This is a genomic window from Pseudoalteromonas sp. MMG005, from assembly GCF_018101015.1.
GTDB classification, from domain to species: Bacteria; Pseudomonadota; Gammaproteobacteria; order Enterobacterales; family Alteromonadaceae; genus Pseudoalteromonas; species Pseudoalteromonas aurantia.
In genome coordinates this window covers 1-57,671 of record NZ_JAGJEK010000021.1, presented here as the reverse complement: position 1 = coordinate 57,671, position 57,671 = coordinate 1, and the positions used below count along the sequence as shown (strand labels likewise).

The 57,671-nt window shown below is 40.6% G+C and carries 30 protein-coding genes (1 of these 30 running past the window's edge); 20 read left to right on the top strand and 10 right to left on the bottom strand.

Annotated elements, in window-relative coordinates; translation table 11 throughout:
- Both J8M01_RS16760 and J8M01_RS16755 read left to right on the top strand, forming a co-directional pair.
- Positions 1-815, top strand: partial view of a lantibiotic dehydratase gene (locus J8M01_RS16760; RefSeq protein ID WP_348772762.1) — the end only. 2,356 nt of this gene lie to the left of the window's left edge; 815 of the gene's 3,171 nt are visible here — the last part of the coding sequence; its start codon lies beyond the left edge, outside the window; its stop codon occupies positions 813-815.
- A 174-nt stretch (positions 816-989) separates the two neighbouring features.
- Positions 990-1,484 (top strand): hypothetical protein, encoded by a 495-nt coding sequence (locus tag J8M01_RS16755; RefSeq protein ID WP_210997710.1) that lies wholly within the window; start codon positions 990-992, stop codon positions 1,482-1,484.
- A 174-nt stretch (positions 1,485-1,658) separates the two neighbouring features.
- On the opposite strand, the gene J8M01_RS16750 is transcribed toward J8M01_RS16755, so the two are convergent.
- From J8M01_RS16750 to J8M01_RS16740, 3 genes are read right to left on the bottom strand one after another with little or no spacing between them, the layout of a single operon-like run.
- A complete protein-coding gene (locus J8M01_RS16750) occupies positions 1,659-2,312 on the bottom strand; it encodes a hypothetical protein (RefSeq protein ID WP_211058724.1) in 654 nt (217 codons plus the stop codon).
- Complete coding sequence (locus J8M01_RS16745; protein ID WP_211058723.1) at positions 2,293-3,018, bottom strand: hypothetical protein; 726 nt, start codon at positions 3,016-3,018, stop codon at positions 2,293-2,295. Before J8M01_RS16745 ends, J8M01_RS16750 begins: the two co-directional genes overlap by 20 nt.
- Positions 3,019-3,030: 12 nt before the next feature.
- Positions 3,031-4,302 (bottom strand): LysM peptidoglycan-binding domain-containing protein, encoded by a 1,272-nt coding sequence (locus tag J8M01_RS16740; RefSeq protein ID WP_211058722.1) that lies wholly within the window; start codon positions 4,300-4,302, stop codon positions 3,031-3,033.
- Positions 4,303-4,503: 201 nt separating this feature from the next.
- Between J8M01_RS16740 and J8M01_RS16735 the strand changes: the two genes are divergently transcribed.
- Positions 4,504-6,300 carry a choice-of-anchor I family protein gene (locus tag J8M01_RS16735; protein ID WP_211058721.1) on the top strand — a complete coding sequence of 599 codons (1,797 nt, stop codon included), beginning with the start codon at positions 4,504-4,506 and terminating at the stop codon, positions 6,298-6,300.
- 81 nt (positions 6,301-6,381) lie between these two features.
- Here the strand turns inward: J8M01_RS16735 and J8M01_RS16730 are convergent, their stop codons facing one another.
- The 7 genes from J8M01_RS16730 to J8M01_RS16700 all read right to left on the bottom strand — a co-directional run bounded on the left by J8M01_RS16730 (position 6,382) and on the right by J8M01_RS16700 (position 15,635).
- The gene (locus tag J8M01_RS16730; RefSeq protein ID WP_211058720.1) at positions 6,382-7,959 is read right to left on the bottom strand and encodes a PepSY-associated TM helix domain-containing protein; all 1,578 of its coding nucleotides are present in this window, start codon (positions 7,957-7,959) and stop codon (positions 6,382-6,384) included.
- Positions 7,956-8,225, bottom strand: a complete 270-nt coding sequence (locus tag J8M01_RS16725) for a hypothetical protein (RefSeq protein ID WP_192509153.1) — start codon at positions 8,223-8,225, stop codon at positions 7,956-7,958. The genes J8M01_RS16730 and J8M01_RS16725 overlap by 4 nt, the downstream gene beginning before the upstream one ends.
- Positions 8,215-8,556 carry a hypothetical protein gene (locus J8M01_RS16720; RefSeq protein ID WP_211058719.1) on the bottom strand — a complete coding sequence of 114 codons (342 nt, stop codon included), beginning with the start codon at positions 8,554-8,556 and terminating at the stop codon, positions 8,215-8,217. The genes J8M01_RS16725 and J8M01_RS16720 overlap by 11 nt, the downstream gene beginning before the upstream one ends.
- A 122-nt stretch (positions 8,557-8,678) precedes the next feature.
- On the bottom strand, positions 8,679-11,042 hold the full coding sequence (locus tag J8M01_RS16715; protein WP_211058718.1) for a TonB-dependent receptor: 2,364 nt from the start codon (positions 11,040-11,042) through the stop codon (positions 8,679-8,681).
- Positions 11,043-11,288: 246 nt separating this feature from the next.
- A complete protein-coding gene (locus J8M01_RS16710) occupies positions 11,289-13,295 on the bottom strand; it encodes a hypothetical protein (protein WP_211058717.1) in 2,007 nt (668 codons plus the stop codon).
- A gap of 170 nt (positions 13,296-13,465) precedes the next feature.
- Positions 13,466-14,164, bottom strand: a complete 699-nt coding sequence (locus J8M01_RS16705) for a LytTR family DNA-binding domain-containing protein (protein WP_211058716.1) — start codon at positions 14,162-14,164, stop codon at positions 13,466-13,468.
- A gap of 388 nt (positions 14,165-14,552) precedes the next feature.
- Positions 14,553-15,635, bottom strand: a complete 1,083-nt coding sequence (locus J8M01_RS16700) for a hypothetical protein (RefSeq protein WP_192509148.1) — start codon at positions 15,633-15,635, stop codon at positions 14,553-14,555.
- A gap of 922 nt (positions 15,636-16,557) precedes the next feature.
- Here J8M01_RS16700 and J8M01_RS16695 point away from each other — a divergent pair.
- The 17 genes from J8M01_RS16695 to J8M01_RS16615 all read left to right on the top strand — a co-directional run.
- Positions 16,558-16,731 (top strand): hypothetical protein, encoded by a 174-nt coding sequence (locus tag J8M01_RS16695; protein WP_225738487.1) that lies wholly within the window; start codon positions 16,558-16,560, stop codon positions 16,729-16,731.
- A 44-nt stretch (positions 16,732-16,775) separates the two neighbouring features.
- Entirely contained in the window at positions 16,776-17,525 is a 750-nt protein-coding gene (locus J8M01_RS16690; RefSeq protein ID WP_192509146.1) for an alpha/beta fold hydrolase, read from the top strand.
- A 130-nt stretch (positions 17,526-17,655) separates the two neighbouring features.
- Complete coding sequence (locus tag J8M01_RS16685) at positions 17,656-19,026, top strand: TolC family protein (RefSeq protein ID WP_247671176.1); 1,371 nt, start codon at positions 17,656-17,658, stop codon at positions 19,024-19,026.
- Between the two features lie 57 nt (positions 19,027-19,083).
- Positions 19,084-20,742: a hypothetical protein gene (locus J8M01_RS16680; RefSeq protein ID WP_211058715.1), complete on the top strand. Its 1,659-nt coding sequence runs from the start codon at positions 19,084-19,086 to the stop codon at positions 20,740-20,742.
- 218 nt (positions 20,743-20,960) lie between these two features.
- Positions 20,961-21,452 carry a VOC family protein gene (locus tag J8M01_RS16675; protein WP_119862558.1) on the top strand — a complete coding sequence of 164 codons (492 nt, stop codon included), beginning with the start codon at positions 20,961-20,963 and terminating at the stop codon, positions 21,450-21,452.
- Positions 21,453-21,460: 8 nt separating this feature from the next.
- Positions 21,461-23,506 carry an AMP-binding protein gene (locus J8M01_RS16670; RefSeq protein ID WP_211058714.1) on the top strand — a complete coding sequence of 682 codons (2,046 nt, stop codon included), beginning with the start codon at positions 21,461-21,463 and terminating at the stop codon, positions 23,504-23,506.
- Entirely contained in the window at positions 23,503-26,832 is a 3,330-nt protein-coding gene (locus J8M01_RS16665; RefSeq protein ID WP_211058713.1) for a non-ribosomal peptide synthetase, read from the top strand. The genes J8M01_RS16670 and J8M01_RS16665 overlap by 4 nt, the downstream gene beginning before the upstream one ends.
- 14 nt (positions 26,833-26,846) lie before the next feature.
- Positions 26,847-28,550, top strand: a complete 1,704-nt coding sequence (locus J8M01_RS16660; RefSeq protein WP_211058712.1) for a cyclic peptide export ABC transporter — start codon at positions 26,847-26,849, stop codon at positions 28,548-28,550.
- A gap of 21 nt (positions 28,551-28,571) precedes the next feature.
- Positions 28,572-35,306, top strand: coding sequence for a non-ribosomal peptide synthetase (locus tag J8M01_RS16655; protein WP_211058711.1), 6,735 nt, complete (start codon positions 28,572-28,574; stop codon positions 35,304-35,306).
- A 1-nt stretch (position 35,307) separates the two neighbouring features.
- Positions 35,308-43,374: a non-ribosomal peptide synthetase/type I polyketide synthase gene (locus J8M01_RS16650; protein ID WP_211058710.1), complete on the top strand. Its 8,067-nt coding sequence runs from the start codon at positions 35,308-35,310 to the stop codon at positions 43,372-43,374.
- Positions 43,374-47,039 carry a condensation domain-containing protein gene (locus J8M01_RS16645; RefSeq protein WP_211058709.1) on the top strand — a complete coding sequence of 1,222 codons (3,666 nt, stop codon included), beginning with the start codon at positions 43,374-43,376 and terminating at the stop codon, positions 47,037-47,039. Before J8M01_RS16650 ends, J8M01_RS16645 begins: the two co-directional genes overlap by 1 nt.
- Complete coding sequence (locus J8M01_RS16640) at positions 47,036-48,037, top strand: TauD/TfdA family dioxygenase (RefSeq protein WP_211058708.1); 1,002 nt, start codon at positions 47,036-47,038, stop codon at positions 48,035-48,037. Before J8M01_RS16645 ends, J8M01_RS16640 begins: the two co-directional genes overlap by 4 nt.
- Positions 48,038-48,360: 323 nt before the next feature.
- On the top strand, positions 48,361-49,395 hold the full coding sequence (locus J8M01_RS16635) for a hypothetical protein (RefSeq protein ID WP_211058707.1): 1,035 nt from the start codon (positions 48,361-48,363) through the stop codon (positions 49,393-49,395).
- 226 nt (positions 49,396-49,621) lie between these two features.
- Positions 49,622-52,654 carry an amino acid adenylation domain-containing protein gene (locus tag J8M01_RS16630; RefSeq protein ID WP_211058706.1) on the top strand — a complete coding sequence of 1,011 codons (3,033 nt, stop codon included), beginning with the start codon at positions 49,622-49,624 and terminating at the stop codon, positions 52,652-52,654.
- Positions 52,651-56,154, top strand: a complete 3,504-nt coding sequence (locus tag J8M01_RS16625) for a non-ribosomal peptide synthetase (RefSeq protein WP_211058705.1) — start codon at positions 52,651-52,653, stop codon at positions 56,152-56,154. The genes J8M01_RS16630 and J8M01_RS16625 overlap by 4 nt, the downstream gene beginning before the upstream one ends.
- 201 nt (positions 56,155-56,355) lie before the next feature.
- Entirely contained in the window at positions 56,356-57,354 is a 999-nt protein-coding gene (locus J8M01_RS16620) for a TauD/TfdA family dioxygenase (RefSeq protein WP_211058704.1), read from the top strand.
- Between the two features lie 131 nt (positions 57,355-57,485).
- Positions 57,486-57,671: hypothetical protein (locus tag J8M01_RS16615; RefSeq protein ID WP_211058703.1), on the top strand; the 186-nt coding region annotated here is incomplete at its 3' end.

The window sequence follows — 57,671 nt, the reverse complement described above, 5'->3', positions numbered from 1 at the left end:
TAGTGGAACAGTTATTGAGTGAGCAATTGTTACCTCTGATAGAAGACAATAATACGCTTTATGATAAGTGGTTTTTTATTCGCTATGGTGATCCAGATTGGCATTTGCGTCTACGCTTTCATGGCGATCCAGCCACACTCTGCGGTGTTCTCTTACCTAAGCTAAATGCGTTATTAGATCCGATGGTCGAAAGTGGCGAGTTACATAAAGTTGAGCTGATGACATATGAACGAGAGGTTGAGCGTTATGGCGGGCCTGAGTCAATGGCATTGATTGAATCATTGTTTATGTTTGATAGTGCATTGATAGCGAAAACATGTGGGTTGATAGATGAGTATGATGAAGGAATACGCTGGCGTATGGCGCTAAGTTATACTGACCGCTTACTCTCATTGTTTCATTATAGCGATGAAGAGAAGTTTAAGTTGATCAGCAGTCTGCGTGATGGCTTTGGTCGGGAGTTCAACGAAAGTAGCGTATTACGTAAGCAATTAGGCAATCGATTTAGAGAATATGAAGGTCAGTTGCATGATGATTTTGAAAAGTTACATACAGACAAAGCGCATGAGTGTGATGAAGTGCAGCAGGCTTTGTTCGATTTATTAGCGCAATGGCAGCAACAAGCTGCACCATGCGTGGCACAACTAAATGTACTCATTGAAGATGAGCAGCTCAATTGTAGTCGAGACTCTTTATTAGGATCCATTTTACATATGCATAATAACCGGATGTTCAAGGCATATAACCGAGAGCAAGAGCTGGTGGTTCATGATTTACTGCGCCGTAAGTATTTTTCTGCAGACAAAAAGCAGTAGCTGGAGATTGTGTTAGGTAGTGACATGGGTTAGTGGCATGAGTTAGTGACATAATAGGCAATGTCGTCTTTTAAAATTGCGCTAGAATGAGCATATAAGATATTAACTGTATTTTAGAAGGGGTGTATTTCGGTGAACAGAGTAACGAAAAGCTTATATTCTTGGGTCATTGTTATGTGTTTTGGCGTGACCGCTCACGCAGCCGAAAATGAGACCTTGGTTGATGAACTTGCGTTCTTGCAACCCTTTTTAGGGGGGTGGCAGGCTGACTTTGCTGTGCCTGTAGGGAAACCGGCAATGCAAGATGTGAGTCATTGGGAGCGAGCATTAAATGGTACCGCTGTGCGAACTTTACATTCAATTAATGCGGGTATGTATGGAGGGGAGTCATTAATTTTTTGGGATGATGCAAAGCAAGAAGTTGTATTTTATTATTTTACGACGGCAAGTTTCTACACTCAGGGAACGATAAAGCGATTATCTGATGGTGGGTTTGCGGCATATGAAACCGTGACAGGTAGCGAAGAAGGGATCACGCAAGTGAAATCGACTACGCGCTATATAGATAACACCATGCAAGTGTCGACACAATATCTCAAACAACAGCAATGGACTGCACCACAAATACGTACTTATACACGTAGCACGCAGCAGGTGATATTTAAGTAGCTCATCAAGGTGTGACGAAGCGAATATACGAATGATGTTTATTTTATTGAATAACCTCGCACAACTGATGGGTGTGGTGATTCAGGACATATCGAATAAATCCAGTGAGCTTTCTGTCCACTTTAAGAGCAATGAAAGGTGTGTTTATTGTCATATTGCTTTGCGTTGATATGTTTAGCGAAGGCATTTCTTTGTTCGCAATTTATTAAGTAACCACTGTAGTAGCGGTAGTCGCATTAAGCTATTCTTTTGTTGTCCTTTTGCTGCCAGAAATAATTGGGCTGTGGCATCATTACGGGCTTTTTGGATGTGTTTGCGGTGACATTCTTGTGCCGCATAGTGCCAATCCTGCTGTTTTATCGCATTATGTAGCTTAGGCCAATACTGACCTAAGTGATGGCTGCCTAAGTTAAATGCCATATCTAAAAGCGCATATTTCACGGGCTGAGGAAGTGCTTTAAAGGGACGCTTATAACCATTCTTTTTACTAAATATGGCGCTGAGTTCTTGCTCAAATTGGGTTAAATGCTTTTGCAGTATCGCCTCACACTGTGGATCCGGTAAATGTAACTGGCAGTGTGTGCCGTACCAAGCTGCTTTATAGCCTGTTGGTAGTGTAGAGATACGGTTATATTCTGCTTTTTTTTGCGCTTTTGTCGCCAGTTCATGTTGTTGAGTGTAAAGGGTGAGTGCACAAAACTGTTGTATGTTCGCCATCATAAAACCAATACCAATGGTTGGGTTACCGCGACTGTCGAGGTATAAATGATTAATTTGTCCTTCGAATTCTTTCAAGTTCGCAATAAAGTTAAAGTTTTTGGGTGCCATGAGTACTCATATTTTTAGATAAAGATGGTAAAGAACAGTGGGATACCTCTTCAATATGTGAGGTTTGATCGACGGTGTAGCATTCTTTTAGTACGGAGCAATAACATGCTTTTGCGACGACTTTACGAATTTTATGATCGATTTGCAGCCATAAACCGGTATTGAAGTTGGTTTTTTGCATCGTGAATACATGATATTGCTCACCATTGGCTAACAATATATTGTTGGTGGTACTGGAGACCAACCAGCCAAATGCATTTCGGTAGTTAATATCGGAATTGTGATGCTCAATGTCTAAGAGTGCTTGTTGATAAGCATCCAAGTTACAACAATCATTAAGCAATTCTAAAATATCATAATGGTGATTACCCTCATAAATATATTCAATGTAATGAATAATCGCGGGTCCAGTGCCAGAGTTCTGAATATTCATATTAATGGTTTGCTGCTCTTCATTAATATCAAAGTTGGAGTAGCCCATTTTTAACCAAGGCCAAGTTTCCGCTTTAAGTTGTCGCTCTGCGGCAGCGACTTGTTGTTGAGATGCTTTTGCTTGCAGGTAGGTGGCATAAAATGAGGCGGCGGAAATGGCCATTGCACAGAGTGCCAACATGGTATTCACTTTTGAGCGAGTTAGCCTGGGCCTGCTCTTAATTCTCACGTTGCGCACGGTTTCAGTGCTTGGTGGAGTGGGATCATTTATCATAATGCGAATCCTTTATAGCGGTGCGAGGAATACGGTGAGCTTATCCCCTATTCGTAAAGTTTCTTTGGATAGGCTGTTCCATTGCATCAGTTTACTGACTGTGACATTAAATGTGCGAGCAATGCGCCATAGACTATCACCCGACTTGACGGCATAGTCAATTTTCTTGTCTGCTAAAATGGGCAGCATCAGTGTTTTTCCCGCGCGAATGCGAGAGCTAGTTAGTTGATTGAAGGTTTTTAATTGTGCCACACTTAAATCATGACGTTGCGCTATGACGCTTAAGCTGTCACCGGGGACAATGGTGTATTGCTGCCATTGTTGCTTGGGCATCAAAGGTTGCTGTGCAACATAAGTATGCCAGCTAGCCGTATCCGCTGTTTTGACCACAATATGCTGCGGGCCATCAAGGAGTGCTGGAAATCGAGTATATCCAGGGTTGAGCGATTCAAGAGATTGCCATGCAGACGCATCAGTGAGTATAACGCCGTTTTTAAGCGGTACAACGTCTATCACTGCTTGATTAGTGATGGGAGGAAACTCCATTTCTTGCTGGCGTAATAAGGCTGCCGCGGCTAATAATTTAGGCACATAATGACGCGTTTGTTGTGGGAGTTTTAAGCTAAAGAAGTCACTCGGTTTTCCTTGTTTTTGATTGTTTTTAATTGCCCGTGCCACTCTGCCTTCACCGGTATTATAGGCGGCAATGGCATGATACCAATTGCCGTTAAAACGTCGGTGTAAATAGGTGAGAAAATCTAACGCTGCATGGGTTGCATCAACAATATCTTGGCGACCATCATACCAAGGTCCTATTTTTACCCCATAGTGTTTTGCAATGAGAGGCGTCAGTTGCCATAAACCTGATGCATGCTTATGGGAATACGCAGCAGTATTAAAGTCACTTTCAATTAATGGCATTAAAGCGAGTTCAATCGGGAGGTTTCGACGTTCAACTTCACTCACAATGTAATATAAAAAGGGGGCTGCTCGGCGACTTATTTCATGCATGTAGTTTGGATGCTTTAGGTACCACTGAATTCGCTGGTGTACGCTGCTATGTTGGGATGGTGCGAAGCTCAATTGTAATGCGATTCGTTGCCATACATCGTCTACGTCTTGTGGTTTAACCGTGACAATATTTTTGTTCTGGGGCAGCGTTGTAGTTTTGGTGGTTTGTGTAGGAACAGGGGTGTCATTACGGTGTTTCACCTGATATGGGGTTTTTGCACACCCAGTTAGCATTAATATAACAAGCGAAATAACAAGATAAAGCAATGGCATAGTTGGCTGTGGCCTTTATTATTTTTAGTATGATGTGATTGTAGCGAAATTTACGTGTTTAGAAATAGGAGACAAGCAAGAAGACCAAGTTTTATTATGACACTGCCATAAAAGTGCCAAATATCCGTAACCAATAAGTCACCTTTGTATGATGGACTGTGCAACCACACAATTTGGTATAACTTATTTGAGGTCTTTTCCATGTGCAAACATACCCTACTAACACTTTCTTTGTTGACTATTTTATCGGGCTGCGCGCTCGATGGTGATGATGGTATCACTGGTATGGATGGTCAAAGCGGTGCGCAAGGCACAGTCGGTGAAGCTGGTAAAGATGGTATAGATGGCAATGCTGCACTTGACATTACCTTAGTCGGTCGTGGAGTGTTAAATGCGCAAAGCCCAGAAGGTGCTGCAGAGATTGTCGCATATCATGCGAAAAAACAGTGGATATATGCCATTAATAGTTCTGGTGAAACGGCTGTGGTTGATATTTTACCTACGACAAATCTAACTCAAACTGGTCTAACTAAAAATGCACAAGGTGTGGTGACCGCCACAAACCTGAATAGCACGATAACCATATTGTTAAATGACCACACTCCCGGGGATGCAAACAGCATTGCAATTGATGAAAATAACCAATTGCTAGCGGTGGCAATGGCATCAGGGGGAGCCTCAGAGGTAGGGAGAATAGCCTTTTATGATATTGCAGGAGATATTCCAAGTTTTATAAAAAATGTAGAAGTGGGGGCACTACCAGACATGGTGACATTTAGCCACGACGGTGCAAAGGTGGTTGTGGCAAATGAAGGTGAACCTGCGGGAGATTATAGTATTGACCCAGAAGGCAGCATTAGTGTTATTGCCGTTACCAACGGCGAAATAGCAGACACCGCAATCCATATAGGGTTTTCTGCGTACAACAATAAAAAGGCTGAATTAGAGGCCCAGGGAATGATGTTTGCTAATCCGTCTGGCCGAACAATTAATGGTCAATTGATTAATACGACCGTGGCGATGGATTTAGAACCTGAATATGTCACTGTATCCAATGATAACCGTTATGCCTATGTGTCGTTGCAAGAAAATAATGGCTTAGCTGTCGTTGACTTGACCGATCACAGTATTAAGCTGCTGGGTCTAGGCTATAAAGACTGGTCAAGCTTGACGATGGACGCATCGGACAAAGATGGCGGAATTAACTTCAGTTCTTACCCTGGGTTGATGGGAATGTACCAGCCTGACACCGTGGCGAGTTATACCTGGAAAGGGGCAAACTTTATTGTTACTGCAAATGAAGGGGATGGTCGGGAGTATTTTTTTGCAGCAAAAGACAGTGCTGAGTGTGTCAACAAAGGGGGATTAGAGTTTGATGAAGATGATGGATGTCTGGCATACACTGATGAGGTACGCGCAAAAGATTTAAAGCTAGCCAATAACTTTGCCTATTTAAATAATGATAATGATGATATTGGCCGTTTAAAAGTCACTACTGTAAAAGGTGATGCAGATAATGATGGTCAATATGAACAACTGTATACCTACGGCGCTCGGTCGTTTTCTATCTGGGATGCCAATGGCCTTCAAGTGTTTGATTCAGGGGATCAGGTAGCGCGAATTACGGCATCCGTGCATGGAGAGGCGTTTAACAACGATGAAGATGAAAATGAAGGTGATACACGCTCTGATGCCAAAGGGGCTGAGCCTGAAGCATTGACTTTAGGGAAAGTTGGCGGACGTTTATTTGCGTTTATTGGCTTAGAGCGAATGGGGGGCGTCATGGTCTATGATGTCACGAACCCTCATAGCGTACATTTTGTTGATTACTTTTTTAATCGTGGCACTGTGGAAGGTGAAGATGTGTCAGGGGACTTAGCGCCAGAGGGCATGGCCTTTGTTTCGGCTGAGAACAGCGTAACGGGTAAGCCTTTATTGATCATTGGTAATGAAATTTCTGGCTCTATTGCTGTATGGCAAATTGGCTACGCAGAGTAACCAAATCTGATTGTTTCTGTGTCGCTTGATGGAAATGTAAAATGGCGTATTGAGAAATACGCCATTTTTTAGTGGTACTGTTTAACTTACTGAGCTTTTTAACGTGATTGACTCTGAGGCTGATGCGCCGCTTGTGGCATGTTGATGCTTACCGAGTGAAAAACAAAATAGGGCGACAAGTAACAAGGCGCAATTGACTAAAATGACATCTAACAGTAAATACGGATGTGGAGCGTGCCCAAATAGCACTTGGATCAAGTCATAAAAAGGACATATCGCAAAGAGTACCGCTGCGGCTAATAGTTGCTGCACCATTGCCTGGCGAATGGCCTTTCGTTGCATACTATTAAAGAGTGCATGTAACAGACTAATGCCGATGGCACAGAAAAATAGCGTTGGCAGTAAATCGGTCCGTGTCCAACTGAAGGGGGCAAATCTAGCGCCTATAAAGCTGCAAGCAACGGCAATTAAAGTCCCAGTTGATAATGCTAATGTCATTGCTTTCACAAAGGCTAACCCGCGTTTACTTTGCTGGCGGTTGTTTTCTCGCTTTTCAAGCCACAATAAATTACCCGTTAAGATGAGATAGCAACAACCCAAACCAAGAATAAAGTAGATAAACTTCAAGGTGATCCCCCCAAACTCTCCAAAATGCAGGCTACTTAGTACAGTATATGTGGCTGCAGTCGGTGCTTGCTGAGCATGATATTCACTGATCAAAGAGGCGTCTTTCAGTGAATAAATAACATGCGTGGTTGGTATTAGGGCATTATGTTCGATTAAACGCACTTCGACTTCGCCATTTTCGTCACCCATGGCAAAAAAGTTTAATCGTGCAATTTTATGGTTAGGATATTTTTCCTGAACATCTTTAAGAATAGTATTGGCGTGGGTATTACTGACTGGGTTGCCAGAATATTCAACGTTAGGTTGGCCGAAGAATCCAGCTGTTTTGATCAGTGCAGGGATGTCTCCTTTAAATACTGCGAAACCAAATCCAGCTTGCAATACAATACTGAGATTAAACATGACCCCAGTTAACGCAAAGATGAAGGTGAAAGGTAAAGAGGATACGCCAATAAGGGTATGACCATCATGGTAAATATCTTTGTTTTTACTGAGTCTATATTGATAAAAGTGACTGACTAGTTTTTTCAGCACAATACAAATACCAGACATAACCATGACAAAGAACAACAAGGTGATCACGCCGACTATCTCAGTACCGTAAGGGAGTAGTAAACTGATATGTAAAAGATACAACATATCACTGAGGTAAAAATCTTCGCCATTATAAGGGAGTAGTTGTCCGGTATTGGCATCAAAATTGAGTTGATGGTCAATATGCAAGCCGTCGGCGGTTTCTGTTTCGAATGCGGTATAGTAATAGGGCTGATCTGATTGTGGAATTGAGATCAGTACGCCATGATGGGCCGGTATGTTGTGCTCTTGAGTTGCTATTTTGTCTAAAATTGTTGAGATAGGAACGATTTGTTCAGAGAGTGGGTCAGGTGCATGATATTGGCTATCCCAATGTATAATATTGTGGCGGAATAATGAAATAGAGCCACATACGAAAACGATCATGAGTACGCCTGAAATAATCAGGCCGAGCCAAGCATGTGCATGGGTGAGGTTTTTTAACGTTGTTTTATTCATCCTGTTGGCCCCGCAGCAGTGAAGAAAATACCTGTAAATATGAGAATAACTGGTAAGGCGGCTTTCGCTGCGCGCCCCCAAGCTTGTTTATTCGTATTAGCGGCATAGCACCATGTCATGACACCAGCCCACGAAGATAGCGCGAAGATCAACCCCAATGCCAGTATCAGTCCGACTTGACTAGGCATTAATAGGCTTAAACTACTGGGCACTAAGACCATGAAGATGAGGCCACTTATCAGACCTGCAAAGGTTTTATGCCACATAGCGTGCTCCTAATAGTTGAAAGAAAGCGCTTAGGACTATGACACTTATTAGACTTGACCAAATCCAAGTGGGTTTATGTGCCAATAAGAAAACAGCTGCGGGAATAAAAAACATGGCGAAACATACCGTGTAAAGTACAGCGATAAAAAAGCTCAGTTCAAAGAACATCAAAGTCGCTATGGTGACAATAATGAGTATGCTGGCATATAAGATAGATATCATGCGTGTTGGCGTTTTTTGATTCTCAGTTCTAAATTGTTGCCTTGGACTGGCGCCGTAGAGCAATATGCCGCATAGCCAGTAAGCGGGTAATAAAAAAAAGTAGCTCATTGTTTTTCCTATTCCTTCAAGTTATTGTTGTATTCATTTCACTGTTGAAACGATAAAAAGATGCCATTTAACTGAGCATCTTTTTATCGGTTGTAAAGCCGCTGTTTACGGGCGGTTTTTTATTACCAATCAAAATTACCACGGAATGTAAGCGACAACTCTCTTGGTTTACTAATGCGAGGATTACGTGCTCTATGCGCGACGTAATATTCTTCATCAGTGATGTTCTTGCCCACTAAGTACACCCCATAGTTATCCCATTCATATCCTAGTTGCATATCAACGACTGTTCTTGCGTCATTTGTGAGATCAAAATACAGATCTCCTGGTTCTAGACCATCTCGGTATGGGTTTGCTCTGTTTGGTGATTCACTGGCATAGCTGGCATTAAGATTGGCAAAGAACCCAACGGAGTCTTGGTAAGTGAGTCCAATATTATGCGTTCTTTGTGGTGCAGGAAATTGACGACCTGATAAGTCAAACTCCGTGTTGCTGCCATTTGGGTTGGGGATCTTAATTGAAAAATCAGTAAACTCTGTACCTGCATAACCAATTGCAGCATAGGTTTTTAAATTATCACTGATCGTATAATTGAGCTCTAATTCGAACCCTTTTACTTCAGAAGTGCCGGCATTAACCGTTTGTATATCAAAGTTATTAGGTGAAAGTTGGACCGATACTTGTTGATCTTTCCAATCTAAATAAAACAGGTTTGCATTGGCTGTGAGCTTACCATCTAACCAAGTAGAACGCACTGAGAGTTCGTAGTTATCTGTTGATTCCGGTTCATATTCAAATACATTTGCACGAGCTTGGTTTACACCAACGCCGCCAGAACGATAGCCTTTTTGGAAGGTGAGTGTGGTTGAAATATCATCATTTACATGATAGCTCACACCGACCTTTGGTAATACGGTACTGAATGAAGCATCACTTAATGGCGCGACTTGTGATGCACTGTCGGCAAGACCCACGACCAGCGCGTTTATGCCACTGATCAGCGGTACTATCCCTTCATACGGAGTACCGATATAACTGCTGGGGTTGGGTAAGGCGCTTTTGTTAAGAATATCGTATTGTGCCTCACTGGCATTTTCTTGTTTTTCTCTATCAAAACGAATACCTGCAAGTAAGTCCCATTGTTCGTTCAAATGCCAAACGCCATCTGCGAAAAGGGCATAGCTGGTAATGTTACTGGTTGCTAATGAGTAGACTCTTGTTTTTGCAGGGTTAAAATCAGCATATTGGCCTAAAACTAAGTCTGCGATTTGTGGGCTGAGCTTATATTGAGACTGTAAAGTACTACTCGATAGCCCTAATCGAGCCAATGAATAATTGTTAAGGCCGGTGCTCACTTCTTCCTGTTCACTTTTGAAATAATATGCGCCTGCAACACCGCTAAAATTATCATAGTCAAAGTTAATTCTGAATTCTTGCGTTAGCGTTTTTTCTTCGTTGTTATAAAAGGTTGCACTGCCTGTATCAACTACCGGAGTGTTGCCATAACCTTGGGGGTAATCTGAATCCCATGAGTAGATTTCAACAACATCTGAATAAGTGGTGTAAGACGCCAATGAGATGAGGTTATTGATATCATAATTGATAGACAGGGAGATTAAATCTGTTTTGACTTGTCTTTGTCGCGTGTCGTTATAAGAGGTTGAGCGATTGCTAAAGGTATCTGCTCCAGCATCCTTAGTCAGGTTAGCATCTCCATATTTACGTTCTGCATTCATAACGCTGAGCATCGTTGATAGGTTTTCGATACCTGCCGGCTCATAACGGAGTTTAAGGCGATATGTATGTTCGCTGTCAGTGTCAGAGTGGCTGTTATCGTATAGGTTGGTAATGGAGCCATCGTAACGCTTCTCTTCGCCACTAAATCTAAAAGCTAGCTCATCGTCTATTAAGCCACCACCTAAGGCAATACCAGCTTCTTGCTTGCCATTTTCACCCAGGGTCAGTTTAAACTGCCCTTCTTTGTTGTCGCTTGGTTGTTGGGTATTTAAGATCACCGCTCCGGCTAACGAATTACGCCCTTGCAAGGTAGATTGTGGACCTCGAAGTATTTCTATTTGTGTGGCATCCCATGTAGAAAAAGTACCATTTCGAATGAGTCCTTGAGGGATGGGGGCGCCGTCAATATAAACGCTGGCAAGGGCACTATGCCCGTCTCCTGAGACGTTCGAGCCATCAATACCACGGATACTAAAACCATAATCGGTTGCATGTGCATTAGCGGTACTAACGAGAGCGTCTGTAAAGGTGTTGATTTGTTGGTGCTCAATTGTTTCAGCGGTTAACACTGCAGCACTGGTGGTGGTTTCTTGTAAGCTACGAGCTATTTTATGGCCAGTAACGATGATACTTTCAATTTTTTCATCGTTTTGTTTATCCGCTTGGGTTGCTAATGTGGCATTTGAGAGCGCTATTGCGGGTAATAAAAAAGTGGCGCGCATTGCAATAGAGAGAGTAGAGAACTTCATGGTTTCCTTTAATTAAGAATTGTTTTTATTTGTATTTATGGGATTATGCTAACACAAGTGATATTGCAAATCATTACTATTGTGAGTGTTTTTTGTGCTTTGTAGCGTGGTTTTATCAAGGTGTTGTGAGTTGGTCTATTTTATTTAAATTAACCCATTTTTACATTGTTGTGTAATTAGCATTAAACTCCCCTGCTTTTCTGAATAGCAGCAGAGGAGTTGGAGACGGTGAACTCACTCAAGACACTATAGTTTCAGTGTCACAGTGAGTGACATCTTTGGTTTAGCTACATCATAATATAAGTGGTTCCTAAGTAGACTGTTAGCTCGGTTTAAAGTGAAAACCTGCCGCTTAAATTCCGTTTTATCACGTCCGAAAGCCGTGAGATTAAAGCGCATATGTGTGGTGGTGTTGAAATTAAATTCAGTGAAAAAACTCAACTGTGGGGCCGTTTTTTCAGTGTAAATTTCGTCATAATAGTATTCAGTATAAACATGACTTTTTTGGTAATGTACTCCCCAAGATAACGCATTGAAATCCTGTTTAAAGTCTAAGTTTAACTGCTGTGGGATAAGGCCTGTAATTGCTCTTTTACCTGTTATTGAATCGTTAAATGTGGCATGTCGATAAGTATGCGTCATTTCTAAACGACTATTGGGTACAATTTTATCGGTTTGAAGTGTTATTTGTAAATCAGTACCAAAATATTGGGCGGACCCTGCGTTACCAATGCCAACTTCAGTGTCAGACAATAAAGTGTACTCGTGGATATCACGTTGCCATTGAAAAAAGGTGTTTAGATTAATGTTGACGAGTGTGTTTGGTATGTAATTGATTTGCATTTCAAGCTCATCATATTTCATCGGCTTTAAGCGAAGGTTACCGATGAATGCCCTATCATAGTTTGATTCTTCACTGGCTATAAACGGTTCAAAATCAAGTTGTTTGACTTGTTGCTTCACTGTTGCTGAAATAGATACGGCATTTTTATTATCAAAACTGAGTCTTACAAACGGTTTAATATACACTTTGCTAAACTCGAAACTGTCATTCCCTTGGGTTGTTAACTTGGCGCTTTCAGCATTGATTCGCGCGTACACTTGCCAATTCTGATTTAATGCATACTGTAATTTGACATACGGTTCATAGCGAATTTCTTGTATATCGCTGGATATATAGTGTGGTGATTGTGCCTCGGATGGTAATGTACTCGCTATGAGCTCATTACGACTATAGGCAATACCTAGCTCGGGTGATAAGGCATGGGTTGGTTGAGACAGTATGACTTTTGCTGCCAGTTCACGCCAATTTTGAGTTTGCATAAACACACTCGAGTCCTGTGGGCGACTATGTGTTGTTGAATTGAAAAATGTAGCGTGAGTATGGGTTTTATCCTGCATATTTCTAAGTGAAGCCACACTGTGTAATTGCCATGTACTCAGGCCTTTATATTGCCAGTCGACGCCAACGTTTAGCTGTGACTTTTGAGTATTTTCTAGAAATAGCTGTTTTGAATTTGTAGAAAATAAATTGCGCGTACTTTCATGATAGTTGTTTTTTTCATTATTAATCGTAAGTTGCAGCAAGTTTTTTTGATCTTCTAAGCGGCTAGTCAAACTGAGCGAGTGGCTTTTATCTTTTTCTTTATATGATTCATCCCCGATGTGATTGGCTATATTATCTGGAGTCTGTTCATAGATATCAGCTGTCGATATATAGAGTGTGTTTTGGCTATTGGCACTAAACTGATGATTCCAGCCCTGCCAAGGCATGGCTATTTTGAGTGCGATATTATCTAACATGACTTTATCTGCTTGTTGCGCAAATTCAGTGTATAGGGTGGTTTGACTATTATTTTTATGGGTAATGATGTTGATCAATTGTGAGAATTGGCTTGCAACAGAGTAAGGGTGATTGGTGTTATAGAAATCAACACGCTTAATTTGATCAATGGGTATTTGTTTGAGATACGCTTGGGGAGAGCTATGCTCTGGGATTGAAGGAACCCCATTGATAAGAATATTAACAGTGGCGTTTGATAAGCCCCGTTCACTGGGCTTTTCTACCAGGGTAAACTCTGGGACATTTTCAATAATGTCTAGTGCGTTTTGGGCACTGAATTGACCCCAGTGGTCAGCATTGAGGACTTTGGGTGTGCCCATACTTGTGGTGTTAGCTATGACGTTATGGGTGATGCATGTAGCCAAACCTATAAATAAGTAGCGACATAGATGCTTGAAACGAGTATACAAAACCGGCTCCTTTCTCTCGGTATGATTTTTCTAGTTATTAAATATAAACAAACTAACTACTTCAAAGCATTAGGGATGATTGGGACGAGTTTTGGGAGGAATTATATAATCGTGCTATTCATCCCTCTGATATTGGGAGGAGCGTATCAGAGTGCTCTTGAGAACAGCAATTACGCGGCATCATGCCAGAGTTGTTTGACTTGATGTTTATAGGTTTTGCTCAGGTTGACCGGTTGGCCATTTTTCATCACGATACTGAGACTGCCAGTTGGGGAAGTTTGTATGCGCGTTATATAGTTTATATTAATAAGATGGCAACGGTGGGTGCGTATAAAGTACTTGGCTGGCAAGCGTTGTTCAATTTCCTTTAATGTCGTGCGTTTTAAATACGTTTTCTCATGGGTAAAAATTTCGACGTAGTTACTGGCTGAGTTAATATTTATGATGTCTTCGAGCGGTAAGGCTACTTTATCTTTACCGCTATCAACTAACAGTGTTTGAGCATGACGCTCTGTTGCCGGTTGTTCTTTTAGGAAGTGATACCATATCGCCATAATAATACCAATCACAACTGGGTGAGATGGCGCGAAGTAGACCAAGGTTCTTGATATTTCATCATGGTAAAAGTAAAAATCAAAAATAGCTTGGTAGGTCATTGAGCAACAAAAAATCACTAAGCCAACGAGAATATAGGGTCGTTTTTTAGTTGCCTGAGCCGGATCGTATAAATGATTGAGTAAACGGAATGTTATAGGGGTCAGTAAGTACCATAGTCCCCACTCTTGCGGCGCCCATAAAGGGTGGTTGTCAAATTGGTGCTTAGTGAGCACGAGCGCATCATGGATGATCGTAAGTATCGATAACAACATGATAATTATCGTCCATACAAGCGTTGACAATATCCACTCATTCTTGAACTGTGACGTCGAGAGAAGCTTGAATTTAATGATACCGTCCTTTTACTTACCTAGCCACTTGCAATTTTATAGCAATAAGGCAGCGTATTTCAATGCTTTAATCTATATAAAATGCAACAATTGAACCTGTAAAAGGTTCAGGTTTTATGAGAACATCGCAAATTTAATATGGCGACTTTGATACAATCAAGTTGATTAAAGTTTCTTGCTCGAGGATGTAGGTGTGTCGAGTGGAGACCTGCTAACTGGTTGCTTACGGCGGCTTTATAAAAGGACACATCAACATAGCGGAAGCTGGACGAAAAGGCCGTCAAGCTTTCGCATAGTAATGATTATCTCGTTAGAGGTCGCTGTCTTTTTGATTTGATAGTGTAGCAATAAGTTCAGACAGTGCATTGTTAACACTTTGAGCATTATTCCAATCTAAATTATCCCAGTCTAATTCAAGGTTTAGATCTGCAACATTGCTAAAAAGTAATGTTTTTAAAATATCGACAGAGTGAATATTCTTTAAGTTATAAGTCGTGGTGACTTTCTTGGCGGCTTTCTTCCCCGCTAATTGCTGCTCAATGAGATCGCCAATATACTTTCTATCAGATAAGTTGAGTAGCTTTTTATCGTGTTCTACTTTGTAATCGTTTTCAATTTTTAAGACGATTTTTTTTGTACCGACAAATGAGTTTGTTAGGCCTTTTTCATAGGCTTCGATGACTTCTGGGTATCGAGTCAAAACATTATAATTATCAAAAGCACCCATGGAAATCCCTAAATTCTTCGCTTTATCCTTAACGGTTAGCTTTTTATCTCCTAGCTTTAGGCGTGCTTGGTCTAGAGAGTCGATTTCTCTCATGGCAGACAAGAATGCTTGTAATTTACCGTATTGAGGCAGGTCTTCGCGACTCGCATTTTCCTGGAATTGCTTGACTTTCGATAGCAGTGGTTTGTTTTCATACACTTTAAATTGTGCAACATGAGAGAAACCATATGCAAACACTAATGCGAAAAATCGACGGTGCCCAGTGAGTATTTGGTAATGACCATCATCTGTAGGAAAGACGGTCGGTGCTTGAATCATTTCTGAAACGGAGATATTTTCGCCAAGTTCAACGATGGACTCGATAGTTGTATTGGCTTTCTTCCATTCATTAGACCCATATTTTAGACAATTTATAATACAAGACTTGCCGATCATTACATGATTTTCAGCTTGGTAAATCTCACTGAGTTGTCTTTTGGTGATATTGCGCGTAATAAACTGCTTTGCATGCTCGTCTTCAATAAAAATACAGGGCATAAACCTAGCATTTGAATCGTCTGGTTGAACTGAGCTAAGAAAAAGTGATTTATACTCAAATGATTCAATATGAAACAGTTCTTTATTGTTAACGCTGGCCAATAGTAATTGATCTAGTTTTTCTACCATAGTTCTTTTGCTCAAGTAAATTGTGGTTTTGCCAAGTGTGTGACCTGTTTAGGTCATGAAACACGGAACACTTGCATGATAAATGTTCGACATATCATGACTTGTTGTATCATCAGTCTACGATGCATGCCGCTAATTATTATTTTTGAATAGCTAGACTATATCAGAATCAAGGTTGTTCGGCCACTCAGGAATTGTTGTTATCTTTTTTATTCCAAGTGCTTATAGGTACAGACGGTGAAAGTTGGCCGTTCATTTTACGATATTAATACAGAGGGTGATTTTGACCGAGGTGACGACTGATCTGACAATTAAGGGGTTATTTAAATCATGCTTGAAAAAGCTAAAAAGCAGACGGTAAAGACCTAATTTACGCTTTGTCGTTGTAAAATTGCTGCTTTGTTTTTCTGTTAGTTGTTGTTTTTAAGGTTTTTATTTGGTATTTCAATGCTTGTTAATATGGTTTTTAATACTTAAAGTAATCGACCGGCCACAAATAGTCTGAAAAGCAGTACTATTTGTTTTTTAGTTGCATCAAAAAGTATGGAGGATTGCACTAATATTTTTGTCTTTTGCAATTGTTATATGTTCGGTTTCGTTATATTTTTTATTTTAAGTATTAAAAACAATTAGTTGCTTTGTTTTGTTTTGTGTTTTTTTAGAGGTTAGATAACATTTCATAATTTCAACTTTTCAGGTTTCCTGTGTAATCTAGGTGCTGTTGACGAGATGAAGACGATACGTAAATAGCTTCTCTCTAATCTTAAAAAATATGAAAAATGAAGTATGTGTATGCCGTATTTAAATAGCTCATGTATGTTCATTTTATATAGTGCTTACTTATAAAGGTGTAATAGCAATGTTCAATGAGTCTGATGAAAAAAGATACGTAAAACTATATAACAAGACAAAGGATCGCAGCATGCCAGTAGCAAAATCACTATCTAGAAAAGAGCTTGAGTTAGTTAAATGGGCATATGAACAAGGTTACTCTCGCGGAAAGCTGGATGGTGCCGACGGTGTATTTTTACATTCACAAGCAATCAATTCTCAGTTGGAAATGGACCTTGAGAATTTAATTCAACCGCTAAATTAATGGAGCAATCTGACATGTATACTCTCAATAAAAAACAGAGCACAATGAGCAAATGGTGCGTCACGCCAAAACCTCGACCGAATGCAGATGTTAAATTAATTTGCTTCCCTTATGCTGGTGGCGGCGTATCTGTCTTTTATCCGTGGGTAGATTTGCTTCCCGATAATGTTGAACTCAATATTATTCAACTACCAGGAAGGGGCTCTCATTTTTCCGCAGAGCCGATTGCTGATATGACATCATTGGTTGAATCATTATTTAGTGAACTGGCACCTATATTACACTCTGATTATATTATTTTTGGTCATAGTTTAGGAAGCCGGATTGGTTTTGAATTAATCATTCGGGCTATTCGAGTTGGGTTAAAGCCTCCGCTGCATTTTTTTGCATCAGGCAGTGCGGGTCCTCAAAGAAAATGTTTTGATCGGAAGGTTTACGAGCTACCTGATGTTGATTTTATTCAAGAATTGAAAGACATGAAAGGAACACCTGCGGAAATTCTTGAAAACAAAGAATTAATAGAGTTGCATTTACCAATGCTAAGGTCTGATTTTAAAGTCGCAGGGGAATATAGCTATAAAGGAAACGTGAATATACCTTCGCCTGTCACCGTGTTATTTGGTAAAGATGATGCTATTTCTGATGAAGAAATTCATATGTGGGGTATGTATTTTTCTGATTTTTCTAAGGTTGAATGTTCAGGCGGGCACTTTTTTATTGATACGCACCCTCATCAAGTTATAGCTCAGTTAAATCTTTATTTTGAAACTCAGTTTGCGATAAATGCGGCGTAAACAGAACAGGTTTAATTTATTTTTATTTGGCAGACAGCGTTAGAATTTCAAACAATTATGGCGTGTCTTTATTATTTCAATATCTCACTCGTGAGATAGATCTATTTATCGTTAGAGGTAGGGGGTTTCGTTGAAGTTTAATCTAATTTGTCTTTGCATGTCACTGACATACATGAGTGCTGCTCATGGCAGTACGCTTATCGAGTTATACAGTAACGGGGTTAAAAATAACTTATCTGTCAATGCTGAGCGTGTTGCATATTTGGCGGGGCTAGAAGGTGAGAAGCAGTCTTTTGCGCAGCTATTACCCCAGTTAAAGTTATCAGCGCATGTGCGTTATGATGCTCAAACACAGGCGTTAGATACTCATAATCTATTGCAATATAAAGGGGCGCAAAAATCAGCATCGGATGCTGCGGAATATGAATTAGGACTGAGTCAGCGATTATTTGATTTGCCAGCCTACTATGATTATAAAGGTAGTCAGTACGGCTCGACTCAGGCCAAAGTCAAATTTCAACAAGCATTGTCTACCTATACCAGTGATTTTTTATCTGCATACTTAGATGTAGTAGAAGCGCAAGAGAAGTTACTCTTTATTCAAGAGACGCTAGATGCATATGAAAAGCAAAGTAGTATTATTACTAATCGCTATGCGGTGGGCTTAGTCAAAATCAGTGAATTGAAAGAGTCAGAATCACAGCAGCTCAAAGTTGAGTCTGATGAAATACTTGCAAAAAATGATCTCGCTTTGGCTTTTGAGCAATTATCTTTAGTCACGCAAGTTGATGTAGATGCTATTCATGCTTTATCTGGTGAAATACCGGTACTGCATAATCCCGCTGAGTCAATCACACATTTACAAAAAAAGTTTAAGAATAACTGGGGGTTTAAACTTGCGAGTTTAGATTTGACGGTTGCGAATGAGAATTGGAAAGCAAAAAAGGCGAAGCACTTGCCTACCGTGACGAGTCGGTTGAGTTACACCGATAGTAATACCGATTCGACGTACAACTTTCAGCACCCAGATACATTAAATCGGCATGGCTGGAATATTGGCGTGTATTTGGAAATGCCAATTTATAATGGCGGAGGTGTAAGTTCTGCGAGCAGTGAAGCAAAGCTTTCTATGGAACGCGCGAAATACATGAAAAAGCTTAAACAGTTGGAGGTTAAGCAGCAAATATTGAAAAACCATAGAACTTTGCGTGCAATTTCACACTCATTAGCTGCGAATGGGCTGGCTGTTGAGGCGGTAGAATTAGCATTGAAAAATTCGGAAGATGAATATTTCAGTGGCCTAGGGCCATTTAGTCGAGTGTTAGATAACCGCGCTCGGTTAATGTCAGAGAAGGTTCAGCTGATCCAAGAAAAATACCAGTATGTGAAATTATATATTTCGTTAAAAGAGGTAATGGGTGAGTTATCGAACACTGAAGTTGGTTTTTTAAATCGTTTATTTAGTGGCGTATTAGCACAGAGAGTGACTGTCGATAAATAGGTGCACATAGTGACTCAGCTGTCGCTGACCGATAAATATGAATAGGAGATAGTTTACATGAAATACATGGTTATATTAGGCGCTTTAGCGTTAGTTGCAGGGTGCGGCAGCCAACAATATAATGAAACACAAGTCGTAAGTGAGAAAAAAGCATTTAAAGTTAAAAGTGAATATGCGTTATTGGGTAGCTGGAAGGGAGATACTGCACAGATAGAGTTTCATGGAAGTCACTTTAATCAAGTTTTCTCTAACTCGTTTGTGCAACAGTCTCAAGTACAGACAGGACGGTATAGTCATGATGGCATCGTTCAAAAATTTCATTGGAGCTTAGATTCTGCTGGGATCGTGACGCTAAATATCGTTGATGGAACATGTGGTATCGTCCCGTTAGATTATTGTAATGTGAGTGCAAAAAAACAAATTACATTAAGCGGCTCAGATATCAGTGCTGCAACTTGGGAAATCAAAACAGACGGTGACTTAGATGGCGTTTACGAAAGTACGACTTCAGAGCGGGTTGTTAGAAATGAATTTAGTGATACACAGCTGCATGCGGGCAAACAGTTTTTGAAGTTATCAGATAATTTCGATCGCCCTTTGGAAATGGTCGTAAATGACGATGTAGTTAATTTATTGCTTCCAATTAGTACTGCTTCAACACACAAATATGTGCGCTTGTCTGGGGCTGTTAAGCAATCGGATCACAGCATCATATTTGATAAACATGAAGGTACCACATTAAGTGAACCACAGCGCTTTAAAGTGGCGAATGAAGCTGATGTGTTATTAGATGTAGAAAGTCAAATAAGTGATGTTGTGTTGAGAAGTGGACTCGGTGATAGTGTCGTTATTGATTACCTGATCACACGTAAGATAGTTATGCCGGACAATCTAACCGCATCTCAATTAGATTTGTCACAGTTTAAGGTTACAGAGCGCCATACCATAGTGACAAAAGAGTCCGTTGCGCTGTTAAGCGATCTTAGCATTAACTTAAATGAGACTTACTATTCTAAAATACCTGCAGGCTTTAGTGCATCGGCGGATGGTGCAGGTCACCAGATTGTTTTTCATGAAGGAAATACAGGCGTGATTTCGTTTATAGACCCAAGTAGTGACAATGCAGAGAATACTCAAACATTCACTTGGGAATATAAGAATGATCAACAAGTGCATGTTGCTTTAGCTAATGGCATAAGCTGGGACTTAGGGTTTACAGGAACTGTACTCGGTGGCTACAGTGCGATTTATCAAAATGAAAGTAATGATATATACGGACATGACTTCTTAACGCAAGGATATGTTGATCCTAACACATTAGTACCTGGTCGCTTTACGCTTGAGAATACGGATGGGTTATCAACGGTTGATGTTGAGTTCAAAGAGAATGGTGAAATACTTATTCAAGCTGGACCAATTAGCTTTAGTGGCTTTTGGGCTGTCACAGATGAGCGAGAAATTGTGAGCTTTGAATGTGAACAACATGATGGTGTATTAGTAACAGAGCTAGATCTTTGTAAAAGCCAACTGCAACTGATTGGGACTGACGAGAGTACTTTAAAGTTTGGTCATATACGTAAATTTAAGTTTTTACATAGCAACGGTAATAAATTGGTTTCAACATACAACGCGACCGCTTGGGGTGAACCGCTTACAACTGGCGCTGTACCAGTGCATTTTAATTGGGTTTATCGTTGGCAACGCGTTGGAGATTAGTCAGTAATGTAAGTCGTAACACTGTTCAGGAATTGTCTTTTTAGATTAGCCATAAACCTGCTGACTGTATATAGCCATATAGTCAGCAGGTGGAGAGAACAATTTTTAAATATTGAAGTTAACTAATTGCCACTTAAACCAAGATTATGAATAAAAATAGAAATTAAAACTCATGATCAATAAGTCGGCCGTTATATGTGCAAGTAAGGAAGAATAAAATGAAACAGATATTAAATCATGCAACACGTATCGATCACTTGGCCATTGCGGTTTTAGATCTAGAATCAGCCATTGATTTTTACTGCGGTATTTTAGGGTTTGAACTACTAAAGCAACGAGAAGTAAAAGGTCAGTTCTCTGGTATGTTAGCAGCCGAATTATGTGGTAATGGTTTTACCATCGTATTGGTGCAAGGTACGAATAAAGAATCTCAAGTTTCTAGGTTTGTTGCAGAGTATGGTCCTGGTGTACAACATGTGGCCATTGAAGTTGATGATGTTGAAGAGGCAAAATCCCGTTTAATGCAGACTGGTTTGCAGTTTTCGACCAATATTATTCATGGCGATCAGTTGAAGCAGATTTTCACACTCAGAGATAAAAACTCCGGCACGATGTTTGAGTTTATCGAGAAGAAAAAGCGTACTTCACAATTTGAAAAAACAAGTATCCAAAATTTATTTGAGCAATTAGAACTAGCTGGCGCATATTAGGGGTTAACATGAAGTACACGATTATAGATTTTCTTGAAAAAAACAGTCTCGATAAGCCACATGACATTGCTTTTCGTTTTTTAAGTGATAAAGACTTAACACCAGTAAGTTTAAGTCATAGTCAGTTGTGGGAGGCTGTGCAGTTAAGAGCCGAGCAAATTAGACTAAGAGCACAGCCTGGTGAGTGTGTATTACTTTTGTTTCCGTCAGGGTTAGATTATGTCGTTACTTTCTATGCATGTTTAGCTGCGGGTATTATAGCGGTTCCTCTATACCCGCCCAGCAAGAGCAATAAAGTAGATAGAATTACGAAGGTAGCACAAAGCTGTGATGCAAAAGTCGCACTGACTATCTCAAGTGAAATGGATAAAATTAATGAATGTTTTGCACATGATAGTGCACTACAAGCGCAAGTACAGCCAATAGCAGTAGACACCTTACCATTAGGTGAACGTTATAAAAGTAGTGAACTTGAGTTAGAGCAAGTTGCCTTTTTACAGTATACGTCTGGTTCTACAGGGGCCCCAAAAGGGGTTATGATTTCCCATAAGAATATTATTGGAAATGTGACGCACCTCACGCATACTGCCAGTGCGACACATGAAGATATATTTGTAAATTGGTTACCGCTGTTTCATGACCTAGGTTTAGTGACCGCCATTTTGTGGCCTGTATACTTGGGAACAAGCTCGACTTTAATGTCTCCAGCGACGTTTGTAAGAGAACCGATCAACTGGCTACAAGCCATTCATGATTACAAGGGCACCATGTGTGGTGCGCCTAACTTTGCTTATAACCTATGTACTAAAAAAATATCAGACTCAGCGCTAGATAATTTAGACTTGTCATCATGGAAAGTGGCGTATAATGCGGCCGAACCAGTGAATGCTGATACACTGCGAGACTTTTCTGCACGATTTGAACAGTGTGGCTTTGATGGCCAAGGTTTTTACCCAGGTTATGGGATGGCAGAGGCAACGGTATTCATTACTGGTGTGACACGAGACCATCAGCCTCCTATGTTGGTATGCGATAAAGCATCACTTGGTTCGTTTAAATTAGACTTAGTTGATGAAAATCACACCGTGTTGACAAGTGAGTTAGTGAGCTGTGGTTATGCTGAGCAAGATCATCATGTGTGTGTGGTTGATCCCAATACAAAAATACAATTACCAGAAGGTGAGGTCGGTGAGGTTTGGTTCGCAGGTCCAAGTGTTGCGTCAGGGTATTGGAAACTGGAGGATATTTCTGCGCAGGTATTTGCACAAAGTTATACCCAACTCAATGGTGAACAAAGTAAGCCAGTTTACTTGAGAACGGGTGATTTGGGAGTGCTACAGGATCAGCAGCTATATATAACGGGTCGCCATAAGGACTTGGTTATTTTCCAAGGGAAAAACTATTACCCCCAGGATATTGAGCATGCAGCAAGTGAAGCGCATGACGCTGTACGCAGCGGTTATAGTGCTGCATTTTCTGTCGATAGAGCGGGTGAAGAAGAATTGGTACTAGTGACAGAGCTAACTCGAGAAGCCTTTAGAAAAGCGGATTATAAAGCGGTGACGGACAGTATTCGTGCTCATGTCTATCAGCAATGTGAAGTGCAAGTAACTGAAGTGGTTTTATTGAAACCGTATTCAATTCCAATGACGTCAAGTGGGAAAATTCAGCGTAAGCAAGCTAAGGCAAATTGGCAAAATGATACAATGCCAGCTTTGTTTAGCGTAGATGCGACCAGTGAAGTGGCGGAAATAGTGCAACCAGCCACTGTCATTGAGGAAGCCATACATCAAGTGTGGTGTAAACACTTAGCATTAGAGCAGGCTTCTGTTACTGCGCCATTTTATCAATTGGGTGGTGACTCAATCAATGCAATAGAGATTGCAGCAGAGGTTGGTCGCACTTTTGATGCCATAGATTTAGTTGAACGAGACCTGTTAGAGCATCATAGTATTCGCGCTATGGCTGATTATGTATCGCTAAAGCAAAGTATGGCTAACTTGCATGCAGGTAAGCAAAAAAGCGCTGCGAGTGCGGGGCAGTTAGTATTATGAGGTTAGCGGAATTACTGGAAATATTGGCTCAAAAAGGCGTTACTTTGCAATGCCAAGATGGGCAGCTTGTATTAGAAGGCCATGTTGATACCTTATCGAGTTCAGAGATACAAGCGCTTAAAAAGTATAAGCATGAAATTATTGGTTTAAGTGGTGAAAAGAGCAATGTGTTTGATGTCGCAATATGCACTCGAGCACACGCTTATAGTACACAAATGACAAGCCATCAAAAAAGCATGTATCTATTAGAGTCACTTGCAGAACAGCCATATTATAACTTACCCGTGGCGTATAAAATTACGGGCTCGCTACAATTGGAAAAACTGCAACATGCATTTAATCGACTCATTGCCAACAATGATGTATTAAGAACGATATATAGTAAGCCAGAAGAGACGCAGCATATTCAGTCGCAGCATGATTTTGTTTTACCCCACTCTAAACTGCGTGATGAAGCGTCTTTGGTAGAGGCGCTGAAATGTGAAGCAAATTATCGCTTTGATTTATCAAAAGAGTGGCCGATTCGCGTTCATGTTTATGAACTAGACACTTATTATGTATTGAGCATTAATATTCACCATATTGCCGCTGATGGCTTCTCTGCAAAGGTGATTTTACAGACTCTCGCAGCTGAATATGCACAACCATGTAGCACGGTTCATCGGGTTGCGCAGTATGCAGATTTCAGTGATTGGCAACAGGCGTACTTAACGTCAGATCATGCAAAAGAAGGTGTTACATATTGGCAGGCGCTATTGGAAGGGGTGTCAAGTTGTCATAACTTTCCAATACAATACCCTAGACCTACCACGCTGAGTGTGCAAGGGAAGCGATGGAAGCAGACGCTAAATAAAGACTTATCGAGTCAGTTGAAACAATGTGCGCAAGAACAAGGAGTGTCTAGTTTTTCTCTATTGCAATCGGTATTTGCGTGTTACTTATCAAGAATGAGTGATAGCCAAGATATTGTATTTGGCTCTGTTTATGGAAATCGTAGTGGCGAGAATGTTGCTAATACGGTGGGTATGTTTGCGAATACATTGCCTTTTAGATTCCAATTCAGTGCTGAAGATAGCTTATCCACAGCAGTCATTCAGTGTCAAAAGCTAGTGAAAAATGCGAAGCAGTATCAATATGTTCCTTTTGAGCAGATCGTTGAACTTGCCAATATAGAGCGTCAAGCCAATCATCTGCCTTTGGTGCAAATTATGTTAGTTGCACAAGACAATGCATTAGAGCAATTTCGTCTTGATGGCTGCCAAGTAGAACTCATGGATAATGATCAAGATGTGTCAAAGTTCGACTTCTCGATTCATATTTATACAAAAGGCGAACAGCTGGAGTTTGTATGGGAATACAATACGCACTTATTTAGTGATGATTGGGTTCAGCATTTAGCGCGTTATCTAGAGCATTTTATTGCGCAGCTCATTGCGTCTCCAACCATGGCTTTCTCAAGTATTCACTTTAAGCATGATGCAACAGCTGAGATCATTGAACCGAATCGGTTCCCAGTTTTTAAGAGTTTACCGGAGCTGATCACAGAACAAGCAAGCGATTATGCAAACAGAGTAGCGATTAGCCATTATTCGGAGCAGTTAACTTATGGACAGTTGGTGGATCGACTTTCTCGAGCTGCAAGCCATTTTCTGGACACTCATTATGCCCCCAAAAGCAGAATTGGTGTTTACATGGAAAAATCCATCGATATGGTGGTCGCTATGTTGGCAATTATGCGTGCTGGTTATACCTATGTACCGCTTGATCCCAGTTATCCGCAGGCACGCGTAGCGCAGATCTGTCAAAATGCGGAATTGGCATGTGTAGTGACGCAAGACGGGCATTTTCCAATCAACAATTCGCAGTCGCATTTTGAGGTTGTGACGGTGGCGCAATTACAAAAAAGCGAAGTTAAAGTCGCTTACCCGGTATTGACTGAGGCAGACATTGCCTACGTGTTATATACATCAGGCTCAACTGGAGTGCCTAAAGGAGTCGCTGTACCACATAGCAGTATCTATTATTCACTACAGGCAAATAAAGAAGTATTTAACTTTAATCAAAATGACACGATGCCAACGATTGGCTCACAAGCTTTTGGTGTGTCATTGCTTGAAATTTTGGTGCCATTATTAAGTGGCGGGAAAATTGAGATTATTACTCGAGATGATGTATCTTTATTGCCTCAACTAATTGAAAAAACACAGCAGGTGTCAGTATTGCATGCTGTGCCGAGCCTAATGGGGCCTTGGATCGATGAAGTGAAAGCCTATGGTGATGACTGTTACCCTGATTTGAGGTTGTTATTGGTTGGCGGTGAGCCTGTGCCAGACACGCTTTTGAAAAAAATACACGCTTGGCGTGAAGATGTTGAAGTTCGGGTTTTATATGGTATGACGGAGTCATCGGTGGTGAGCAGTAGTTATGATCCAAAGTCGGTCTCAGCATTAAATTACTGTATTGGTCAGCCTCATCCCAATGTGAATTACTTGGTAATGAACCAGTTTGGTGCGATACAACCGAAAGGGTTAAGTGGTGAATTGTATGTGGCTGGGTTGTCATTAGCCGCCGCCTATGTTGGCAACAAGCAGCAAACGGATAAACACTTCACTTATGACGAAAGTACAGCGCAACGAGTATACAAAACGGGTGACCGAGTAAAATGCCATTTGGATGGCCACTATGAGTTCTTAGGCCGGTTAGACAATCAGATCAGTTTAAGAGGCGTGAGAATCGAATTAGGTGAAATCGAAAGCTGCGTTAATGACATAAGCGTGGTGACTCACTGTGTTGTGCATCCTCAATTGATGAATGACACCGATGTTTTATTGGTACTGTATTACAGTATTAAGCACGGGGCAGACAGTGAAGACGCTCTGGCACAAATCAAAGCGCAGTTAACTGAGCACTTACCAGTCTCAATGAGGCCGACATTGTTTAGCCAACTGGATGCATTACCGCTTAATGCCAACGGGAAAATTGATCGTAAATCGTTACCTATTCCGCAGTTGAAAAGTGTTTATATTGCACCGGCAACGCCGACAGAGAAAACGATGCAAAATCTATGGTGTGACTTGTTTGAGCTTGATTCTATTTCAGTGGAAGATAATTTCTTTGAATTAGGCGGGCATTCTTTGCTGGCGAGTAAGTTAGTTGCCAAAGCGAATGACGTTTTTCAAGTGAGTTTATCAATTTCAGCATTTTTTACTGCACCAACCATTCGATTGTGTGCGATGAAAATAGATTCTGAGCGCGATAAAAACAAGCTGCAATTACTCCAAGCGACAATTGTAAATGATTCAAATAGCGAAGAGCTGATATTTTAATAAGGCACAAAACAATGAATAAAAATAAAGAGCTAACTTCACTTAGTAGGTTGCTATATAACTTTTCTCCGCGACAACTGATATTTGCCGTGGTCCTTGGGATGTTATCGGGCGCACTCTATAGTTTGATTATTCCTTTTATTTTGAGTGGACTAGAAAACGGACAGCTTGAAGTGTCTGGGTATGTTATTTTGGAAGATGGTTCCACTGGCTTTTTTGCATTTGTTGCTGCGATATTATTGACGAAAGTGACATCGGTAATATTTGTGAATAATATTGCAAAGTCTGCGTCTGCCGATTTAAAGTTAAAAGTTGCAGAGCGAATACAAGCGCTTGGTGTTGATACCGTTGAGCGTATCGGTTTTTCAAAAATACTGACTATTGTAGTTGACGATGTCAATCGTATTACAGATGCAGCCGTGGCGATACCTATGATGATCGTCTCCTTTGTGACAGTGCTAGGTATGCTCACTTACTTAGCCTATCTAAATTTGCAAGTGTTTGCTTTTATTTGCGTGGCGATAGTATTTGGTGTGTTGTTATTTCAATTGCCAGTGTTATTTGCAAAAGGGCTCTACACTCGTTCTCGTGAAGATAAAGACATCTTACAAGAAGGTATCAGAGGACTTATTTTTGGTGCTTATGAAATGAAGTTAAGTCATAGCAAAGGCAGAAAGTTTCTGGCGGAAGAGATTGCAGCACCATTGAGTAGTTCGACAAATAAAGAAAAGAAAGGTGACGCGGTTATCCATTTAGCAGGCAATGCCAGTGAGATGATTTGTTTTTTTGTCATTGGGGGAGTGGTATTTCTTTTACCAAGTGATTTATTAAGTTCAGACACAAGCGCTTTCGGAGTGGTAATGGCATTGCTGTATATTACAGGGCCAATTGCAGGCATATTATCGATGATGCAAACACTAAAAATTGCACAAGTGTCATTAGAGCGAATTCATCAATTACAAACGCTTGAGCCAGAGGTTTATAGTTTAAATGAGGCTGGTGCGGTTAAAGATGAATGGCAAAAGCTATCTCTATTAAATGTGCAATATCAATATAAGTCAGATGAATTAGAAGAAACTTTTGCAATTAAACCCATTAGTTTGGAGTTCGAAAAAGGTCATATTTACTTTATTGTCGGTGGTAATGGTTCAGGAAAATCAACATTAAGTAAGCTTATTTCATTCCATTATCGTCCAACACAAGGCAGTGTGCAATTTGATGACACCGCGGTAACAGAAACGAATTTGATGGCAGTAAGAGAGCGTGTTGGGGTTATTTTTTCGAATTATCATTTATTTAAGAAGCTCTATATACCCACAGATGATATTGACCAAGATAAAGTAAAACGCTACTTGGATATGTTTAAACTGACCGGAAAAACTGAGCTCATTGGTAATATATTCACAACCACTAAACTGTCTGATGGTCAAAGACGTCGCTTAGCTTTACTTGTGGCTTTGATGGAAGACAAAGATATTTATATTTTTGATGAATGGGCTGCGGATCAAGACCCTGAGTTTAAAGATTTCTTTTATACCGAGGTGCTGCCAGAGCTGAGAACAGCAGGAAAGCTGGTCGTCGCCATCACACATGATGATAGGTACTTCGATTGTGCCGATAAGGTCATAAAAATGGAATCAGGCGCGGTGAAAGAAGTTGAGCAATTCGCGATACGCCAAAGTGAGCCGACGCATTTACCTAGCTTAGCTACCGCCTAAAAAAAGAAGAGCAATTTAGTTATGAATATTAGTACCTTTTTAGATTATTGTCTGAATAATCAAGTGATGTTGAGCGTTGATAACAACCAGTTGAAAGTCAATGCACCAAAAGATGTCTTGCAACTAGAGCAAGTAAATTTCATTAAGGAAAATAAGTCAAAGATCATAGAGATATTGTCGGGACTAGAATTACAAAATGAAAAATCTGTAATGTTCTCTCAGCCCGTTGATGATGGCACTATTATTTCAAAAGGTCAGCGTCAGATGTGGCTGTTAGATCAGGTCACGTCTGGTCAACCTTATTGCTTTTTCCGTATTTTGCGCCTGGACGGTCGGTTGGATTTTAAAGCATTAAATGAGGCTTTTGCGGTGCTTATTCACCGTCATAAACAATTGCGAACGACTTACCAAGAAACAGATGGCGTGATAGCGTCAGTATGTTTGGACGATTATTCATTTGCTGTTGAATCTAGTGTGATTCATACAAATAGCAATGGCCAAGCAGCGTTAGATACGCTGATTGCTAATTTCCAAGCTCATGAATTTGATCTGGCATCAGATGTGATGCTTAAAGCACATGTTGCCAGTAAAGGCGATACGGAGCATTACCTATTCATTAAATGCCATCATATTGCAACAGATGGGTGGTCATTAGAACTCATTAACCAAGAACTGAATGTTATTTATAGTGCGCTGGAGTCTGAAAAAACATACAGTTTACCAAGTTTACAGCATGAGTATGGGCATTTTAGTCAATGGCAAAATTATTACCTTAACCACAACGCAGCGGACATTGATCGCGCATTTTGGTCCACATATTTAAGTGATGTATGTGAGTCATTAAACCTCAGCAATGCGACTAAGACGGATAATACGTCATTGATTGCAGAAACAGTGCAAGTTCCGGTTGATAAAATGTTGGTGGCCGAACTGAAAAAAATGTGTGGTAAGCATAATATGACCATGTATACATTGTTTCAGTTTGCTTTTAGTATTTTGTTAGCAAGATATAGCCAGCAACAAGACGTGCTTATCGGCACGCCAGTGGCGAATCGTGATGATGCACCATTGCAGTCATTGGTAGGTTACTTTGTCAATACGTTGCCAATTAGATTTCAAGTAGATGGCCAAGAGTCTTTTGGTGACAGTATAAAGCGTTACCAAGACATGTTGAGTGAAGTCATGGAACATAAAGACCTGCCTCTTAACGATATTGTAAATGCAGCCTCTCTATCGGCTGAGTTAATGACACAAGTTATGTTCACTTACTCGGCGTTTGAATCGAGTGTAACGACTTTAGGTAACATGGCTATAGACATTATAGAGCCCGCCCATCAAAAGACGGATCTAGAATTACATTTAAATTGTATTGAAAATAATGGAGAAGTGATTTGTCAGTGGCACTACGCAAACACTTTGTATGATAATGGTTTTATAGTAGGTATCGCTAATCATTTTGTCACCATGTTACAAGGATTGGTAGATATTGAATCAACGAAAGCGCCATTATCGCAGATAGCAGTGCTATCAGAGAGTGAAGTACATCACTTAATATATGGTCTGAATAACACAGTAAAAGAATACCCTAAAACAGACTGTATTCATGAGTTGTTTGAATCTCAAGTAGACGCAACACCAGATAAAACGGCACTTGTGTTTGAGGGGCAACGTTTAACTTATCGACAACTGAATGAGAAATCGAACCAGTTAGCACATTATTTAGTAGAGCATCATCATGTGAAACCAGACACCTTGATTGGTTTATGTGTTGAGCGTTCTCTGGAAATGGTTATTGGTATTTTTGCCATTTTAAAAGCGGGTGGTGCATATGTACCTCTAGATCCGAGTTATCCTCAAGAGCGCCTAAGCTACATGAGTGAAGATACGGCTTTGCAATTTATCTTGAGCCAATCGCATACACATAATGCATTATCTAACTTTACTGGCGTCAATATTACCATAGATAATTTGGGCAGTACCGATGAGTCTTTTTGTAGTCATTGTAGTAAAAGTGATTTAGGTACCGGCACTTTAAATTCAAGTAACCTTGCATATGTCATTTATACATCAGGTTCAACCGGTCAGCCTAAAGGGGTGATGGTTGAGCATCAAGCTGTGGTTGCTTTCCTATCTTCGCCAATTTATGTGGATAAAGCGCTTTCTAGCAAGGTTGCCAGCTTATCGTCGTATGCATTTGACGGCTTTGTTTATGATTTATTTTACAGTCTTACTTCGTCGGCTGAGTTACACATATACCCTCAAGATCTGGTGTTGGATGTTGAGCGGTTTAAACTGCAGATTCAAAAAGATGAAATTGAGAACTTTTTCACGACAACCGCTTTATTTAACTTACTAGCAGAGAATCAGGTGTTATCTGGCACGCACATTAAACAAGTTTTATTTGGAGGGGAAAGAAGTGATCCTCGTCTCGTTGAGACGTTTAAAGCTCATCACCCTGACATCAGCTTAATGCATGTTTATGGTCCAACAGAAGCCATTGTATATGCAACGACATGTGATTTGAGTGAACATAATGGGGCGACACCAATTGGACGCCCATTGAACCACAATACTGTGCTGGTTTTGAGTGATGAAGGTGAGTTAGTACCGTTTGGTAGTATTGGTGATTTACACATCGGGGGTGACAGTTTAGCGCGTGGTTACTTAAATCGTCATGACTTGACACATGAACGCTTCATTGAAAATCCATATTATGATGCTAGTAATATTAAGAGTGTAAGGCGTCTTTACCGGACTGGAGATCTTGTCCGCTATTTACCTGATGGTAATATTGAATTTGTGGGACGAGCAGATGACCAAGTTAAAATACGGGGCTTTAGGATTGAACTGGGTGAAATCGAAGCACAGTTGTCGTTGTCGAACTTTGTTGACTCAGCATATGTTATGGCACATACCATTGCACAAAGCGCGCAATTAGTTGGTTATGTAAAATCTAAGGAAAAGCTTGATATAGCGGGACAACAAGATCTTGCTCTTCAGATTAAAACAGAGCTTAGTGCGAAGCTACCAGATTACATGGTGCCTACTGCCATCATAGTTGTCAGTGAGTGGCCACTAACACCCAATGGTAAAATAGATAAAAAAGCTCTACCATCAGCAGATAGTCATTTATCAGTTATGACTTATCAAGCACCCGAGAATAACATTGAGCATGCATTGGTGAATATCATTGCAAGCGAGTTAAAGTTAGAGGCCCATAATGTCAGTGTGACAAGTGGCTTTTATGAATTAGGCGGCCATTCGTTATTGGCATTAAAAATTCAATCAAAACTGAAAGAAGTGGGATACTTCTTAAGTATAAGCGATATTTTGTTACCGATCTCTTTGCATGCATTAGCGGGAAAAGTACGACACGATGATGAACTCGTTGATAGTTTTGTTCCACCAAAAAATATTATAGAGCCATCTGAAGGGTCTATTACAGTTGAACAGTTGAATATGGTTGAGTTCACTGAATCGCAGCTTACTCAATTGATCACTAAAATCCCAGGTGGCGTGAGCAACATCAGTGATATTTATTCACTTAGTCCTTTGCAAGAGGGGATGCTTTTCCACCATATTATGGACAAGGAAGAGGACTTATACCTTTCATCATTTACCCTGCAGCTTAGCAATAAAGAGGTATTGGAAAGATTCTTCAATGCAATGAATGTACTGGTAAACCGGCATGACACACTGAGAACGGTCTTTTTCTGGGAAGGCTTACCTGAACCGACTCAAGTGGTGATGAAAGAGTGTGAAATCGCTATTACGCATCGAACCTTGGATGCATATGGCTCGATTGAAGCCGGTCGCGCGCAATTAGAGCACTACCGTGAATCACGGATATGTTTGCATGATGGGCCACTTCTTAAGTTGCAAGTGGGTAAATGTGAGGAAAAAGCGGAATATATCGTACTGGTTGAGCACCATCATTTAATCATTGATCATATCGGTTTAGATATTTTAGTTGAAGAGTTAACCGCGATTATGGGGCAACAAAGTGAACCGCTGCTTTCGCCCACCCCATATCGGAACATTGTTGCCTATGCAAAGATGAAAAACAGTGAAAACCAAGGGGTGACGTATTTCCAAGATAAACTGGCAGGTTTAGAAGATAAGACAGAGTTATTTAGTTCAAAAATAGAGGGTGACGAACAAACGTTCAGTAAAAATGTAAAACCTTCTACAGCCACCATGCTGCGTAATGTATCAAAGCGTATTGGGCAAAATGTTTCATCGATTTTGCATACGGCTTGGTCTTTAGTGGCATCGCAATGTACGAATAACACTGATATTGCGTTTGGTACGGTATTGTCCGGTAGGCTAAACAATTATGCCAGCAGCCAAAGAACAATGGGCATGGCCATTAATACTCTGCCACTTCGAGTATCAGTTGCGGGGCGAAATGTTAAAGACGTTGTGGAACAAGTTTCGGTCAACCTGCAGGAACTGATTGAAGTTGAGCAAACGCCATTATCGTCTGTACTTAACCTAACGCCTTTAGGTTCAGGGTTATTTAACTCAGTCTTAAACTATCGTCATTCTCATGAAATGCAAGGCGAGAATGAGATCATTAGTGGATGCAACATATTAGGGGCACAAGAAAGAAATAACTATGCTGTATTCATTAATATTGATGACTATGATGCATCTGGTGGCTTTAATATTTCAATTCAAACAGCCAATGGTACCAGTGCTGAAAAGTTGCATGACTATTTTACACATGCACTGAATGGTCTATTACTGAGCTTAGAAGCTGAGCAAAATGTGCCTCTAACTGCAATATCGATTTTACCGAAAAATGAAGTGGAACACCTAACGCATACACTGAATGAGACGCACAGTGATTACGCAAAAGATATGTGTATCCATGAATTGTTTGAAGAACAAGTGAGAGCCAACCCTAGCCATATTGCAGTGGTGTTTGAGGGCATTGAATTTACTTATAATGAGTTGAATGAAAAAGCCAATCAATTGGCACATGCTTTAGTCACAGATTATCAAGTTACACCCGACACTCTGATTGGACTGAGTGTCGAACGATCATTGGAAATGGTGGTTGGGGTGTTGGCTATCTTAAAAGCGGGTGGGGCGTATGTGCCGCTTGATCCAAGTTATCCGTTAGAACGATTAAAGTTTATGGTTGAGGATGCTGATGTCCATTTGATATTGACTCAATCGGCTTTTAGCGCGCTTCACCGAGAGTTTAGCGCACAAGTGATTGAAATTGATGATTTGTGTACCGCACAGGCTAGCGCAAATTCAATATTTGGCCATTTACCAGTCAACAATTTGAATCGCAAAGCTCAAGCGTTAACGTCAAACCACTTGGCGTATGTTATTTATACATCAGGATCAACTGGCAAACCAAAAGGTGTGTTAGTTGAGCATCGAGGTGTTGTTAATTATTTATGTCATGCGAAGAAATATTGGCAACCGGACCATAAAGGAGCTGTAGTGAGCTCTCCACTGAGCTTTGATGCAACGGTGACAAGTTTATTAACACCGTTAGTATCGGGTAAAGAATTGGTGGTTTTGCCTGAGGACATGCTGCGTACCTTCGAGTTGTTATCTTGGTACCTATTTGAGCAAGGCGATAGTTGGATGTTTAAAATAACGCCAACGCATTTAGATGGTTTATTTCCATTTTTCACCAATGAGACACCATGTCTGCATGCACATAGCATTGTGATTGGTGGTGAACAGCTAACAACAGCAATAGTAAACAAATGGCAAGGTGAATGCCTACCAAATGCGACATATATTAATGAATATGGACCAACGGAAACGGTGGTTGGTTGTACAACTTATTCCGTCAGTGATGTACGTGATTTGGCACAGTGTAGTGCGAGTGTATTAATAGGTCGGCCAATAAACAATACTCAGCTCTACGTGCTTAATAACGGTATTCAAGCACCTCTCGGTGTTATAGGTGAATTATGCATTGCGGGTGATGGGGTGACACGAGGTTATCTGAATCGCTCAGATTTGACTGAAGAAAAGTTCACCACTTTTACAACTGAATCTGGCAAATCGGAACGTATTTATCGAAGTGGGGATATGGTTCGATATATATCAGATGGCAATTTAGAATTTATTTGTCGAGCAGATGATCAAGTGAAAATACGTGGTTTTAGAATCGAAATCGGTGAAGTTGAAGCACAGCTTGCGCAATTAGAGTGGGTTGATTCAGCTTTCGCAATGATGCAATACGTGGATGGGCAACCGCTATTGAGTGGGTATGTAAAATTGCATAGCCATATGCAGGGGGATGCGTTAACTGATAATTATGCCTCCCAGATTAAGTCTGCGTTGATGCAACGTTTACCTGATTATATGGTGCCCAATGCAATTGTGATTGTGGATGAGTGGCCATTAACACCCAATGGTAAAATAGATAAAAAAGCGCTACCCGAACCACAAGGGGGTGCACACGAAGGTATATATACGGCACCAGAAACAGACACTGAGAAAGCGCTTGTCGCGATTTGGGCAGAGTTACTTAACTTAGAGACGAGTAAAATTAGCACGACAGCAAGCTTTTTTGACCTAGGAGGCCATTCACTGTTGATGGTTCGACTATTTAGTCATATTCAAAGCGAATTCGGCTTGTCGTTAGATTTAAAAGTACTGTATGACACACCTTATATAAAAGAATTGGCACAGCTGTGTGATGTGATAATAACAAAACAGCAATTAAAAGAACGTTTAACGCAACGTGTTGAAAGTGAAATGGAAGAGGTCGAGTTTTAAAATGAATGCAAAAAATATAATTAATACATTAGCGATGTCGGATATTGATCTTTATTTAGACGATAATAATCAACTTAAAGCAAAAGCGCCAAAAGGGGCTATCACCAGTGAGCTGCGTGATTTAATCAAAAATAACAAGGCAATTTTGGTTGATTACCTTATACAATTGGCTGAGATGTACAGTGAACAAACCGAGGGTGACCAGATCAAGGCGTTTGACCGACCGACGGGCAAAGCAAAGGTGTCATTTGCTCAGCAACGCTTGTGGTTTATTGATAACCTGCAAAGTGGGTCGCCAGAATATAATATGCCAATGGCTTTCGATGTTAAAGGAACGCTTGATAGCACGCTGTTAAATGCTGTGTTTAGTACCATTATCGAACGACACGAAGTGCTACGTACTGTATATCTTAAAGAAGACGGACAAATATTACAGCAAGTTCAGAATATGGCTGAGGCGAATTTTAGTATTCAGCAAGAAGATTTAACCCATCTCACGGATGAGACTCAAGATCACGCGATACAAGCACTGATTGACGCAGATATTACGACACCATTCGATCTTGAAAGTGACTTAATGCTGCGAGTCTGTTATTTGAAGAAAACAGAGCAATCCGGGGTATTACTATTTAATATGCACCATATTGCTTCAGATGGCTGGTCAGTAGAGGTGTTAACAAAAGAGTTTTTGACGCTGTATCATGCTTACTATTTAAATCAAGATAACCCATTACCAGCGCTTGACATTCAATATGCCGATTATGCTCAGTGGCAGCGTGAATACCTAGAGGGTGAGGTGCTAGAAAAGCAGTTAGGGTATTGGGAAAAGCAACTAGATGAGGTGCCTGCGGTTCATTCATTACCGCTTGATCATGCTCGTCCAGTTAATAAGCAGCAAGCGGCATCGGTGGTAAGAGGTACATTACCGAGTCATATTGCAAAGCAGCTTATGTCTGTCGCTCAAGACTATCAGTTGACGCCATTCATGCTATTGCATGGTGCACTCTCTTTATTACTATCTCGCCATAGTAATACCCATGATATTGTGATCGGCACGCCAGTAGCCAATAGGTTGCAAACACAATTAGAGCCTTTGATTGGCTTCTTTGTTAATACGTTAGTACTCAGGGCGAGTACGGAACATAACTCACTGACTGACTTCTTTTCACACATTAAGCAGGTGCACCTAGATGCACAATCAAATCAGGACGTGCCTTTTGAGCAATTGATCGATCACATTAAAGTCCCAAGGAGTAAAGCGTATAATCCGCTGTTTCAGATAATGATGACCACGAGTACCAGCTATGGTATCGATGGTGAAAATGGCATTGATTCATTTCAATTGCCTAATGTGGAGTTAAGCGCCAATGCATCTGATCTTATTCAGGTCAAATTTGACCTCGATATTGACTTAAATATCAGTGATGAGGGCGTTGGGCTGCGATGGACATATGATGTTAGCTTATTTACAGAGCAACATATTAAAGAGTTGAATGAGCATCTGTGTACTTTATTAACAGGGTTGAGCCAAACTCCATCAACTCAATCACCACAGACAGTGCCTATGTTATCAGCAGCGCAAACGCGCCATTTGATACATGATTTAAATGACAATGAAATGAACTACTCAACAGGTAAATGTATTCATGAATTGTTTGAGCACCAGGCGCAAGAGAACCCAGATAATATTGCTGTTGTGTTTGAGGACCAGCAATTAACGTATAAACAATTGAACGAAAAAGCGAATCAATTGGCACATTATATCCACGCTAATCATAGTATAACACCTGACACTTTCATTGGTTTATGTGCTGAACGCTCGGTTGAAATGGTCATTGGTATTCTGGGAATTTTAAAAGCTGGTGGTGCTTATGTGCCGTTAGATCCTGACTATCCTCAATCACGTCTGAATTACATGCTGGAAGACGCCCAGTTAAACTTAGTATTGTGTCAATCTCAAGTGCAGGATGTGTTATCCGATTTCCAAGGGACGATTGTACCATTGGATAATTTGGGAGAAGTTGCAGCTGCTCACGTTACGCATGTATTCACGCAATACTCGAAAGAAAACATGTTACCAAGCACGATAAATTTAACCGCATCTAATCTGGCATATGTTATTTACACGTCAGGTTCAACAGGTCAGCCTAAAGGCGTCATGATTGAACATGAGTCATTGGTCTATTCGACTGAATGCCGATATGAAACATACACTGAGTTCACGAGTTTTTTGCTGATTTCTTCGATGTCGTTTGATAGTTCAGTTGCAGGTATTTTTTCCACTTTATGTGGCGGTGCAAAGCTATGTTTACTGAGCACACACAGCAAGGGTGATACCTCATATATTGTAAACCAGTTAAAAGCGCATGAAATCAGCCATTTATTGATGGTGCCGAGCTTCTATGACTTGATACTTAATGAAGTCGACAGTACCACACTACCAGCATTGAAAGGGGCAATTGTTGCTGGGGAAAGTTGTTCAAAGAATGTGGTTGAAAAGCATTACCAAAAGTTTGCTAATCAACAAGTTGTGTTGTTTAACGAATATGGTCCAACGGAAGCGACAGTGTGGAGTACGGTTGCATCGCTCAACTGCCGTGATGATGTCAGTATTGGTAAAGCTCTGCCAGGTAAATCACTATTTGTCATGCACAATAATATGCTGGTGCCATATGGTGGTATCGGTGAACTTCATATTGGCGGAAATGGATTAGCACGTGGTTATCTAAATCGCCCTGATTTGACAGCCGAACGCTTCATTACGAACCCGTTTTACGATGAAAACACCACAAACAGCTCAACTCATTTATATAAAACGGGGGATCTAGTGCGCTATTTGCCAGACGGTAACCTTGAATTTATAGGCCGTTCTGACGATCAGGTGAAAGTCCGTGGATTTAGAATCGAGCTTGGCGAGGTTGAAGCACAATTAGAAAAATTAGCACTGGTGAATTCAGCACTTGTCACAACACATAAAGTGGCAGGTTCACAGCAGTTAGTGGGCTATGTTAAAGCACAGCACGATACAAAAACAGATCAGCGGGATATATTGGTTGCTGACATTAAAATGGCATTAGGAAAACAGCTCCCAGATTATATGGTGCCGAGCTTCATTATCTTGGTAGATGAATGGCCTTTAACTGCTAATGGTAAAATGGATAAAAATGCATTGCCACATCCTGGGGATGTTGTGCGTAATGAGGTTTTTGTTAGCGCTAAAAATGACATAGAAAAAACACTAATGGCTATTTGGTGTGAATTACTAGAGCTAGAAAAAGTGTCAACGAATAGTAATTTCTTTGAAATGGGTGGCAACTCTTTATTGAGTATTACTTTGCAAAAAGTCATACAGGAACGCTTGGACTTAGAAGTTGAGCTCACTGATATATTTGAATATCCAACGATACACAGTTTATCGCAGTTCTTATCAGATGATTGCGCAGCAGAAGAGGAAGCGTTACCGCCTAAATCAGCAAGAACAGTTGAGTTAGGTAATACCGATATAGCTGTGATTGGTATGGCAGGGCGGTTCCCAGGGGCTGATAATGTCGATAAATTTTGGGAAAATATTCGCTCAGGGGAAGAATCAATACAGTTTTTCAGTGATGAAGAATTAAAGGCTGCGGGCGTTGATCCTCTCGTACTTCAAGATCCACACTATGTGAAATCGATGGACGTGTTAGATAACATTGCCGATTTTGATGCGAAACATTTCGATTTTACACCTCGAGAGGCTGAGTTATTAGATCCGCAGCACCGACTTATGCTTGAAGTTGCTTCTGATGCGTTAGAGCACTCAGGGTATGGTGACAGGTCACAGCCGAAGGATGTGGGTGTCTTTGTTGGTGTGACCGACAGTGCCTATTTAATCGAGAATCTAATTTCCAACCCAGATGTAGTTGGTGGAGCTGCGCAGAGCCTTGTTTCTAGCACGAGTGCAGGCTTCTTAGCCACAAAGTTGTCATATAAATTGAACTTAACGGGGCCGAGTTTAAATGTATTATCAGCTTGCTCCTCTTCACTGGTTAATGTGCATCAAGCATGTAATAGCTTACTGCTTAATGAGTGTGATATGGCATTGGCTGGTGGTGCGCGCTTAGCGTCATTAAAACCAGACGGTTACTCTTATGTTGAAGGGGGCGTAAATTCATCTGATGGGCATTGTCGACCTTTTGATGTGAATGCATCGGGTACTCGCGGTGGCAGTGGTGGGTGCGTACTTTTATTGAAACGCTTAGATAAAGCACTGGCAGATCAGGATACGATTCATGCTGTGATCAAAGGGACCGCGGTAAATAATGATGCGGCTCAGAAAGTCGGCTATATGGCGCCGAGTATTTCGGGACAAACGGCGGTAATTAAAAAGGCGATGGATAATGCCAATGTTGATGCAGAGTCAATTCAGTATCTTGAGGCGCATGGAACAGGGACTAAAATAGGGGACCCTATTGAAGTTAAGGCTTTGCAAAAAGCCTATAAAACACCACAGAAAAGTTATTGTGCATTGGGGTCAGTAAAGGCGAATATTGGTCACTTAGATGTTGCTGCAGGTACTGCTGGCATGATTAAAGTGGTTGAAGCAATGAAAAATAAGCTGATCCCACCTAGCATTAACTTTACACAAAGTAATACTCAGATAAATTTTGAGAAGACACCTTTTTATATTAACAAGGACTTGAAAACGTGGGAATGTGAAGAGAATGCAGTAAGACGTGCTGGTATTAGCTCTTTTGGGATTGGAGGCACAAATGCGCATGTGATTATGGAGCAGGCCCCAGAGGTAGCACCGAGTACCTCACCACGAGATACTTGGCTGATACCTATTTCGGCACAATCTCCTACGGCAGTCAAAACGGCATGTCACAATTTAGTCCATCATTTAGAGCAGCAAACAGAGCGTAGCGTCAGTATGCACGACATTGCATACACATTGCAGGTTGGCAGAACACAGTATGAATACAGTACTCACGTGTCTTGTCAGTCGATAGAGGATGCAATTAGTCAATTAAAAGACAATCCAAAGGTTGTGAAAAATGAAGGTGACAACCGCTCAATTATATTTATGTTCCCTGGACAAGGGGCGCAATATGTAGATATGGCGAAACAACTTTATATCAATGAGCCAACGTTTAAAGCACAATTTGACCAATGTGCACAGCACTTAGCATTATTATCAGGAGAATCTCTAGAAGCGATTATTTATCCGAGTGAGAATGGTTCAGTGACCACGGATATGGCGCAGACACTTTTAAATCAAACGCATATCACTCAACCCGCGCTATTTACAATCGAGTATAGCTTGGCGAAGCTATTACAGTCTTGGGGTATCGAGCCTGATGCGATGATAGGACATAGTATCGGGGAATATGTTGCAGCGTGCTTGGCAGGTGTGTTTACACTTGATGATGCGTTAAAGTTGGTGAGTGCAAGAGGGCAGCTCATGCAACAAGCTGCGCCAGGCAGCATGTTATCCATATCGATGGCAGCGGAGCATTTACGTCCGCTGTTGGTTATGACTGGCACATGTATGGCAGGCGTAAACTCTGCTAATAACTGTGTTGCATCGGGTAGCAAAGAAGATTTGACACATTTAGAGAAACTACTGGATGAGCGCAATATTAGCTATCGCCCATTACATACTTCGCACGCATTTCATTCAAAAATGATGGATGTCATTTTAGATGAATTCTTACAAGTGATTAAAGGTGTAACGTTGCACGCACCCATTATGCGTTATGTGTCAAACCTGACGGGTCAGTTTATTACGGCTGAGCAAGCTCAGGATCCACACTATTGGGCGAATCACTTAAGAGGCACAGTGCTATTTGCGGATGGGATTGAGACGATTTTGTCTGACGATGAAGATTTATGTTCTGCGAAGGTTATGATTGAAGTTGGGCCTGGTAGAAGTTTATCTACATTAGCGCGAAAGAGCGCGCAGGCGCGGGAACATGTCATCGTACCCACGACACGACATCCGAATGAATCGACTTGTGATGTCGTTAGCCTACAAGATACGATAGGCAAACTGTGGAGTAATGGTATTAATGTTAATTGGGATGCATTCAATTTGGGTCAGCGCGGACGTCGAGTCCCTTTACCTACCTACCCATTTGAAAAAACACGTTATTGGATAGAAGCGGGAAGCGTATTACCAACTACCCGAGTGAACAATCCGAATGCCAAACTACCTTCAGATATGTGGTGGTCAGTGCCGACATGGAAACAAAAAGCGGCAGTTAAACAGGGAAAAATGCAGCTCGATACAGCATTAAAATCTTGGCTGCTCATCATGGATACTGAAGGTGTTGCAGAGCAGCTATCGGCACATTTACACGCACTTGGTCACACGGTGGTATGCGCGTATCCGGGTGATACATTCAGTTACCTTGGTGAGAACAATTACACTTTTGATATGAGCCAAGAGGCGGAACATTACACATTGCTTGATGCTGTGAATGCGCGTACTCCGCTGACTCGTTTAGTACACCTAACGAGCATATCGTCTGGTGCGCAGAACCCTTCAGATGATATGGATAGTTTTTGGAGTACGCAGCAAAGCGGGGCCTTAAGTGCTTTATATTTTATGAAGGCAATTGTTAAAGCTGACCTGAGTACTGATATTGCGGTGGATTGTATTACCAATGAGATTGAAAGTGTGACAGGGGAGGAGTTGATTAACCCAGGACAAGCAACCATAACCAGTTTATGTAAGGTGGCACCGCAAGAATACCCTGATCTATCATGTCGTCATATTGATATTCAACTGCAACCACATCGGGGTGATACATATTTGACTCGTTTAGGTAAGAGGCTATCTACTGAGCTTATGTCCATACAGCGCAGTACAACGGCTGCATTGAGAGGCTCACAGTATTGGGAGAAGCAATATGAACAAACTCACATTGCAGCTGATGCGCCAGCGGCACATACGCTTAAAGATAATGGCGTTTATTTGATCACCGGTGGGTTGGGTAACATAGGTTTACTGCTCGCGGGATATATTAGTAAAACGGTAAGCAACCCTAAATTAGTGCTCGTCGGTCGTTCGGAGTTTCCGCAACGGAGTGAGTGGAGCGGCTTAATACAAAGTCAACCAGAATCAAAGGTCTGTGAGCGTATTAATCAGATTCAACAGATAGAATCGAGAGGGGCTCAAGTGTCAGTAATGGCTGCAGATTCAGCGGAATTGACACAAATGGAAGCAGTATTCAATGCGGTTGAACGTGATTTTGGCAAGGTAAACGGTATTATTCATGCTGCAGGGCAGCTACATGGGTCAATGACTGCTTTAGTTGAAACAACGGTGCAGGACTTTGAACAACAATATAGTTCAAAGGTCGCGGGTGTTATGGTACTGGACAAGTTATTGCGCAATCGAAATGTCGATTTTTGCCTACTGATGTCTTCGTTGTCATCAGTGCTCGGCGGATTGGGTTTCAGTGCTTATGCGGCTGCAAATATTTATATGGATGCGTTTGTACAAAACAAACATATTGAAGAAGATGAGCGATGGATCAGTGTTAATTGGGATGGCTGGGACTTTTCAGGTGAAGCCGCGAATAATATCGGCTTTTCAATGACTCCCGAAGAAGGTGAGACCGCTTTTAGTCAGTTACTATCTATGTCGTACTATCCGCAATTAGTTCACTCAACCGGTGCGTTGGATAGTCGTTTAAAACAGTGGGTTGACAAGGCACCTAGCGAGTCACAACAAACGTTATATGAACGACCAGAACTTGACAGTGATTATGTTGAACCAAGCAACGAGATAGAGCAAAAGTTGGTTGCTATCTGGCAAGATGTTTTGGGTATTGAACAAATAGGCATCGAAGATAACTTTTTTGACCTCGGAGGCGACTCTTTAGTTGTGACGCGCGTAATTAGTGAAGTGAGGAAAACTTTTTCAGTCGGAGAGTCTGTTGTATCTATCTCGGAATTTTTTGAACAACCAGTGATTAAGCACTTAGCTAAAAAAGTGGCGATTGAGCTGGAGGATACTCAAGTTGAGAGTAAGAAAGCGCAATTATTAGAAGCGGGTAAAGCTGTAGAAGAAGGAACATTTTAATGAATTCACCACAACAAATTATCGCACATGCAGAAGCTTGTAATATTGTACTTTATCTTAAAGGTTCGCAGCTGGCTTATATTAGTGAGGAAGGCGAGTTTCCAGAAAGTTTAAAGTCATTGATCAGAAACAATAAAAATGAAATTAGCTCTTATTTACAAAAACAAGAGCAGGAGAAGCAGCAAGCACAAGATAAAACACGCATTATACCGGTTGATAAAAAAGCGGTATTGCCTTTGTCTTTTGCGCAGCAAGGACTCTGGTTTATAGATCAGTTAGAAGGGGGAAGTAGCCAATATAATATTCATGCTGCGTTTGGCTTAAAAGGCGAGATTAACTTAGCGGCAGTACAATGGGCATTGAATGTATTAATCGAACGGCATGAAGTGCTGCGAACGGTATATATTGAGAAAGAAGGTGAAGTGCGTCAATTGGTGCAGTCATTGCAGCATATGGAGTTGCCACTTATTGACTTGAGTGAATACTCTGAAATGGATCAGAGGGCCCAAGTACAGCAGTGGTCTGCCAAAGAGATGAATCAAGTCTTCAATTTACAATCTGATTTAATGTTGAAGGCAAAAGTGCTGAAACGCGCTGATCACGACCATGTGTTGTTGTTTACACTTCATCATATAGCGTCAGATGCATGGTCTCAGGCGATTATGATTGGTGAATTTATTACCTTGTATGATAGCTATTGTAAAAAGCTGCCAAACACCTTGCCACCGATTGATATTCAATATTGTGACTATGCACATTGGCAACGCAACCACTATACAGATGAAAAGATCGCCGATCAGTTGGTTTTTTGGAAGGAAATGCTAGCAGGGGCGCCGTATAGTCACTCCCTACCATTTGACCGGCCTAGAGCGCAGCATCAAAAATTTGCCGGTGACACATACTCATGGTTTATTGGTAATGAGACGATGAATGATTTGAAGTCGATAGCCAAAGCCAATCAGTCAACTTTGTTTATGTTGTTGTATAGTGCCTTCTCTGTGTTAATTGGGCGTTGGAGCCAGACTCGAGATGTGGTGATCGGGAGCCCAATTGCAGGTCGGGCTCATCCTCAAGTCGCGCCAATGATTGGCTATTTTATCAATAGCATGATGTACCGTAGTCAGTGGAAAGAAGGTGAGAGTTTCTCTTCTTTATTATCGAGAAATCGACAAAATACCTTATCGGCCTTTGATAATCAGGATATTCCGTTTGATTCATTGGTAGATAAATTAAAAATCCCCAGAGAACTTAGCCATAGTCCGTTATTTCAAATAATGTTTACATTGCAAAATACAGAACAATCAGAGTTTAAGCTTGCTGACTTGGATACCTATCCGGTCATGGGTGAAAATTCGCTAACGAAATATGATCTTCAAATGGTCGCGGAGGAAGATGACGCGGGGATGTGGCTTAACTTAACCTATTCGACGGACTTATTTGATATACAAACAATCAAAGGGTTGTCTGAAAGCTTTGATTTGGTTTTAAAGCAGTTATCAAAAAGCGTGGATATGGATATTGAACATATTGCACTGTCTCCTAAAGTTAAGGCTTTGAATAAGCAGAGTTTAAATAGTGGCTTAGATTCAGTGAATGAATTGTTTGAGCAAGTGGCGCACTCGAAGCAGGAAGCAATTGCAATTCAAGATAACGATGAATTGATCAGTTATCAGCAGCTCAACGGCAAAGCCAATCGATTAGCAAGATACTTAATCGCCCAAGGCTTAATTAGTGGTCAAACGGTTGATGTCTGTTTAGCGCAAAATATCCAATGCTATGTGGTATTGTTAGCTGTGCTAAAGGCGGGTGGGGTGTATGCTTATCATGAACTAAAGCAGTATGGCACACTGTCAGATCAGCATAAATGTTTACGCTCTGGTAACATGTTGATTCATGCAAATAGGCTTGCTAAGACATGCAATAAAACGAGTTTAATTATAGATGAGTCTCTTTATGTTGAATATGACGACGATGATTTAGACTTTAGTGAAGTGATTTTGAGTGAGGGGGATCCTGCCATTGAAAGTGGCTGTGGCAATGGTACTCAAGTTAGCCATGGCACGGTATGTGCGCAAATATTGAGACAACAAAAAAGTATGGCCCTGACTGATGAGTCTTCTTTGTTGATTTTACCCACTTCCTCAAGTCTGTGTGTAACAGAGTGGCTCAGTGGTTTAACGGCAGGTGCCAAATTAGTGCTACATGATAATCAATATGCATTGAGAGATGTATTAATCTCTAAAGAAATCAGCCATGTGACGTTAACACCCTCGCTATTGGCTGAGTTGCCCTGCCGCAATGATTATAGTCTTGAACAGGTATCTGTGGTAGCTGAGCATGGGTGCCAAAACTTAGTGTGGCAGTGGAGCGCACTTTACCCCGTAAATACGGTACTCAATGTTGACATGGTGACTTACATTAGTGCTGGACAAGTCGTTACTGGAGAGCCCATAAATTTAGGCCATATTTGCGACAATGATCAGACTAAAGTTCTATACAAAAATGCAGCACCTGTACCACAGGGCGCTGTTGGGCATCTTTATACTTCAGGCGTATCAGGTAAAGGCTGGTATGATAGTGAATTACAGGTTAGACAGCTGAACAATGGCACATTATCGATTATTGATTATAAAGATCGCAGTGTGACTCGTGAAAGTCTAGAGTTAGAGGCGGCAGTGTCATCAAACAAAGCGGTCCGTCAAGTTGTTGTGTATGAAGATATTGTGTATGCAAGTTTCATTAATAATAATGACGATATACAAGGGCAACTTAGTCGACTCGAAAAATTGGTTAAAGATGCATCGCCTACTTACTTACTGCCTAAAAATTGTGTTGTTGTTGATCGTATGCCATTGCTTAGCAATGGAAAAATTGATAAAAAGAGACTGAGTGAGCAATCTGCTTTTTGGCAAAAAGAGATTAAAAGTTTTCCAACCCCCGAACATATTATGAGCAAAAGTCAGCATGTTGGAGAGGGAATGCTCACGCGTGATCTTTTATTAGACAAACAAGTATCTATTGCATTAGAGACATTAGCATGTCAGTATAATGTTTCTATGGCCTCAGCTTTTTCAGTTATTTTTAATATGGCCTTAGCAATTCATTTAGAAAGTACATGTGTGTTAAGCACTGTTTCTGGCTTACCGATAGCTGGTTCATCGTCTGGTTTTATTTTTAATCAGTTTGATAACAGTGGCACTGTGCAAACTAATATGATTGAAACATTGAATAAGTTACATCATGATTTGGAAAATGGTTTTGTAGATCAAAAATGGATAACTCAGGAATATAATAAATTTCATCGAGTGACATTGAAAAACATATTTGACTACCGATTAGATTTCAATTTGAACAACTTAATAAAAGAGTCACACGGCGGTTTGACAGTAAATAAATGTCCAGTCAGTTTGTTAATTACGAATATAAATTCGCAATTAGTGAGTGGTGTTTGGTCGTTAAACGGCAGTACATTTAATCAAACAGAGCTTACAAAATTAGAAAAAGTGATTGAGCTGTTGATATTGGGTGAGCAGTCAAGTTTAACGTTAACTATGGTTAAAGCACAGCTAGATCAACATGCTCGTAGTAAGTTACGTTCGGCTAAGCGTAAATTTAAGCCTGTGAAAAATAAAAAACAATTCCCAATTGAAGGAAACGTAGCATGAGTTTTAACAAGTGGCGAAACAAAAGCTCGGAAACGAAAACATCAAAGAGTTCGGTGGTTTCTAGGGTCTTTTTAGATGAGTCGCCGACCTTGCCAATCGTATATAAATGTCATGTACCTAACGTTGATTTACCAACATGGTACAATCAGAATGAGCAGCAGGTATTAAAGGATTTAGCTGACTTTGGTGCTGTACTGTTCAGAGGTTTTAATATTCATAGTGAAGCAGACTTTCAGGCATTTGTTGCCCAAGGTATTAAAGAGACAGCAAAGTATGTGGAGGGGGCAACACCGAGAACTAAGCTCGCTAAAGGTGTGTATACGGCAACAGAATTCCCAGCAGACCAAGAGATCTCCTTACACAATGAGCTGTCATATGTTACTGAACCACCTAACAAATTAGCATTTTGTTGCTTAGATGCCCCTGATGAAGGGGGGCAAACCCAGTTAGTTGATGTTCGTAAAGTACTTAATCGCATTGGTAGTGAGATTGCATCCGAATTCGAAAAACGCGATGGCTGGTTGTTACGCAGAAACTATGGCAATGGATATGGCCCAAGCGTTGAGAAAGCATTCGGGATGGATGACATTGAAGAGATTAAGGCTTATGGAGAAAAAGTAGATCTTAAAGTCACTCAATTAGCAGCAGATAAAGTGGTAACCGAACAAGTGAGAAAGGCCGTGCATGCTCACCCTGTAAGTGGTGAAAATGTTTGGTTTAATCATATTTCGTTTTGGCATACAAATACGTTGTGCCCAGATGTTAAAGCGAGAATGGAAGAAGATTTATCGCTTGCTGAATTTCCATATTCTACGAGTTATGGTGATGGGAGCGCAATTGATGATGATACAGTGGAAGCGATCCGTCTGGCATATCTCAAAGAAGAAGTTAAATTTGACTGGGTTGCGGGAGACGTACTACTACTTGATAACTGGCTGGTCGCACACGGCAGGAAACCGTTTAAAGGGGACCGTAAAGTGTTGGTTGCGATGGGGTAACAGTGATGATGCGTTAATGTCTCACGCATGAGAGGTTGACGCATTTTTTATTGAAACTTAAGTTTTTCTAATTGATTTATATTCTAATAAGTATTAATTGACTTGAGTTTTTAATTGAAATATATTTAATAATTGATTATGTACAATAATATAAAATAAATGCGATGAATATACTTTCAAGAAAGATAATCCCACTTGTCTTATTTTGTTAGTGTTGTTTTCTAGTTTGTATTACGGATTTGTTTGAGGGGTGATTTTCACTTCTCAATTTTTTATTATGTAATTATTGATTTAAACTTACGGTATTTAAAGGTGCAGCATTTATGTTGAAATTAGATAAACCTATTCCTAATAGGCTTTTACTGGGACTAGTACACTCTACAATTACAGGTATTGAAAAAAAAGACTGTTTTTATGATCAACTCCACTATGTAAATAGGAAGTTTATTGAGTCGAATTCTGATGAGTTTTTGGATATTGTGATCGATGGTTTAAAGGATCTTCATCCTGGTTTAAGTCGCAGTGATATTGCTTATGTAAATGATTTTGTTGCACCTGTAAACTTAGAAAACTCAGCGGTTAGACCGGTTTCAGAGTTAAACAAAGAGAACAAGTACCAATGGCATATTGATTCAATTGATCAATGGATGGGGCCTTGTTACAACTTATGGATACCATTGTATCGTCAAAAAGCCTTAGAAAAATTAGATGAAAAGCCTTTATTTGAAGTAATGACTGCGGAAGATGTACCGAGTTTGTACGATGAAGATTCATTTCCGAAAAGTAACTTTTTAATTGATGGCGAAACACAATCGCCTGATTATTTAAGTGTTGCTCAAGAATTTACGTCGCTGGACATACGTACTTTAAATGAGAGCTTCTTATATTATGATGCAAAAGGAAAAATCTCTACACTATCTAAAAGTGACATGAAAACAAGTTGTGTTGTTAAACCTTCATTGGGTGATGCTTATATTTTCAGGGCCAATCAATTTCATTCGTCAGGACCATCTCAATTTGAACGAATAGGCATTGCGGTTAAAGTAATTATTACTAATCCTAAATTTGGTTTTAAAGAGCATGATAAATTCAGGTATCCACCTCCTTTTGCTGGGTGGGAAGGTTTATTTGCAGGTTGTTATGCACAATACAAGGATTTTACTTCTTTTAAAAAGTATCTTGATTTTAGCATTGTCGGTGAACAAGTTGAATTACGAAAAAATCAAGAAAAGCTAGATAATATCAATATTGTATTAAGTGAAATTGCCCAAGAAATGCAGCATTTTGCGGATACAGGTGCCTACGTTCCTGAATCAGACAATGCCCAGCAAGAAGAAATGGAAATGGGCTTTTTGTAGGAAGATAAATTAGAGCAACAAAGATGTTACTAAGAGAGAGCTAGCTTCTTATAAATTTATTATTTAAATAATATTATATAGCTAGGCTCATTTTTACAGTAAATATCACTTTCCCGAAAATTAAATTGATGCTTTTACAAGTGTCGTGAGTTCTTTGTTGATAATTAGATAAACACACATGAATATTTTTTGGTTGTTCATCAACCGGAAAAACAAGGAATAACCAATGAATAATAAAGTGCTGGCGTCTCCGATCCAACGAGCGCATTGGAATCAGCTAAAGAATACGAATAAAGAACAATTAAATACTGCCGCTATTAGTGCTGTCTACCCTGGTATGCTAAATGCTCAGAGTATTGAAGCGTATTTACATCAGTTGGTCGGGTGTTTCGACATCCTTCGCACACATTATGAAACCGATGAATTGGGGGCGTTATGGCAGCACGTTGCCACCGACATGCCAATTCATTTTTCTACTGTGAATTGGCACGGTCTGAATGAAGATGAGGTCACTGAGCAAAAGAAAAAAGAGTCAAAAACACAGTCAATTAGCAGTGTAACTGTACCGTGGATACGAGTTGTCGTGGCAGAAATGGTCGATTCATGTTGGCTTCACCTTGAAGTTATGGGGTTGAACACTGATGTTTTCTCACTGAATTATTTGGCTGAATCTTTAATTGATGCAGGTAACGGCCGCCTTCAGGATGCACAAGGGCGGTTACATGACGAGGTCATTCAATATGAAGATTTGGCACCTTGGTTAGGTGATTTCCTACTAGATGAAGAATTATTAGATGCCCGTAAATTTTGGTCTCGAGATAAAAGTGAGCGAGCGTTAGAGCAAAAGCTGTCGTTACAACGTTATGTTCAGACGACAGAAAGTGTGTATGCGTTTGCTAAGATGGCGCTAGATGACCTGTATGATCCCATTGCGAGTTATGCATTTACACATCAAGTGAGTATTGCAGAAGTGATTTGTGCTAGTTTGAGACACACACTAAAAAGATACTCATCAGACGCGGTGCTATCAAGAGTATTTGATAGTCGTGCAGACTGTGATCTTGCCGATGCTATCGGACCGTTAAGTCGAGCAGTGCCTTTATTTCCTGACATGGATGGAGTGTTTGATACCGCAATTAAACAGGAGCAAGCATTAAGTGAGCAGGGCGTTGATTATGGTGAATGCTTTATTAAAAGTCATGACCATGAAACTTCAGGGTTTAGTTTCATTTTTGATAGTATTGAAAGATCGTCAGCGTCGCACTGTGATGTTGAACAAATTATTAGTCTATCGGAAGCGTTAAAAATACAATTTATCTTTATTAATCAGGGGAAAAATAGCCGATTACAGTTTACATATGACACAGGTTATATGGATGAACAGGCAATGGCATATTTTGTAGCAAGTTGTAAAGCTGATTTAATAAAGCACATTGGTGAGGTACGTACTCAGGAGCAGCATGCTTATCAAGGCCGGGGTGACACCGTCGCAGCGAGTTGTCATTCAGTATTGGATCAGTTTACCAACATTGCAGACACAACGGGTGGTTCTGTAATACAAATTGATGGCAAAAAGCATACGTTTGCTGACATTAATGACGATGCAAATCGATTGGCGAACTGTTTGATCGCCGCAGGTATAGGTCATGGTGATGTCATTGCGCTATGCCTTACGCGCTCTATTGAATTTGTTATTGCGATGCTGGGCGTTATGAAAACAGGGGCCGCCTATGTCCCGGTTGACATTGATCTTCCTGCACAGCGTATCAGCGCTATGATACAAGATGCACAGGCCAGCTCTCTGATTTGTCAAGGGGATGTGATGGTTGAGGGGTGTCACTCGATTAATTATGCTGAGTTGGATTTGCATGAATATGATACTACAGCGCCTGCGATTAAGATTGCACCAGATGACTTAGCTTATATTTTATTTACATCTGGTTCGACGGGTAAAGCGAAAGGGGTTAGCATTAGCCACAAAGCGCTACTTAACCATATGACTTGGATAAACGAAGAGTTCAAGTTTAACTCTCAAGACCGCTTTTTACAAAGAACGTCAGCAAGCTTTGATGCCTCTATTTGGGAGTTTTGGAGTCCGCTAATGGTTGGTGCAACCATGGTAATAGCGCCACAGGCAATCAATTATGATCAGGCATTATTTAAACAGACTTTGACTGAACAGCAGATTACGCGCATGCAGATTGTGCCTTCATTATTAGACTTGTTAATAGAATCAAACTCTGAATCACAGACATATCACTTAGACACTATTTTCTGTGGGGGAGAAGCGTTAAGAACCATAACAGCACTCAATGCAAAGAATGCATTCAATTGTGACGTTGTAAATTTATATGGGCCTTCAGAGTGCTGTATTGATGCACTCTTTTGGCGCTTTGATGAGCGTTTACAGACTGACTTTGTGCCAATTGGGTATCCAATTAATAACCTGAACTGCCGAGTAATAACGGAAGGTGGCCAGGTTGCAGAGGTTGGTGAATCGGGTGAGCTGCAAATTAGTGGAGACTCGGTATTTTCTGGCTATTATGGACAAGATGAACTCACTGCTGCTGCGCTTGAGTACTGTGATTTAGCGTCTACCAAGTTCTATAAAACCGGTGATCATGTACAAATTTTAGCCGATGGTAACTTAATGTATCTGGAGCGACTTGATGATCAGGTGAAACTGAATGGATTTAGGATTGAACCTGAGGAAGTATCCATGTTTGTCATAAATAATGGTTTGTCGGAACAAGCACAATGTAAGGTGGTCGGTAATAGTTTGTCTCTGTTTTACATTGGTGCCAAGGTGTCTGAGCAAGAGATCATCCTGAAATTGAAAGGCGCGTTACCTGAATATATGGTACCAACCCAATTGATCGAACTAGAAGAGTTTAGCTATTTATCAAATGGTAAGCTGGATTCGAAAGCGTTGGTGACATTGGCTTTAAATTACACAAGTGCGGATTATGTGATGCCATCAACGGATGTGGAAACTAAGTTGGTTGCTATTTGGCAAGAGCTATTGGATACGTCGATGACGATAGGGACATCTCATGACTTTTTCAACATTGGGGGGCACTCATTGTTGGCGATGAAAGTACTTAATCGTATCCAAGAGCAATTTGAGGTCAATATTAGCGTCCGAGTGTTATTTCAAAATAAAACAATTGCCGAATTGGCAGCGTATTTAGAACCAATGATCTTACTAAATGCAACACACGATAGCGAAGTAAGTGAGATGGAGGGAGGATTATTATGAATGTTGTAGATTTATTGAAAGAGGCCAATAGTAAGGGCATTATACTTTATTTAGAAAAAGGTAAGTTAGCTTTTAAAGCGCCTCCCGGCGCGATGGATAATACGATTAAAGCACAAATAGTGGCCATGAAAAGTGACATTGTTGAATTGTTAGAAGAATACGCCACGTCGGGCGCACCGCAGTTAAAAGCAAGGCCGGCACAAGTTGGAGATTCAATAATCACGTCCTATGCACAACAAAGACTTTGGTTCATAGATAGCTTGCAAGGGGGATCGGCAGAGTACAATATGCCGGTCGCTTTTGAAGTAAAAGGTCAGCTGGATCTATCGATATTGTCGCGTGTATTTACCACCATTTTAGCACGTCATGAAGTGCTACGTACTGTGTACGTTGCTGAAGCCGGACGTGCACATCAATATATTCGTGATGTATCTGACATTGATTTTGAGATTAAAGTAGAAGACTGCACTCATTTGAGCGATGATGCGCTTACTGTCGCAGTGAACGCAATGATAAGTCATGATATGGACCAGCCATTTAATCTAAAAGAAGATTTAATGTTGCGTGTCAGCTATGTGAAAAAAGCATCTGATTCAGGTGTATTATTGTTCAATATGCATCATATTGCATCGGATGGATGGTCTACGGAAGTATTGATCAAAGAATTTCTTACCTTATATCATGTGTATAGTGAAGGGCAGGAAAACCCATTACCACCACTGGATATTCAGTACGCAGATTATACTTATTGGCAAAAAGAATATTTAGAGGGGGAGGTGTTAGATAAACAGTTAAATTATTGGGAAAAGCAACTTCATGACGCGCCAATGATACACTCATTACCGTGTGATTATCCGCGACCCAAAACAAAGCAACATATCGGTGCCATTGTTACACATGAGCTTTCAAGTAACCTTGCGCAAGGTTTGTTAGAATTGGCTAAAAATCATAATTTAACACCTTTCATGCTTGTGCATAGCGCCTTGTCATTGCTATTGGCCAGACACAGTAATAGCGCTGATATTGTGATTGGTACACCAATAGCAAATCGCCTTCAAGCTGAGCTAGAGCCGATGATCGGCTTATTTGTTAATACACTTGTGCTGCGCACTAACACGCATCATGAGACGCTCTCTCGTTTTTTCGAACATATTCGATTGGTGAATTTGGATGCTCAGTCAAATCAGGATGTGCCATTTGAACAATTGGTAGAGCGCTTAAAGGTACCAAGAAGCACAGAACACAGTCCGCTATTTCAAATCATGCTCACGACGAACAGTGATTTTGGTGTTAATAGTGATAGCAATGCCCAGTGTTTTCAATTACCAAATGTCGAATTACAGGCGCATCAATCAGACCTTATTCAGTCTAAGTTCGATTTAGAGCTGAATGTGAGTATTAATGAGCAAGGTGTGAGCTTAAATTGGATCTACGATGTGAGCTTGTTCTCAGAGTCTCACATAGCTCAGTTGAACACGCATTTGTGTGAATTGTTAAATAATCTCAGCCACACGGACGTTCAGGCAGAGCAAGCACCTTATGCTGTGCCAATTTTACCTCAAGAAGAAGTTCATCATCTTGTCCATACGCTCAATAGTACGCAATTAGAGTACCCTAATGAACAGTGTATCCATGAGTTATTTGAAGAGCAAGTCGCAAAAACCCCAGAGGGCGTTGCACTGACCTTTGAGAATGAATCACTCACTTATAAACAACTCAATGAAAAAGCCAACCAAATTGCTCACTTCTTACAGATAAATCATGGTGTAAAGCCTGATACATTGGTGGGGTTATGTGTGGAGCGCTCATTGGAAATGGTGATAAGTATACTGGGTATTTTAAAAGCTGGGGGGGCTTATGTGCCACTTGATCCTACACACCCCCAGTCGCGACTCAATGATATTCTAGAGGATACTACACCGGAGGTTGTATTAACTCAGGCTCATTTGACGGATAAATTGTCTAGCGTTGAGGGTAAACTGCTGATACTGGATCAGGAGGTCGATGGCGAGTCTATTTTTACCGAGTATTCAATTGATAACATTGATAAGGCATCAATAAGCTTAACGTCTGAAAACTTGGTGTACGTAATTTACACGTCAGGAACAACTGGTAAACCCAAAGGGATTATGGTTCAGCATAAAGCCTTAATTGCGCGGAAAGTAGGTTGGGATGAGATATTCGAAATTGATAAGAAGCCGCTCACAGTGTTACAAATGGCTGGTTTGTCGGTCGATATTTTGTTGGGCGATATTGTTAAGGCGCTATGTAGTAATGGTGGCAAGCTGGTTATTTGTTCGTACCAAACGCTGATATCTCCGAGTGATCTTCATGGACTAATAGAACATCATCAAGTGAGCTACGGTGATTTTGTGCCAAGTGTTATTAGAGTGCTGACTAGTCACTTATTGGAGAATAAAGCCCGATTAACGAGCTTTCAGCATATATCGATTGGGTGTGAAGCATGGAAAAAAGAGGATTTAGCATTACTCACGCAAGTCATTGATGAAAAAACAAACGTTTACAATTTATATGGACAAACGGAAACCGTCATCGATACGAGTTACTATAAAGCGAATTATCAGGATATGGCACAAACTAACATGCACTCAATGCCATTGGGTACACCGTTTCCAAATACGTCACTTTATATATTAGATGATAATTTGCAGTTAGCACCGCAAGGTGTCTCTGGGACGCTGTATGTGGCAGGTGATGGGTTAGCGATGGGGTATTATAATAACACGGCACTGACGAATGAAAAGTTCGTACAAAATCAGAGCCAAGATCTCACTGGAAATGTCTTATATTGCACGGGAGATCTCGTCCGTTATTTGCCTGATGGTAATTTAGAGTTTATTGGCCGTGCAGATGACCAAGTTAAAATTCGGGGTTTTAGAATAGAGTTGGGTGAGGTGGAGTCACAGTTAATCGGATTGACTGATATTGATACTGCACTGGTGATGGCCAAAGAGTCATCAACGGGTAAACAGCTGGTAGGGTATATTAAACTAGATGGTGAATTTGAACACAGTACGCAGTTAGATATTGTTACACGTACTAAAGCATCACTAAAAGCCAACTTGCCAGATTACATGGTGCCTGGTGCGATTATTGTGGTGGATACTTGGCCACTGACGTCAAATGGAAAAATAGATAAGAAAGCACTCCCAGATCCAGATTTGTCGCAGGATGAATATAGTGCACCCACAACGGATGTGGAACGTAATTTAGCCGATACTTGGGCGCAATTACTTAACCTAGACGCCACTACGATCAGTATCACAGCAAATTTTTTCGAGTTGGGGGGCCATTCTTTGTTAATTAGTCGATTAATCGCCTCTATTGATAGTGAATATGGTGTGAGTGTGTCTATTAAAGACGTATTTGGTAACCCGACAATTCAGCATATTGCTGAGAAGGTTATTGAGTTGCAAGCGTTAACCGAACCCGCAGTCGTACCTGTGGTGTCTGAAAGCAAGAATTCAATAGTGATATAAAAATAATGTATAAGTGCCTCTAATCGCAGGTTAAAAAATATTGTCTTTAACCGTATTGCTTTGATTGAGCAATACGGTTTTAGGCTACCAAAGAAAAAACCAACGAGGCTTTGCGGTTGTTGGTAGATGTGTAGCATGCGCTATTTGATTTCAGGCACAGACAACTTTTAACGGGACATGTATTTGTCTTAGGAGGGAAATATGGAATTGAGAAAAGAGTGTAGCTCTATAATTAATATGAGCGACAGTGACACGTTAAGCACCAGTGTCGTTTTGGTTTTATCAGAGCTTGAAAAAAAGAAAATAGAAAAGATTATTGGTGAACATCAGTCTGTTGAATCAGACGATGGTGCAGAGATTATGTATAGCTATTTAGAGACATGGACTAAATTTCCAGAGAGAATTAAAAAGAAATTACTGGAGTTTAAGTTCAAAGGTAATACGAATAGCTACTTGCTGTTAAAAAACTTGCCTCTACAAGCTGGTCTGTGCCCTACCCCACCTAAAAAGCATGATATAATTAGCCGAGAACGTGATTTTGCTGCGCTATTACAATCGGTTATATCGGTCTCTCTAGGCTACTTGTATAACTTTAAAGATAAAATAACCAGTGGTTTAGTGGATGATGTTTTTCCTATAAAACAAGATTCTAATAAACAAGTTGGGACGAATAGTGTGTTTCTTGAATGGCATGTAGAAGATGGTTTTCATGAGATGAAAGCAGATTATGTGTCGTTGCTTTGTTTAAGAGAAGATCACAAGGTACAGACGTACTTGATGCCTGCACGTCATCTTAACTTATCTGATAGTGACGAGCGGCAACTGAGCAAATTTGACTATTTAATTTGGGAAGATTTGACGTTTATTAATGATGGCGAATTGCAAAGCAGTAAAGTTCAAGTGTTGGATGGCACCTCCGATCCTGAGATAATTTACGATCCAGCCTACATGGAGGCATGTAGCAATGAGTCTAAAGATGCAATGGCTGCTGTCAAAGAGTCGATTGTTAAAAATTGCATCTCGTTATCTTTAGCTGAGGGAGACTTACTCATTTTTGATAATCGCAGAGTTGTCCATTCCCGTAATGCTTATGAGCCGAAATTTAATGGTGAAGATCGATGGCTTTTACGAACTTTAATTGTTGAGAGCTGGTGGAAAGCGAAAAATAAAAAAGTAAGCTCAACATTATTTGTAAATTAAGTCTTATTTAGCATGAGTAAAGTGAGCGGTGAACTGGGCGGTTCACAGTGTTGTATTATCTGCTATTTAAGCAATTAATCATGACAGTGGCATACATGTCATAGTTTGCTTTACACAAAAGGTTACCTGTTATGGCAGTACATTACACTACACAGGTAACCTCCATTAAAAATAAGGTTATTCTAGAGACTAAGGATAGAGTTTCAGTGGAAAATATTAAAGACTTGATAGCGGAGTGTTCAGAGGCGCTATTCTCATTTGAAGTAGTTGATAATGATCAATTAAAGGTAGGCTTTGACAGTGAGCAGCCAGACCCC

Bases quoted from the DNA above. Each gene is read 5' to 3' on its own strand.
- J8M01_RS16755 (WP_210997710.1), top strand. From the start codon at position 990: ATGTGTTTTGGCGTGACCGCTCACGCAGCCGAAAATGAGACCTTGGTT.
- J8M01_RS16750 (WP_211058724.1), bottom strand. From the start codon at position 2,312: ATGGCACCCAAAAACTTTAACTTTATTGCGAACTTGAAAGAATTCGAA.
- J8M01_RS16745 (WP_211058723.1), bottom strand. From the start codon at position 3,018: ATGATAAATGATCCCACTCCACCAAGCACTGAAACCGTGCGCAACGTG.
- J8M01_RS16740 (WP_211058722.1), bottom strand. From the start codon at position 4,302: ATGCCATTGCTTTATCTTGTTATTTCGCTTGTTATATTAATGCTAACT.
- J8M01_RS16735 (WP_211058721.1), top strand. From the start codon at position 4,504: ATGTGCAAACATACCCTACTAACACTTTCTTTGTTGACTATTTTATCG.
- J8M01_RS16730 (WP_211058720.1), bottom strand. From the start codon at position 7,959: ATGAATAAAACAACGTTAAAAAACCTCACCCATGCACATGCTTGGCTC.
- J8M01_RS16725 (WP_192509153.1), bottom strand. From the start codon at position 8,225: ATGTGGCATAAAACCTTTGCAGGTCTGATAAGTGGCCTCATCTTCATG.
- J8M01_RS16720 (WP_211058719.1), bottom strand. From the start codon at position 8,556: ATGAGCTACTTTTTTTTATTACCCGCTTACTGGCTATGCGGCATATTG.
- J8M01_RS16715 (WP_211058718.1), bottom strand. From the start codon at position 11,042: ATGAAGTTCTCTACTCTCTCTATTGCAATGCGCGCCACTTTTTTATTA.
- J8M01_RS16705 (WP_211058716.1), bottom strand. From the start codon at position 14,164: ATGTTGTTATCGATACTTACGATCATCCATGATGCGCTCGTGCTCACT.
- J8M01_RS16700 (WP_192509148.1), bottom strand. From the start codon at position 15,635: ATGGTAGAAAAACTAGATCAATTACTATTGGCCAGCGTTAACAATAAA.
- J8M01_RS16695 (WP_225738487.1), top strand. From the start codon at position 16,558: ATGCCAGTAGCAAAATCACTATCTAGAAAAGAGCTTGAGTTAGTTAAA.
- J8M01_RS16690 (WP_192509146.1), top strand. From the start codon at position 16,776: ATGAGCAAATGGTGCGTCACGCCAAAACCTCGACCGAATGCAGATGTT.
- J8M01_RS16680 (WP_211058715.1), top strand. From the start codon at position 19,084: ATGAAATACATGGTTATATTAGGCGCTTTAGCGTTAGTTGCAGGGTGC.
- J8M01_RS16675 (WP_119862558.1), top strand. From the start codon at position 20,961: ATGAAACAGATATTAAATCATGCAACACGTATCGATCACTTGGCCATT.
- J8M01_RS16670 (WP_211058714.1), top strand. From the start codon at position 21,461: ATGAAGTACACGATTATAGATTTTCTTGAAAAAAACAGTCTCGATAAG.
- J8M01_RS16665 (WP_211058713.1), top strand. From the start codon at position 23,503: ATGAGGTTAGCGGAATTACTGGAAATATTGGCTCAAAAAGGCGTTACT.
- J8M01_RS16660 (WP_211058712.1), top strand. From the start codon at position 26,847: ATGAATAAAAATAAAGAGCTAACTTCACTTAGTAGGTTGCTATATAAC.
- J8M01_RS16655 (WP_211058711.1), top strand. From the start codon at position 28,572: ATGAATATTAGTACCTTTTTAGATTATTGTCTGAATAATCAAGTGATG.
- J8M01_RS16650 (WP_211058710.1), top strand. From the start codon at position 35,308: ATGAATGCAAAAAATATAATTAATACATTAGCGATGTCGGATATTGAT.
- J8M01_RS16645 (WP_211058709.1), top strand. From the start codon at position 43,374: ATGAATTCACCACAACAAATTATCGCACATGCAGAAGCTTGTAATATT.
- J8M01_RS16640 (WP_211058708.1), top strand. From the start codon at position 47,036: ATGAGTTTTAACAAGTGGCGAAACAAAAGCTCGGAAACGAAAACATCA.
- J8M01_RS16635 (WP_211058707.1), top strand. From the start codon at position 48,361: ATGTTGAAATTAGATAAACCTATTCCTAATAGGCTTTTACTGGGACTA.
- J8M01_RS16630 (WP_211058706.1), top strand. From the start codon at position 49,622: ATGAATAATAAAGTGCTGGCGTCTCCGATCCAACGAGCGCATTGGAAT.
- J8M01_RS16625 (WP_211058705.1), top strand. From the start codon at position 52,651: ATGAATGTTGTAGATTTATTGAAAGAGGCCAATAGTAAGGGCATTATA.
- J8M01_RS16620 (WP_211058704.1), top strand. From the start codon at position 56,356: ATGGAATTGAGAAAAGAGTGTAGCTCTATAATTAATATGAGCGACAGT.